The organism is Acinetobacter higginsii (assembly GCF_000369525.1).
GTDB lineage: Bacteria > Pseudomonadota > Gammaproteobacteria > Pseudomonadales > Moraxellaceae > Acinetobacter > Acinetobacter higginsii.
This window is the reverse complement of the sequence record NZ_KB850072.1, coordinates 1,536,831-1,594,501: the sequence shown is the minus strand read 5'-3', so window position 1 is coordinate 1,594,501 and position 57,671 is coordinate 1,536,831. Positions and strand designations below refer to the sequence as shown.

Here is a 57,671-nt window from a genome sequence, read left to right as displayed (position 1 = left end):
TTCAACCAAAGAACTTTTTATTGGATGATTTAAATATAAAATGATTTTTTTGTGAAATCAATTTATTAAGTCGGCTAAAAAATAGCAAGAAAGTTTATGAATTAACTTAACTGTAAGTAAACAGTGAAGTGTTTCACGGAAAAAACAAATATTTTAAAAATAGAAAGATTTTTTTACAAATGATCTTGTATGTAGACTGATTTTTACATACCCTATAAAAGGAACAATAAAGAAAATACGACTTTTCTATTAATGCTCTTAAAATAACATAAACATACATAGTGGCCAGAATTTTCCAGCATGTAAACTATGTCTAAATAATGCATTAAGTTTTTTGATAGAATTCTACAAGGATAATAAGATGTCAAAAAAAGAAGATATTATTGCAACGGCTCTAGACCTTTTTAACCGTCATAACTACAGCTCTGTGGGTGTGGATCGAATTATTAGTGAGTCGGGTGTTGCTAAGATGACGTTCTACAAATACTTTCCTTCCAAAGAGAACTTGATCGAAGAGTGCTTGTCTCGAAGGAATAAAAGTATTCAGGCGGCCATTGAACATGAAATTAGCTTAATCGAAGCAGATGATTATTTGGGGAAAATCAAGGCAGTCTATTTTTGGCATTTATCTTGGTTCAATTCCGATGATTTTCATGGTTGTATGTTTCAAAAAGCTTCTTTAGAAATTCTACAACAATATCCCTCTATTATTGGGCCAATTGTCGAATATCGAGAGTGGTTAATGGTTCTGGTTGAAGATTTATTTGAAAAGGCTAAAGTATTTCAACCTCATGTGCTCACAGCCATGTATATCAATATTTTAGACGGTATGACAGCTTATGCAAAAGTGAATAAGGATCATGCCCAAATCGAAGAGTGTTGGTATTATATTGAGCGTTTGATTCATTTAGAGGCGGCTTAATTAATTATTTTGTTTAGTTTTTTTTAATGACGGTTTTATGAAAATTAATATAAATAAAAAATTAAGCTTAATTTAACTCATGTTTAAAAAAGAAAAACCGAGGTTAATACCTCGGTTTTTCTAGATTATTGATTGAAATTTATTTTTCAACAAATGCACGTTCGATGACATAATCACCCATCACGCCCATGCGTGGTGATTCAACTAAACCATGTTCATCAAGCAGTGCTGCAACATCTTTAAGGAAGGCAGGGCTACCACACAACATGGCACGGTCAGTTTCACGGTTAAAACGTGGTAAACCTATTTTTTCAAATAGTTCGCCAGATTCAATTGCAGTCGTTACACGACCTTGAGTATGGAACGGTTCACGTGTCACCGTTGGGTAATATACCAATTTGTCTTTAATCCCTAATTCTTCAAAGAACTCGTGGTTTGGTAGTTCATTTAAGATTAGATCTTGGTAAGCAAGTTCGGATACATAACGTGTACCGTGAACCATAATTACTTTTTCAAACTTTTCGTAAGTTTCAGGATCACGAAGCAGGGAAAGGAATGGAGCAAGGCCAGTACCAGAAGATAAAAGGTATAAATTTTTACCTGGTAATAAATCGTCGTGTACTAAAGTGCCTGTAGGCTTTTTAGAAATCAGGATCTCGTCGCCCACTTGTACTTTTTGTAAGATAGAAGTTAATGGACCGTCTTGTACTTTAATAGAGAAGAATTCGAGTTCTTCTTCATAATTCGCACTCGCGATCGAATAAGCACGCATTAAAGGCTTACCATTCACTTCAAGGCCGATCATCACAAACTGACCATTTTTAAAACGTAAGCTGGTGTCGCGTGTAGTTTTAAAACTGAAAAGCGTGTCATTCCAGTGGTGAACATGAGTAATGCGTTCAACGTTAAAAGCAGCCATTAAAGGTCTCGATCACAGTTAAAAGAAACAGATGGCTATTCTAATCTAAAATCATTCTCGATAAACTGAATATATTTAATTGTGTTTATAAGAAAAAGTGATGAGCAACTCAGTAGTCATGCCGATCATTGGCCATATGCATTCGCCTTATCGTGAGAAGTTTGGTATTCCGCGACAGCCAAATCTCGTACAAGTCGAGTCCTATATAGAGATGGCGGAGCCTTATAACGATATTCTGGCTTTTGAAGGGATCGAAGATTTTAGTCATTTGTGGCTGTTATGGCAGTTCCATGAAAACAAAAATCAAGATAACTCTTTGAATCAAATGTCTAAATTTCGTCCACAAGTGCGGCCGCCACGACTCGGTGGTAATCAAAAAATAGGTGTTTTTGCCACGCGTAGTATGTATCGTCCATCCCCAATGGGCTTGTCTGTGGTACGTTTTTTACGTGTTGAAAAGCAGGCTAAGTCAGTTCGCCTGTATGTTATGGGCAGTGATCTACTGCATGGTACACCGATCTTAGACATCAAACCGTATATCCAATATTCGGATGCGATTGCAGATTCACAGAGTGGTTATGCGCAAGAAGAGCCAATCCGTAAAACAGTGCTTTGGACGGAAACTGCACAGTCACAACAGCAACAGTTATTAAAGCAGAGGATTTTGGATAAAAAGATATTCGATGAACTGGAACAAGTGTTATCTTTAGATCCAAGACCTGCGTATCAAGATGATGCTGAGCGGGTATATGGCATGTGTTTTTCAGAATTGAATATTCGTTTTACAGTGGATGATCGGAGTGTCACAGTTGTAGCTGTAGAGCAAAGCTAAAAAACTTTAAAAAAATAATTGAGTCATACATTTGGGGAACTGACGGTGATACAAGCGCAGGCAAAATTTGCAAACTTTTCGTTTACGATTGATGTAACGTGGTGCTTAGAGCAACTACTGAAAGATGGTCGTATTACTGAACGGGATAAGTTACTCATCCAAACCACACATCGTCAGAAGGATCAGCTGAAATGGCATCCTTTGCAGTGGATTGCCAATTTTAATTTAAAAGATCAACTCAATGTCGGTTCCACGCTAGCGATGAATCGCTTGTGTCAGTGGTTGGCTGAAAAAGCAGATATTCCTTTATTTGTGATTGACCCACTCAAAGCAGATGTAGCTGCTTTAACCAGTGTCATGTCACAAGAATTTGCGGCCAGAAACCATATTCTGGCGGTGGAAGTACACGCAGATCGGATTTTGATTGGAACCGATCAACCCTTTACCACCGAATGGCTCAATAACTTGGAACGAAGCTTAGCGCCAAAGAAAATTGAGAAAGTGTTGCTCAATCCCGAGCAACTGCAACGTTATCTCGTTGAATACTATCAAGTCAGCCGAGCGGTTAGTTCATCGCAGAATGCCAGTATTTATGATCGGGAAAATAAAGGTGTTGAGGCTTTATTGCAGTTAGGCGATACCCAAAACCCTGATGCCAATGATCAGCACATTGTGAAGTTGGTGGATTGGGTGCTGCAATTCGCCTTCGAGCAAGGCGCCAGTGATATTCATTTGGAGCCAAGGAAAGATAAAGGTAAGGTACGTTTCCGTATAGATGGTGTGTTACATACCATCTATAACATGCCTGCCAATACACTCACTGCAGTGATTTCGCGCATTAAAATCTTGGGTCGTATGAATGTGGCTGAGAAGCGAAAACCGCAAGATGGGCGCTTAAAAACGCGTACACCGAAAGGGCAAGAAACAGAATTGCGTCTTTCTACTTTGCCGACCGCCTTTGGCGAAAAATTGGTGATGCGTATCTTTGACCCAGAAGTGTTGGTACGTAGTTTTCAACAATTGGGCTTTGAAGGGCATTTATTGCAGAGCTGGCAGCAACTCACTCAGCACAGTCACGGCATTATCTTGGTGACAGGCCCAACAGGTTCAGGTAAAACCACCACACTGTATTCATCGTTAAAACAACTGGCAACCGAACAGGTCAATGTTTGTACCATTGAAGATCCGATTGAAATGCTGGAACCAAGTTTTAACCAAATGCAGGTCAATCCAAACATTGAATTAGGCTTTGCAGATGGGGTTCGTGCCTTAATGCGTCAAGACCCTGACATTATCATGGTCGGTGAGATTCGTGATCACGATACTGCAAATATGGCGATACAAGCGGCATTAACAGGGCATTTGGTGCTTTCTACTTTACATACCAACGATGCGCCGTCGAGTTTGACGCGTTTACATGATCTTGGAATCCAACCGTTCCTTACCGCAGCAACAATTTTAGGGGTATTAGCACAACGTTTGGTGCGTCGTCTTTGTCCGCATTGCAAACAGCAAACCGCCATCAATGAGCAAGAATGGGAACATCTCACTTTTGACTATATGATGGATATGCCGACTACAATGTATAAGGCTGTAGGATGCGAGGTGTGTCGTCAGACCGGTTATAAAGGCCGCGTTGGCATTTATGAATTCATGCCAGTGAGTTTGGAGTCAAAGTCGTTGATCAGTGCAAATTGCACACTCAATGATTTAAGAGCACAGGCCAAAAAAGAAGGGATTGAGCCCTTGCGTATTGCAGGGGCACGTAAAGTCCTTGAAGGGGTAACCACTTTGGAAGAAGTTTTACGCGTGGTGCCTCTGAGTTAAACAGAAAATTTGAATCTTCAGATTCACCTCATCTTCATTTGTTTTAATGCCTACATCGAAATGATGAACCACAATGAGGGTATCAAGATGAACGTTTTTTCTAAAGTTGCAGTGATTGCTGGTTTGGTTGGTGTGACAACTTTTGCAGTTGCAAATACAAATGCAGTAAATCAACAAGCACTGGCACCAACTCAAATCACTACCGTTAAACAAGCATTGACGATGAAAGATGATACGCCAGTGCAATTAAAAGGCTATGTGGTGAAAGCAACAGGTGATGAGAAATATCAGTTTAGTGATCAAACAGGCAGCATCACGGTTGATATTGATGATGACTTATGGATGGGCAAACCGATCTCAGCAAAAACACCAGTAACCCTTATTGGTGAAATTGACATCGACTATAAACCAGCCAAACGTGTTGAAGTTGATGTCAATGAAGTGAAGTTCTAAGCCGTAATTTATAGTAAAAAACCACATGATTGATCATGTGGTTTTTTTGCTTGTTGTGCTGTTTAAAGGCATGATTAATCGTAGTCGTTTGATGGATGTAGGGTTCTATGCGAATTTTATTGGCTGAGGATGATGCTTCGCAGGCAGAAAGTATTAAAGACTGGCTAGAAATGGATGGTTATAGCGTCGATTGGGTTGAACGAGGCGATCATGCAATTTTGGCGGTCGAACAGCATGAATACGATTGCATTTTACTCGATCGTGGCTTGCCGCAAGCTTCTGGGGATGACATTTTGAAATGTATTCGTCGTCAAAACTCGAAAACGCCTGTCATTTTTATTACCGCTAAAGATCATATTCACGACCGAGTTGAAGGCTTGGATCTTGGTGCTAATGATTATCTGGTTAAGCCATTTAATCTGGAAGAATTATCTGCCCGGGTTCGTTCACAGTTACGTCAGCATCAAGCTCAAGCCGGGCAGTATCTCAGTTTCTTGGATTTACAACTGGACCCGCAGGCGAAAACACTTACCAAAGCAGGACAGACCATTAACCTGACTGCAAAAGAGTTCCAAATTTTACATAAGTTGATGCAAAAGCCCGATCATATTCTGACACGTGAGCAACTGGAAGAGTCTTTATATGCTTGGGGGGATGAAATCGAAAGTAATGCAATTGAAGTGTTTATTTATCAAATTCGTAAAAAAATTGGTGGCCAATATATTAAAACCATTCGTGGTTTAGGCTATCGCATGCATCAGGAATAACAGCATGAAAGTGGTGTCTTTACAAAGCAAACTGGTTAAAACCTCTTTAATCAGCTCCGTCGTTGCAGGATGTGTGGCACTGCTTTTATTCGCGATCATTTCTGCTTACCAAACCATGCAAGTACAAGACGAAATCATGGATGAGATTTCAGATATGCTGCTTATCGCGGATTTAACTACCCCCTCTGGGCAGCAAATTGATGAGCTCAGTGATCAGTTTGATATTCAATATCGCTTAAGCAATCAACAGCAAGTACTCACCCAGTCAGAAGACTTTCAACTCGACCAACAGTATTACAGCTTGATTGATGCAGCACATGGCGACTACGGTTTGATTTGGCAGAAAGGTCAGTTATGGCGAAGTTATGCGGGTGAAGATGAAAATTCGCATATGCAAGTGTTGATATTGCAACCTTTGGAAGAACGTTTCCAAGATTTGCTGCATAACTTTGTGGGATATGCGCTGGTCTTAATGTTGGTGTGGTTAATGCAGTGGATCATGCTGCATTTTCTGATCAAGCGCCAATTTAACGTAATTCATCAATTATCAAAGCAAATCTCGGCCAAGAATGCGGATGATCTTAGTCCTGTTCAAGCGGGTGAGGTGGAGTTAAAAGAACTACAACCGATGTTGGGTCAGCTTAATCGCTTATTACAGCGCTTAGACCAGTCCCTACAGTCTGAACAACGTTTTACCGCTGATGCCTCGCATGAGTTACGTTCTCCTTTGTCTGCGATTCAGATGCGTTTGCAGTTATTGCAGCGTAAATATCCAGAACGCGCAGTTGACTTTAGCCAAATGCAGCAGGATGTGAGTCGAGGTATTCAAATTTTAGAGAATTTATTGTTATTGGCACGTTTAGACCCAGAGCACACGGATAATTTGCCCAAGACTTATCTTTCGATGCAGGAGAGTGTTGAAGAGGCAATACAGGCACTTCACTTATTTGCCAAGGAAAAGCATATTCAATTGCATTGGCAGGCTGCAGCAGATCTGCAGGGGCAGATTCTTGCCAATCCGCAGTTGATCTTTACCTGTGTTCGAAACCTTGTGGACAATGCCATTCGATACACGCCAGAATATGGACAAGTCTATATCTCTTTACAGCAACAGCAGCAATATTTGGCTTTGATTGTAGAAAATGAAGGCCAAGGGATGGATACAGAAAATTTAGCACGTTTGGGTGAACGTTTTTATCGGGCTTTGGGAAGCAAAACACAAGGCTCTGGTTTGGGTTTATCGATTTGCAGCAAAATTGTCGAGTTACATCAAGGTAAAATTCAGTTTGAACAGTCCCAATATGGTGGTTTGAAGGTCAGCATCCTACTTAAACATTAAGTTGGGTTGGGGGTAAGATCAAACGCATTAAAAAAGCAGTATGCGCTGACATACTGCTATTCCCACGTTTCTTGTTATTGTCCGATTATTATTATATTACTTCGTTAAAATCAGGCGATTATTACGGGTTAAACGTAAGCGATATTCCTCACCAGCATGCATGATGCGGATTTCGCGACCTAAGGCAAAAAGGTTGTTTGAATGCAGCATTGGCAATGATTGAGCTGCATCGGTACTACGAGTAAATAGGCTGAATGGTGCGTTCATTTGTTATGCTCCGTGGTGTGTTTTTTAATGCTTTAAATGATAATCATTATCGAATAGACCTGTCAACGGAAATTTTAAGAATTTACAAAATCATCTATTAATTTTATTTTTTGACATGGGAATGCCGCGTGGAATTCCTTAGAATGAATCTGAAAAGCTGAGAGATTTTAAACGGTTATGACAAAGGCTACAGTTGATGTTGCGATCGCAATTTTATTACACAAAACTAAAGTTTTAGTGGGTTGGCGACAAGCAAACCAACATCAGGGTAACAAACATGAATTTCCTGGCGGAAAAGTCGAACCAGGGGAAAGCCCTGAGCAGGCTTGTCGTCGAGAAATTTATGAAGAAGTTGGCATTGGTTTAAAAGAGTGGCATGCTTTTGATGTGATCCGACATGAATATGAAGACATCATTGTCAATTTACACTTATTCCATGCTTATGTACCTGATGAGTTACTTAATCTTATTCATCAACCATGGGCTTGGTATAACCGTGATCAATTGATTGATCTCAATTTCCCGAAAGCAAATGCCGCAATTCTGCAACGTTTGAGTTGGCCACATCTGATTAAGATTAGTGATCAAATCGACGCTTTGCCTCAACAACAGGTGCTATTGTATTGGCGTATACAAACGGATGATATTCAGCAAATTGAGCAACAGCTTGACGCTTTGAAGGATGATCAATTGAGAAAACTCATTATCAATCTTGATCTGTGGCAAAAATTGAATGTAGAGCTGCAAAACAAGATACAGACCATTCATTTAAAGCAATCGCAGCTGATGAGTTTAAGCAAAGGTGGTTTGATTGTAGGGAAGCGCTTTATTGCTGCTTGTCACGATGCTGTGTCCTTACAACACGCTCAGCAGATTGGGTGTGATGCCGTGCTTTTGAGTCCTGTACATGCCACAGAGACGCATCCAGAAACGAAAGTATTGGGGTGGGATCGTTTTCAGGAATTGGCACAGAATAGTGATATTCCTGTATTTGCTTTAGGTGGGCTTGCACCGGCAGATTTAGAACAAGCCCAAAAACATCATGCTTATGGGCTTGCTGGAATTCGACAGTTTAGTTCAATTGATTAAGCTTAAAGTGTCTGAATGGTTCTACGTGCTTCTTGGGCCTTAATGGTATGACCGCGTGCTTCGCTCGCTTTCAGGATGATAAACCAAAGCTGTTTCTTCATAGCGTTGCTTTGCGCATAACTTAAGCCACGACGTGCCAATGCTTCGGCATTGGCATATTCTTTGCGCTGATCCGCGATCATTGCCAAATACAAATAAGTTTCTGTGGCTTGTGGCGCAATACGTTGTGCTTGTAAGGCATAACGCTCAGCTTCTGCGAGTTGCTGTTGCTTATAAGCCACTTGTGTTTTCTGCATTAAAGTCTTAAATGCAGGCAACTGGCTACCATCATTAAACTTCTGCTGAACCTTTTGTTGCGGAACAACAACGGGAACACTTTGACGTTTAATTTCTTTCTGTTCATAAGGTGTAATTTTTACACCAGAAGAAGGTTGGGTGACCTTCTTCTTTTGCGAGCTACTCGTTGGTGGCTGATTTGCAGGTTTGGTAGTTTTCTCTGGTGCAGTTGTACAACCTGCGAGTAGCAGCACACCAAGTAGAACCGTGGTTTTATTCATCATGTCCAATCATCCTTGTAAACTTAATTGTCACTGTTACCGTTATAGCTGCCGCTAGAAATAACGCGTGTTGGAGTGTGATTGGATAAATCTGTATCCATTTGAGTTTCACTTTCACGAATATAGTTGCTTATACCGTCATTATGATCATCTGTAGGTGTTGCATCGTTCGGAATATAAGTTGGTTCTACTTCGTAGTGAGATTGACCGCATAAGGTTGCACGACGTGGTACGGTCTGACGCAGTAATGGAATATACATCGCACCATCACAGCCTTGAGCAGATAAATCACCGCTGGCACTATCAATCCATTGCCATTGAACATTATCGGTTTGGCGCAGATTGACAGGTTCTTGACGGAGCTGTTTCATCACATTGATCCACACAGGCAATGCACCTGATGAACCGGTTAAGCCAGTGACTTTATTATCATCCAGACCTAACCAGACAACTGCAACATGATTGCCAGAATAACCTGCGAACCATGAGTCTCTGGTGTCATTTGTAGTTCCAGATTTACCTGCTAAATTGAGTGATTCTGGTAGGCTGTTATATGCAGAACGACCCGTACCAGAACGCATCACTTGCTGTAAACCATAGTTAATAATGTATGCAGCTGCTGGGTCGATGGTTTGTTGTACATTCAAACCATAACGTTCCAGTAAATGGCCTTTGGCATCGACTACGGTACGAATTGAACGTGGTGGGTATTTAAAGCCACCTGTCGCAAAATTACCGTAAATGCTCAATACTTCCATTGGTGACATATTTACAGCACCAAGGTAAATCGAAGGGTAGGCAGGGATATCAGAACTTACCCCGAACTGTTTGAGCTTATTGCTGAATGCAGATAAACCAAATTCATTGGCTAAGCGAACAGTAGAAAGGTTGTATGAATTTGCTAATGCTTGTTGCATTGGCACAACACCATGTTCACCACCACTATAGTTCTTCGGTGTCCAGCTCTTGTCACCATCAATCGGAATATTGACTGCACTGTCTTCAATTGGGCTTGCCCATGTATAACGCCCAGATTCGATTGCATTTAAATAAATAATTGGTTTGAGTAATGAACCCACTTGACGTTTAGCATCTAAGGCACGGTTAAAGCCTGTAAAGTCTTGAGTGGAACCCACAGCCGCAACCAGTTCACCATTTTCAGGATGAGCAACCAGAACCGCACCTTGCAAGTTTTTCAAACGGGCAGGGTTGGCTTTGGCTAAACGATCGACAGTGCTCTTAAATGCATTTTGGACTTGGGTCTGTGCAATTGGATCAAGTGTGGTAAAGATTCTTAAGCCTTGATTGGTAATATCACTTTCTTGGTATTCAGTACGAAGTTGACGACGCACAATATCCAAGAAATCTGGGAATTTTGCAGGACCTAAAGTTGGTTTACTCACCACGTTTAATGGACGTGCAATTTCATCTTGGTATTCAGCTTCTGTTAAATAGCCCATCACTTTCATGTTGTTTAACACAACATCACGGCGCTTTTTCGCAGATTCAGGATTACGCCAAGGATTATATAAAGAAGGGCCTTGAACCAGACCAACCAAGTAGGCTTGCTGTGAGATATTCAGCTCACGTAGAGGTAAGCCAAAATAAAACTGTGATGCTAGACCATAGCCATTAATCGAATAGCTACCATTTTGGCCTAAATTCACTTCATTTAAATAGGCTTCAAGAATCTCATCTTTGCTGTAATGTAATTCAATCAATATAGCCATCAATGCTTCATTGACTTTACGTTTCAGCGTTTTCTCTGGTGATAGATAGAAATTCTTGACCAACTGCTGCGTTAAAGTTGAACCACCTTGACGGCGACCACCTGTGGCATTACTGACCAAGGCACGTGCTGTACCACGGATCGAAATACCATGATGATGATAGAAATTACGATCTTCTGTTGAAATTAGTGCTTCAATCAGAGTTTTTGGCACTTTATTTAGTTTGATTAGAACGCGGTCTTCATTGTGCTGTGGATAGATTCCACCAATCAATAAAGGCTCTAAACGAGCGACACCTGTACTCGAAGGTTTGGTTGAACGGATTTCACTCACCTGACCATCAGCGAAAGCAAGTTCTAGCACTTGCTCAGGTTCATTACTATCGCCATAGTCAAAACCGCGGGTATGTACATACATCTGGTTGCCTTGTACTACATAGCTACCAGACTTGTCATAATTCGCTGTGTTTTTGTAACCCAGTAATTTTAACTCTTGGGTAAAATTCTCTTGAGTAATCGGTGCACTAGAATAGATTTCTAATGGGCGAGCAAACACCTTGGCAGGGATGTCCCAACGCTGACCTTCAAACTTGTCACGAATAATATTATCCAAGCGGATCAGATAGATACTAAAAGCAACAAAGACACCTATCACTAACATTGAGAAAATGAGTGCTAGAAAACCAATACCACGTTCAAACTTCATAGATTTGCGTTAAAACCAAAACAATGTCGGTAATGATGCGATAGCTTATTGTCATTTTGCAATCATAAAACTGTGAATAAATAGCAACATGCAATAAAAACTTTAAGAATGCGTTGACATTAAACGTATAAAAAAACAACGGATAGACATTTTTATACTTTTTAATCAATCATCAACGCAACATTGGTTGTTAATGATATGATAGTCAGTAATCGCGACGGAGCTGAATTATTCGTGCAAATTTCACATAAATCCTTTCGAAATATTGGTCTAATTGGACGACCAGACAAGTATTCTGTAGTAGAAACGTTATGTTTAATTCATGATCATTTGATCACTTTAGGTTTAAACCCCGTTTTTGATCAGGAAACAGCCAAACTGGTGCCTTATAGTTATGGGCAGACAGTGAGCCGAAATTTACTTGGGGAAGTGGTTGATTTAGTTGTAGTTGTAGGGGGTGATGGTTCACTTTTACATGCTGCACGTGCATTGGTTCGACATAATACGCCTGTAATTGGAATTAACCGCGGTCGACTGGGCTTTTTAACAGATATTAAGCCAGCAGAAGCGATATTTAAACTTGATCAGGTGCTACAAGGTCAATTTCAGCTAGATCGCCGTTTCTTGTTGGAAATGGAAGTTCGTACCAATGGTGAAACGATTTATGATGCAATTGCATTGAATGATGTGGTTTTACACTCTGGGAAATCGGTTCATATGATCGATTTTGAACTGAATATTGATGGACAATATGTCTATCGTCAGCACAGTGATGGCTTGATTGTTTCAACGCCAACGGGTTCAACTGCATATTCATTGTCAGGTGGTGGGCCAATCTTGCATCCGAGTATGGATGCGATCGCCTTAGTGCCGATGCATCCACATACGTTGTCGTCACGACCGATCGTGGTGGGTGGTCACAGTGAAGTTAAAATTACCATTCGTGAAAACCGTGTTTTGCCGATGGTCAGTGCCGATGGTCAACATAGTGTTGCATTAAATGTCGGTGACACGGTGCATATTCGCAAACATCCGTTTAAACTAAGCTTATTACATCCACCAGGTTATGATTTCTATATGGCATGTCGTACCAAATTGGGGTGGAATCAAGATTTTGAATCTTTTCAACAGGATGACTCATGAATATTGAACAAATGCTCGCTATTTTAAATCCTGAAATTGTTGAGCGCCTTCGTACTGCTGTTGAAATTGGCAAATGGCCAAATGGGATTGCATTAACCAAAGAACAGCGTGAAATCTGTATGCAAGCAGTGTATGCATGGGAAATGGAACATTTACCAAAAGAACAGCGTAGCGGTTATATCGATCGTGGTACTAAAGAAGACGGTGAGGAGTGTGATGATGATCATCACAAACATGAGCCCGAATTTAAACCGATTCGTTTTGTTTAAAATGAATTGAAATATTTAAAATGCTCTCAATTTTGAGGGCATTTTTATTACGTGTATGTTCGAAGGTCATTGTTTGAAATGGCCATAATCAAAATAGGTTAATTTAGGTGGTAATAAAAAAAAAGTGACAAAAAATGTCATAAACAGACAATAATGTGTAGACAGAAGCATGTTGCTATCGGTAAAATGCCGTAAATTTAAGCAAAAAATCTATAAAAATGTTGAACAACATCTTTCAAGCCTTAGAGAGTCTTGGCCTTACTGCGCAAAAACGTGCAGTACATATTCAATTTTCCAATCAAAATTTAAATACTTAAGTCTTCCTACAACGTATTGATGGTCAGCATCAACTGAATGATAGATTTAAGGCAGAACTGATCTGTCTGTCGACCAATGCGACCATTCCTCTGAAACAATTTATTGGTAGCCAAGCGGCAATTGATACGGTGACCGATCAAGGTCAACTCACTCGCGTCACAGGGATTATTACTCAAGCCTTACAAGGGCAATCAGACGGTAGCCTGACCGTATATAAGCTAACCTTAGAAGATCCAACTGCACTGTGGAAGCAACGCCGTAACAGCCGCGTGTTTATGAACAAGAGCGTGCGTGATGTGGTGGAAATCATCTTCAAAGAGTGGCAACAAAAAAGTCCCTTATTTGCCTCCAGCTTAACGCTTGATTTAAGCGGATTGAGCCAAGATTACGATGTTCGTCCCTTTATCATGCAATCTTTGGAAAGTGACTACGACTTCCTGACGCGTTTGCTACGGAGCGAATCGATTAACTGGCTCATTGATGAAGCTGAACGAACCGTCGCGCAAAGCAGTGCCGCGATTCAGCCGCAAAAACTACGTCTGATTGACGACAATAGCCAGTACCAAGCCCTAGACAGAAGAACAATTCGTTATCACCGTAGTAGTGCCACCGAACAATACGACAGCATGACCAGTCTGGTCGGGCAACGTTCATTACAACCGAGCAGCGTGCATGTACAACGCTGGCAAGCCGATGCGCTAGAACAAGAAGATGGTGCAGGCAGTGTACAAAGCACCCATAAACACAGTGAACAATATGACAATGCCAGTCTTGGTCTAGAACAGGCATGGCACTTTTCACCGGCATGGATGCAAGATTTAAATGGGGAAGATGGTGCAACCCCATCGGGCAATGCTCAAATTGAAAAACTGAATCGGAACTTGGGTCAATACTACGACTTACAATCCAAACAATTTACAGCCCATAGCACAGTCCGCGATACCCATGTCGGTTACTGGTTTGAACTGGCTGAACATCCTGAAATAGATCAGCATGATGGCAGCGATAAAGAATTCCTGATTACGGGAAAAACTTCTATAACCAAAATAATTTGCCTAAAGATTTACATCAACAGATCAACCAACTATTGGCCCAAAGCAACTGGCAACCGACTCAATCTAATAATGAAGAACGCCAAGCCAACCAGCTGATTCTACAACGCCGCAATATCAAAACCGTTCCTGAATTTAACCCATTACAACACCGTCCAACTGCCTCACCACAACGTGCCAAAGTAGTTGGGCCAAGCGGTGAAGAAATCTATGTCGATGAATGGGGACGAATTAAAGTTCGTTTTCTATTCACCCGTAATGACGACCATAGCCACGATGGTGGTGCAGGTGCTAATGACAACGACACCGATTCAGCGTGGGTCGATGTACTCACGCCTTGGGCAGGTGAAGGCTATGGTGCACGATTCTTGCCACGTATTGATGAAATCGTGGTGATCGACTTCTTTGATGGCAATATTGACCGTCCGTTTGTGGTGGGAAGAATTCATGAAGGCCATCGTAGCCCAACCAAGTTTGATAATGCGGGCAAGCTGCTGCCAGATACCAAGAAACTGGCAGGAATCAAATCGAAAGAATATCAGGGTGAAGGTTTTAACCAACTGCGCTTTGATGACACCACAGGTCAGATCAGTGCCCAGCTCCAGAGCAGCCATGCAGCTAGCCAACTCAACCTCGGCAAACTCAGCCACCCTAAAGCAACAGCTGAAAGTGAAGATCGAGGCGAAGGTTTTGAGCTGCGCACCGACCAATGGGGTGCAGTCCGTGCTGGCGAAGGTCTTCTCTTATCCACACATAAACAGGATCAGGCGCAAGGCGAACATCTGGATGCACAAGTTGCTAAACAGCAGTTGGAAGGTAATCAAAACAATGCCAAGGCACTGAGCGAAGTTGCTAAGAATCAGCAGACTGATGACATTGAGTCAATTGAACAGCTAAAAGCATTTTTTGAATTGCTGGAGTCTAATATTGCCAAATTTAACAAGGCTGTCCTATTACTCAATTCTCCTGAAGGTATTGGTCTAAGTAGCAATGAAGATATTCATTTATCGGCAGATGGGCAGATTAATCAGTTTGCGGGCGACAGTATTAATCTCAGCACACAAAAAAACCTGATTACACATGCTCAAAACCGAATCAGTCTGTTTGCAGCGCAAGGTGGGATCAAGCAGGTTGCTGCAAAAGGGAAGTTTGAAGCTCATGCCCAGTCGGATGGCATGGATTTACTTGCCAAGCAGGGTATTCAGATTATCTCGACCGAAGACCGTATTGAGATTACCAGCTCGAAAGAGATTGTGATTACTGCGGGTGGCTCTCAGATCAAGCTGAATGGTTCAGGTATTTTTCCAACCACAGGTGGTAAGTTTGAGGTGAAGGCGGGGCAGCATTTGTTTATGGGTGGAAGTAAGCTAGCTATACCAAAATATTCACTACCTAAAATTGGTGAAAAAATCAATATAGCTTAAAATACCAAATGCTGGATGATGGTGGTAATCCTTTGATAAATAAAAAATATATTGCTTTTTTGGATTCTGGGAAAACGGCTGAAGGTATAACTGATTTCAATGGTTTTACCAATGAAATAAGAACCATACAAAAAGAAGATGTATCAATTCATGTTTTCTTGGATAAGGAGTTAGATGTTGAGCAATAATATAAAAGAGTATCTTCCATATGTGAAGTTAAAAACTGAAGTGGATATTACTAAATTAAGCTATACTTTATCTATATTTGATACTGTAAATCAAAAATATAAAAACTCTGATTATAATGTTAAGTATCTTTTTAAAAAATCTGGTTCTAATTTTAGGACTGCAATGATAACTTTGAAAAATAATCGTTCAAGAGTTGAAGTTTTGAAAGATTATGTTTTAATTTTTAATCTTTATAGGTCAGATAATGGTGGAAATTGGAACCATGTAATAAAAAATTATTACGTAAATAATATGGTTGAAGAGTTTGAAAAAAGTATTGTAGGAAATGTTAAGTTAGATATTGTTAAATATTCTGAAAAAAATGATGCAACTAAGGTTGTACAGCCCAAAAATCCAAATACTGTTGTAGTTAATATTTCTACAACCCCAATATTTGTTTCAGTGGAGCATCCGCCAGGTTCTAAAAAAGACCCTTTTACAAAAGAGGCAGTAGAAGCAAGTCTATTTAGCCGTTTAAAAGAACCTTATCCTGATCAAAGATTTACTTATTTATGTGGTCCGGCTGCTTTTTTTTATTGTGTATTAAATAGTAATAAAGAAATTTATAAAAAAATTGTTAAGGCTTTATGGGAAAAAGGAGAAGTTTTAATTGGAAGGTTAAATATAAAACCTGATCTAAATGGTGCACGCCTTGTTCATAATTTTTATGATGATAAAGAGGTTGCAAGAATATCTGCCGTTGACTGGATTACAATGGGAAGTTTAAGAGATAGCTCTAATTCGGTTACAAAGTACAATCAAGCAGAAGCAGTTGGGTGGATAGCAGATAAGCTAAATGGTTTAACAGCATTTACAATGCCAGATGAAATAAAAAATTGGTTTTCTTCGATAGGATATAGTGTTCCTTTATACCAAAGTTTTATTCGCCAAAAGGTTCCAAGAAATGTTAATTGGCTTGATGTCTTGAGAAGTCTTTCATCTTATCCATCACAAGATTATTATTACGTTTTGTTAACTGTTGGAGCGATAACACAAGGTGGTTCAGATCTACCTTCTGTAGCAATAGGCCCTTCACATTATATCGTAATTAATTCAGATTTAAAGACAGACTCAGGGGTTGTTAATAAACTTACCTCTGATGATACTATCGTTAATGCTACATGTTTTAACTGGGGTAAGCAGGATAGAATTAAATCTGTTAGCTTAAAAACTTTGAGTCGTTTTATTTGGGCCGTTATTGTTGTAAAAAGAGAGTTAAAATAGATGAAAAAATTTGTGGCACTAACATTTTTATTTTTATTAGGTTGTTCTAATGTAAACAATGATGTGTTTTTGACAAAAGAAATTCCAGTAGCAAAAGTTGGAAGTCCTTATTTTGCAGAAATAAAAATGAAGGAATATCGTGTTATTGAGGATACTTTTCTTGTACAGTCAAATATCGATCAAAAGAGTGGTCTGATCGTTTCATCAGACCAAGGTGAAAAAGAGTTTGCCCCTCATGCTTTAACAATAATTAAAGGTACACCCAAAAGATCTGGGGTTTATAAGATAAATATTTCTGGCACTGTTAGGGATGGGCTGGAAGATTTTAATAAGGATTTTGTTCTAAAAGTTGAGGATTAGAAGAACTATGTATAAGAATGATGTGATGATTGAATCGATTGGTAAGTAGATGATGAAGGAAGGTGTTTTTTACGTCCTCATTTTTATTAATATTTTGGTTGGTTTTAGTAAAGGGTATAAAATAGAGCCTAACGAGTTGCCTAATGCTAGAGTAGGGGAACTATATCAGCAGAGTTTAATAATTACAGGGGGTAAAGTTGTGGATAAATATTTTCATCTAAAAACAAACCTTCCAAATGATATTGGTGTTGTGATTGAGCCTAGCAATGAGCTAGATGGGTATAATAATATCAATATAAAAGGTACTCCGAAATACTCTGGAAAATATTCAATTGAAATTTCTACAGGTTTTTATGGAAAAGGTGATGATGAGTTAAGTGAAACTTATGATTTTATAATAAGTGAATAAACTCTAATTTTATCAATTTTTATATTTAGCAAATAACCCAAGGTTATATAAATAATCTCGGGTTATTTTTTGATTAGAAATGACTCTTCCACAATTCTTTCGCTTTTTCCATTGCATCATCATAGTTATTGACTACACCCATGGTATACAACGCGATTCCCATCGTTTCGACGATTGCCAATTCGCCATATTCATGCGTATGTTCGCCCAACCAAACCGCTTTAAACACAGCTAAATCAAGCTCTTCTTCAATTGGGCTACGATCAGGTGTTAACTTTGGCAATTCATGTTCGTACAACTCACCATTTTGAATCCCACAAATTAACGTTTTGGCATCAGGATTACGTTCAAACTCACCCCCTTCACCTTTAATCACAGCACTGTTTTGATAACCCAAGCGGAACGCTGTCTGTTGATGTGAAGTTCGATAAGCAGGGTGGAAGATCGCTTGTAAGGTCGCTTTGGCATTAAATGGATTAATCAAACGTGCCAAGGTGTGAATCGGAGAACGTAGGCCCATCACATTTCTTAGTGAGATCAATTCACTTAAAATTGGTGAGATGGCTTCAAGAGGAAGATAAGCAAAATTGTGCTGTTTCAGTTGCTCACGGACATCTTGTTCATTTTGACAAATTGAATAGCCCAAGAACTGTAAAACTTGTTCGGTATAGACACGGTTAATGGTATGACCCGATGCGCCATGCATCACAATCTTGTAACCATGATGCGCTAAAGTCAGCGCTGCCAATAAGAACCACGGATAGTGCTTACGTTTGCCTGCATAAGAGGACCAGTCAAGATCGACCTCAAGTGGCTGAAAACTGAGTTGATCACGCGTGGCTTGGACAAAACCCGCCAATTCATCGACAGATTCTTCTTTAACACGGAGTAACATTAAGAATGCACCCAACTGCACATCCAAGACTTCATCTTTTAAAATCATGCTAAAGGCTTGATAGGCTTCTTCATAACTGAGCGAACGGGAACCAGTTTTGCCCTTACCTAAAATACGAACATACTGAGCAAATGGATGTTCTGCGGTTTTATAGATATTACGTTTTGTGTTCATGGTCGTATTGAAGATTGTTACAAAGAATAAAATGAATATGACATAAAACTGGGCGGCGTAGCATAAAAAAACCAACAAGCTGTTTAATCGATAAGCAACTGTGATCTAAAGATCGGCGATGCAAACAAAATTATTGACCGAATCAGTCTAGTGATTTGATGTAAACGGGACATGACAACCTATCTAAAAGTTATTAGCATGACTGCGAACGAATTTTTAAGAACAATGAAAGCGAAAGGAAATAATGATGTTAGCTTACGATTCAGATTTGGAACTCTTCCGCGATAACTTTAAACGCTTTATGAGCGAGCAGATTGCACCGCATTATGAGCAATGGGAACGTGAAGGGATCATGCCGCGTTCTGTATGGAACGAATTGGGCGAAAATGGATTCTTGTGTGTTGATGTCCCAGAAGAATATGGCGGTTATGGTGTGCCAACCCATTATTCATTGATGTTGGTTGAAGAGTCTGCACGTGCGGGCTACTGTGCATTATCAACCGCGATTTCATGTCACTCTGAAATTGCGGCGCCGTATATCCAGCACATTGCAACAGAAGAACAAAAACAGTACTGGTTGCCAAAAATGGTATCGGGTGAAGTGGTCGGTGCTATTGGCATGACAGAACCAGGTGCTGGCTCAGATTTACAGGCGATGCGTACCAGTGCCATTTTGCAAGATGATCACTATGTGTTAAATGGCTCGAAAACCTTTATTTCAAACGGTCAACATGCTGATTTGGTGGTACTTGCCGTGAAAACTGATCCCCAAGCGCGTGCCAAAGGTGTGTCACTGATGTTGGTGGATACGCATCTGGAAGGCTTTAAAAAGGGCACTAACCTCGACAAAATTGGTTTGCATTCACAAGACACCTCAGAATTATTCTTTGATAATGTCAAAGTACCGAAAGATCAATTGTTGGGTCAAGCAGGGCAAGGTTTTGCTTACTTGATGCAAGAGCTTCCGCGTGAACGTACCGCGATTGCTTCAACTGCATTGGGTGCAATCCGTGGTGCAATTGATTTAGCAACAGCATATGTAAAAGAACGGCAAGCCTTTGGTCAGGCAATTTCACAATTCCAAAATACACGTTTTGTATTGGCGCAAGCAAAGATTGATGAGTTGGCAACAGCCGCTTTCTATAATCAAAACGTGGCTTTATATAATGAAGGTAAACTGGATGTAGAAACGGCCGCAGCCTTGAAGAGCTTTAGTACTGATATGCAAATGAAAGTGGCTGATAACTTGCTGCAATTATTTGGTGGCTACGGCTATATGACTGAATATCCAATTTCACGCTTCTTTGTTGATGCGCGCATTCAGCGTATTTATGGCGGAACCAACGAAATCATGAAAGAAATCGTGGCGCGTGGCATTATCGGTAAAGCTTAATTCGCATTTATCTAGTCAAACAGCCTGCTTTTGAGCAGGCTGTTTTGTTTTGACTATTTGCTTGGTCTTTGGATGATGGGATAGTTCTGTTGTTTAGGTAATTGCTGTAAGGCTTGATTGATCTTGCGTAGAAACTCATCGGCTTCATCTTGCCGAAAAATATCTTCCGTATATTCACTGCGTTGTTGAAAGCGGCCACAGCCTCGTATTTGCATATTAGATGGATTAAATGACCAGTCATTGGTGTTTTTTAGGTAAATACTTAAATCACTTTCACAACTTTTCCATAAATTTAGAAATGCATTCGATTGTTCTGATTTAAATCCTATTGCAGGATAGACGCTAAAGCCCTTCATTTCGGGATTTGAAAATTGAAAAAACTTATCAATGGGCATACCTCCCCAAAGGATTGCAGTATTTTCAGGCAAGGCGATGCCTGTTAGGTTTTGTTCTTCTAAAGCATGAGTTTGCTGATGGGTCTGTCTAAAGTGTTGTGATTGATAGGTCAATTTGGTTTGAGGGGGTACAGGAATTCCCCGAGCCTGACTGTTCATCGGGGTGATAAAGTAAGGTGATCGATCGGTGCCATTGCAACCTGCAATCATGGGGCAACCGCTACATGCGCTTAAACCGATATTGATCAAGCTCAATAAACCTAAGCCGAAAATCTTATTCATTGTATTTACTGTTGTTATGACATCTTCTTGCAGTATAACCAATCTATTCTATAGAAAAGTTCAAATTTAAGCGGAACAAATAGCCCGCTTAAATTTAGCTATGTTTATTCAGGACTTTATGGTGTTGGTTCATCAAATAGATTTGAACAACTTTGTGGCTGACAACCTGCCAACATAATCGCTTTCGGTAAGCTGGTATACATATTAGTCAAATGCTGTTCAGCAGGATGTCGATAATTCCAGAACAAGAAATGCTTTGAACGTTGCTGATTAAAGTTTTGATAGAAGTTGTTTTGCTTCTGCAAGGATTCAGCGTCTGGTGTTGGACTTCGACCATGTTCATGTGTACCCACTGTGGTCATCAGCATGATATCTTGAGTTTTATTTTGATTCTTTAACCAATCTGCCTGCCGATTGAGCAACGCATAATTATCAAACCACAGTGAAGGGCTGGCCGCAATATAACGTTGGAACATTTGTGGTTGGCTAAAGAAAGTATGTAAAACAAACAGTCCGCCAAAGGAGTGGCCAAATAAACTCTGTTGCTGTGAATTGACTTTAATTTTGGTTTGAATTGCAGGTTTTAGCTCTTTTTCTATAAACTGAAGAAATTGGTCTGCACCACCATAAGTGTACTTGGCTTGCTTTTGAAACTCAGCCGATGCTTTAGGTGTATAGTCTAAAGCACGCTTTTCTACATCAAAACTGTTTTGCTGTGGGTAGCCGATTGCAACAATAGCGACTGGACTCAAGCCCAAACGATTGGCACCACCACCCACCGACTTAGCAATATTGGCAGCACTATCAAATGCGGCATTGCCATCCAATACATACAGCACAGGAAAACCTTCACTTGGGACTTCACCAGCAGGAACCGAGATCTGAATCAAATAATCATGTTTTGTATATTTGGATGCGATTACAAAGCTTTGTTGAATATTGGTTTGTGATTTAAGAGGCGCTTTATTTGAGCTCAACGTAGTTGGTTGAGCAAAAGCCAATGGTGTTCCTATGAGCAGAGAAAAAGTCAAAATACCAAGTGGTTTAAACATAATTTATTCGCAAGCATTGAAATTTTGCTAGCAATATATAATGAAAATCATTATCAATAAAGTTTGGTAATAAAAAGAGTTAAAACTCAGCGTGTTTAATAGCTTAAAGTGTTGTTATACTAGCTCGGATAATCAATTCACAGATGAATTGTAATCCATTCTTATAGATGATTTTGCTGAGGCTGCATTCAATGGTAAACGATGGACAAAACACATCGAATTCACTTAATTTAGAACAAATTCGTAACGATATTGATAGTGTTGATCAACAAATCCAAGAGTTACTCAACCGCCGTGCGACGCTTGCAGAAGCTGTAGCCAAAGCGAAATTTGCATCCGAAGAGAATCCGCTGTTTTATCGCCCTGAACGTGAAGCTCAAGTGCTGCGTAAAGTCATGGAGCGTAATCAGGGACCTTTGTCTGATGCAACCATGGCACGTTTGTTCCGTGAAATCATGTCAGCATGTTTGGCACTTGAAGCACCACAAAGCATCGCATTCCTCGGACCAGAAGGGACTTATACCCATTCGGCTGTGCTAAAGCATTTTGGTAAAGATGCTGTTGTGCGTCCATTGCCAACCATTGATGAAGTATTCCGTGAAGTTGAAGCGGGTAGTGCACATTATGGTGTCGTTCCAGTGGAGAACTCATCAGAAGGTATCGTCAACCATACACTGGATTGCTTTAAATCATCGACAGTTAATGTAATTGGTGAAGTTGAACTTCGTATCCATCATCAGTTCCTTGTATCTGAAAATACTCGCAAAGATAGTATTAAGCAGATTTATGCGCATCAGCAAACTTTGGCACAATGCCGTAAGTGGTTAGATGCACATTATCCTGGGGTAGAGCGTGTCGCGCTAAACTCAAATGCGGAAGCGGCACGTCGTATTCGTAACGAATGGCATTCAGCAGCGATCGCATCTGATATTGCGGCAAGTATGTACAACCTTGAGATTTTACATAGCAATATTGAAGATAATCCTGAAAATACCACACGTTTCCTTGTGATTGGTCGTGAGAAGATTCCTCAAAGCGGTAATGATAAAACCTCTTTATTGATCTCTGCACATGATCGTGCCGGTGCTTTATTGGAAATTCTTGCGCCATTTGCCAAGCATCAGATCAGCTTGACCAGTATTGAAACGCGTCCTGCATTACCTGAAAAATGGGCTTATGTGTTCTTTATCGATTTAGAAGGACATATCGGTCAGGAGAATGTTGCAGCGGCATTGGAAGAAATTCGTCCAATGGTGAAAGAGTTACGTGTACTCGGATCTTATCCAATCGCTGTTTTATAGGTCTATTTATTGTATTTTGAATCCCTCCCAGCCTCCCTTTAAAAAGGGAGGAGTTTCCCCTCTTTTTAAAGAGGGGTTAGGGGAGATTTTTACATAGGCAAATATGTTTTATGTCTCAACCATTATTTAAGAAAGTTGCATTTATTGGGCTTGGACTGATTGGGTCGAGTCTTGCTCGTGTGATTGTGGCAGAACAACTTGCAGTTCAAATTGTGGCTTCAACACGCTCAAAAAAAACATTAGAAGATGCTAAGGCACTCGGTCTTATTCAACACGGTTATGCAACGCCAGAAGAAGCGGTTCAGGATGCAGATTTAATTGTCCTAGCATTGCCTGTTCGTGCGACACAAAAAGTGCTGGAACAGATCAAACCTTATCTTGCAGACAATGTCATCATTACCGATGTGGGCAGTACCAAAGGCAATGTGGTTGATGCGGCAAAAGCTGTATTTGGTGAAAAGCTACCTATTGGTTTTGTACCAGGGCATCCGATTGCAGGTGCTGAGCATACTGGGGTACATGCAGGTAAAGTTGATTTATTCGTCAATCATAAAGTGATTTTGACACCACTTCCGACCAGTGCCGATTGGGCAGTTGAAAAACTGATTCAACTTTGGTCTGCTGCAAAAGCAGAAGTGATTTGTATGGATGTCACCAAACACGATGAAGTATTGGCACATACCAGCCATTTACCGCATTTGATGGCATTCAATCTGGTCGAGCAACTGGCAAATCGTGAAGATAATTTAGATATTTTCCGCTATGCTGCAGGAGGTTTTCGTGACTTCTCGCGTATTGCCGCCAGTGACCCACAGATGTGGCATGATATTTTCTTTGCCAATAAAACCGCAATTTTAAATGCTGTTGATGGCTTTGAACAGCAATTGTCCGTTTTAAAGAAATTGATTGAACAGGAAGATTCACACGCGTTGATGGGACTGCTCGGGCATGCTCAAGCAGCACGTCAGCATTTTAACCATATGTTGGCCAAAAAACCTTTGATGGAGAAAAACAAGGTGACACAGCAATTTACCATTTTACCGGGAAAGAAAACGTTTACAGGTAAATTCACCGTACCGGGTGACAAATCTGTGTCACATCGCTCAATCATGTTTGGTGCGATTGCAGAAGGCACAACACATGTAACAGGCTTCTTGGAAGGTGAAGATGCACTCGCAACTTTACAGGCTTTCCGTGACATGGGTGTGAGCATCGAAGGACCGAAGAATGGTGAAGTCACTATTCATGGCGTGGGCATGCAAGGTTTAAAAGCGCCAGCAAGCGCGTTGTATATGGGTAACTCAGGCACCAGTATGCGTTTGCTATCTGGCATGTTGTCTGCGCAAAAATTTGATTCAGTGATGACCGGTGATGCGTCATTGTCTAAACGTCCAATGGAACGTATTGCGAAACCACTTCGTGAAATGGGTGCACTCATCCAAACCACAGGTGAGAAAGGTACGCCACCCGTCAGTATTACAGGTAGCCAAGCCCTTAAAGGGATTCAATACGATTTACCAATGGCGTCTGCCCAAGTGAAATCAGGCATTTTATTGGCGGGTTTATGGGCTGCGGGTGAAACTTCAGTGACTGAGCCAGAACCAACCCGTGATCATACTGAACGTATGTTGCGTGCTTTTGGTTATGATGTGAAAACCGAAGGCAATAAAATCTCGCTTGTAGGTGGTGGCAAATTAGTCGGTACCGATATTCAAGTACCTTCTGATATTTCATCAGCGGCATTCTTTATGGTCGGTGCTGCAATTACCGAAGGTGCCGATGTGATCCTTGAAGCGGTTGGCATCAATCCAACGCGTACAGGTGTCATTGAAATTCTTAAGCAAATGGGTGCTGATCTAACTGTAGAAAATGAACGTATTGCAGGTGGTGAACCCATTGCAGATATTCATATCAAAGGTTCTAGAACGCTGAAAGGCATTCATATGCCAGAAGACCAAGTGCCATTAGCAATTGATGAATTCCCAGCATTATTCATTGCGGCGGCTTGTGCAGAAGGTCAAACGGTTCTGACAGGTGCGGCTGAGCTGCGTGTTAAAGAATCTGACCGTATTCAAGTGATGGCAGATGGTTTGAAAACCATGGGCATTGACTGTACTCCAACTGACGATGGCATCATCATTGAAGGTAAGGGCAAGTCTGGTGACTGGTCAGCCATTTTCTCTGGTGGTGAAATTGAATCACACCATGACCACCGTATTGCCATGAGTTTCAGTATGGCAGGTTTACGTACTTCAGGTAATATCACCATTCATGGTACAGAAACTGTGGCAACTAGTTTCCCAACCTTCACCGAACTTGCAAATATAGCAGGTTTGGATTTACAGGTTGTGAATCCATAAGCTGATCTGAAAAGGCAGTATTTAGCTTGATTAATTAAGTTAAATGCTGCTTTTTTTATAAGCATATTCATAAAAACAATTGGCTAAACATAAGGCGAAAACGTTTAAATAATAAAAATGCTGAGTTTGTAGATGTACATATCTAATCGGGTCTAAATTTATCAATTTAGCTATAGAACTAAGACAATCAGCTAATCTATTAAAGACAATTGTATATATAATAATTCTTACCGTTCGCGTCGGATTTACTCTGCGATCCAGAGTTAAAACATAAAAAATAGAGGGAATAGCATGAAAACGTTGCAATTTATAGCAGATTGCCCAAAACATGGGGTGGTTGATCATCCACCGAATGAATGCTATATCACGCAAGAGTACGTGGCAGCATTGCTATATAAACAATTAGAACAATATGGTTTTGATGCACAGCATATTCGTCATGAGCATGAAAAAATTGAAGTGCGTATCGACAATCACCAGTTACCACTTTCAATCTTATGCTCGCAGCAAGATACCGAAGGACATATTCTTTGTGAAATCTCAGCCAATCCACAGCAAGAACAAGCTTGGTTTGAGCGTATAGAAACACAAAGTATTATCCGCCAATTGGCTCAGGCTGTTGAAAACAGTTTAAAAGCAGAACATAGTTTTTCTCAGTTTGTGTGGAAAAGCTAAGTCAATTTTGCGCATAAAATCTTAATTGAAGTGATTTAAGCACCGCCATTTGAGTTGTATGGTGTATATTGATTTAAACGCTTTATTTGAGAGTATAGGTGCATGATACAGGTCGATTTTTCTAAATTATCACCCCAAGCAGTTTGGCAACATTTTGAGACCTTATGTACGATTCCTCGACCATCCAAGCATGAACAACAACTCAGACAACATTTAAAAGATTGGGCGGAACAGCGCAACCTAGAAACTTATGTCGATGACATTGGTAATTTAATTATTCGAAAAGCTGCTACAGCAGGTAAAGAGCACGTTGCAGGTGTGATTTTGCAAGGGCACTTAGATATGGTGACTCAGGCAAATCGTGGTACGCAACATGATTTCTTTAAAGATCCCATTCAACCTGTATTAAAAAACGGCTGGCTGATTGCTGAAAATACCACACTAGGTGCCGATAATGGCATTGGAGTTGCACTTGCACTGGCTGTATTAGAATCCAGCGATATCACGCACGGGCCAATCGAAGTTCTTCTCACTATTGATGAAGAAGCAGGAATGAGTGGCGCTCGTTTACTTGAGTCAGGCGTGTTAACTGGACAGTGGTTATTTAATATTGATACCGAAGAATGGGGCGAACTCTATCTTGGCTGCGCTGGAAGTATTGATATTGAAGTACAACAATCACCTGAATATGAACCAGCACCTGCAAATTTGATTTATGTAGATTTGCTGGTATCGGGTTTAAAAGGCGGTCACTCTGGAGTGGATATTCATCTGGGTCGGGGTAATGCCAATGTCATTCTAGCCAATTTCCTTAATGACTATTTGACACGATCCAATGGTCGACTGGTAGAGTTTGTCGGTGGAACAGCACGCAATGCCATCCCGCGTGAAGCTGTGGCAACCATTGCCATTGAAACTGAAAAATTGGCTGGTCTAGAAAAAGCAGTTTCGGCAACACAAGCTGAGTGGCAGAAAAAATTACAGGGTATTGATGATCAGCTACAGATCAGCGTACAGCAAAATGCTAATCCGATAAATGAAGTTATGACATTGCAGCAGCAACAAGCTTGGTTGAAGGCATTTGCAACGTGTCCATACGGCATTGCACAGTGGAGTAGTGCTTTACCCGATGTGGTTGAGACCTCGAATAATATTGGTGTGGTCAAACTGACGAAAGACGAAGCCAAAACTTTAATTATGGTTCGTTCGATGGTGAACCAAGATGCAGTGACATTTGCACAAAACATTCAACAGCATTTTGCCAATTTCCAGATTCAATCTGAATTAACACCGTTGGTCTCAGGTTGGACACCGAATCCAGATTCAGCTGCATTGAAATGCCTACAACAAGCTTATCAGTCTGCATTTAAAATTAAACCGAATTTGAAAGTAATTCATGCGGGTTTGGAGTGCGGCATTATTGCGGAGCATTATCCTGATTTACAGATGGTATCGTTTGGCCCAGATATTCAGGGTGCACATGCACCAGGTGAACGCGTTAAAGTGGATACCGTAGAAAAATGCTGGAAGTTATTGGTGACGGCGTTAGAGTCTGTTAAATAAATTTCATAAAAAAGAAGCTCATGAATGGGCTTCTTTTACTTTAACATTGACCTGAAATAGGTTTTTGTCTAGTTCGATAAACTCAATCTTGCAATCAATAAATTTTTCAATCATGTCAGCCTGTGTACGGGTATGTTCGCTAATACATTGTGCCGCAAATTCACCACCTTGACCTAATGCCAAAGGTAATAACAACTGATCCGCTAAATATTCATCCACCGCCGCTTGAGAAGCAATATATTGCTTCACCTGTTCGGCCAAATGATTGGTAATTTGCTCTGCACTTTTTCGCATTTCACCTAAAGCAGTAAATAGCTGAATGTGCTGCGTGTATGCAACTTTGACATACATCGTATTGCCTTGACTGATCCCATTTAAATGGAATTGCTGTTGAGTATCTAAATTCAGTCTTTTATTTAAAGTCGCTAATTCCCGCTGTGCAATTTGTGCTTCTTCGGAAAGGTTTAATGCTGCTGCAAAAGCCTCAGTGCTTTGCAAACTACCACGATCTAATAAATTTAGCTTGTTTCGATGTTGCCAAGGCTGAATCTTGATTTGAAGTTCACCAGCACCAATCGGTAAGAAGCCTGCTTTGTTTAACTTAAACTCGACCTCTATTCCAAGTTTTTCTAATGTTGGTAAAAAGCAATGCTCGATAAAATCTGCCGTTGGTGCAAGTGGATTATGAGTACCCCCAGAAATCGTGAGATCACTGGCTTCATTTTGCAATAACAAAGCAGGTAACAGGGTTTGTAAAACCAGTGTTGTGCTTCCTGCCGAACCAATCTGGAATTGGTATTTTCCACTTTGTACATGCTGTGGTGCGAAGTACAAACGCTGGCTATGGAGCTCAGCACCTTCCACATAGGCTTGGCTGATGTGTTGAGATGCCTGTACACAGACCAAATGCTGGCGCATTAAGCCTGGTTTTTTGCGTCCAGCTCGAATGTTGATTAATTCAAATGCTTGACCTGTAATCATCGAAAGGGCAAGAGCGGTTCTTAAAATTTGTCCGCCACCTTCACCTTGTGAACCATCAATTTGGATGGTTGCTGGCATATTTGCCAAAGCTTTATTCACTTCTATTTTCCTTATTTTCTAATTAAATGAACATACTGTCAGTACATGGTAATGCTAAGTAACGCGTGACTTTGCTTTCGGCAAAGGTTTACTAGGTACATGGTGCTGAGCCTAATAAGTGAAGATTGATGCACGGCTCACATGCTGCCATAGCCGCCTGAATTATTTTTAATCCCTCAGATCGGAGTAATGCAGGATCTTGTACTCGCCCAGTATGTCCAAACTGTAATTGTGAATTCAATTCACAAAATCTATTGTCTATTCGACTAATTCAATCTGCCAATTTGCAGCCTGAATTTTGATATTTAAATCGCGAAGTTTCGCGCTGATATCATCGGCTTGTTTTTGCAAACTAGAAACAGGGATAACTTTTTGCCATTTAATCTCACGTGAGCTATATCGATCCGGTTCACGATGGGTATTGGCAATCGCATCAACGAGGATCTTATGTTGTTCAGCATAACTATCGCGTAAGCTTAGTAGGGACAGCAATATTTTTCCATCCTCCAACTTGGCTTGCGCATTGGTCAAATGAATACGACAAATCAGTTGATTGCTTTCTTGGGTTAAAGCAAATACCTGTTTGATCAGTTCATTTGGATCTTCGCTTGGTTCATCGCCATCTTGTACCAATACATTGGCATTGATCCGTTGTTTTAATGAAGCGAGCTTTTTTTGTCGATCGCTTCGCAGTAAAAGTGCTTCTGCAAGTTTCATTTGAATTTACCTTTATTTTCATTTCTCTTTAATAAAGATGGTGAGAGGCGGAATTGATTGTTTCTATTTGCTGTGGAGTTAAACTATTCTGTTCAAGTGCATATAGAAATTGATCTAATATGATATTTTGACGCTCTGAATTTTTAATCCAAACATACATGATTTGTTTTAGCTTATGATCCGCAAAACTATTGTTGTAGATACCATTGTAGAACCAATAATTGAGCATATTTGCTAAATTAATTAATGCTGAATGGTGAGTTAATAAAAGAACCCACTCATCAAGTAATGGTTGAATATCTAAGCCTGCTAGATGAAAGATAGTAATGTATTCATCTAAGCTATAATTTTCATCGAAATATATTGCTTTATATTGGAAGAAAGCCAAAGTAAATTTCTGCATAAATTGGATTTCTTTCGTTTTCCAAGCGTTCTCTAAATTAAAATAACATTTGTTTAAAATAATTTCTGTGCTATGACTAAGGTTTTCGCCTTGAATCAGTAATTCCAATATTTTAGGTAGCAAATGTTTAATTTGTTGTGCTAATGCAAATTTATCCATACTTTCAGCAGCATCAAGATATTCATAAATCAATCTGCAATTAAGCAGTGCCACTGGTAGACGTTTTAATAATTCACCATCTGCGGTTTGTAAGCAGCAAGTACCATGACAAACCTCAAATTGATCCCCCATTAAATATGAGGAAAATAGTTGATAAGCCTCTGTAATTAAATTTTTTAAATCAGTTAGAGTAGTCATTTTATTTTCCTCAGCCTCATGGATCATATTTAACCCTTTACACAAACCACTTGTCGTAAGGTATACACCACTTCAACCAAATCTTTTTGTGCATTCATCACATCTTCAATCGGTTTATAAGCTGATGGAATCTCATCAATCACAGCAGCATCTTTACGGCATTCCACACCTTCAGTCTGCGCAATCTGATCTTCTACAGTAAAACGTCGTTTGGCTTCAGCACGGCTCATTACGCGACCTGCACCATGCGAACATGAACAGAACGATTCCTGATTTCCAAGACCTCGAACAATAAAGGACTTGGCACCCATTGAACCTGGGATAATTCCATATTCTCCCAAACGCGCACGAACAGCGCCTTTACGGGTCACCATCACTTCTTCGCCGTAATGCTCTTCCTTTTCCACATAGTTATGGTGGCAGTTTACGGCTTCTAATCGTGCTTGGAACGGTTTCGGAATAATCGTTGCTAAGGCTTTAATGGCAGACTGCATCATGATTTCACGGTTTTTCATGGCAAAGCGTTGAGCCCAACCTACTGCAAACCAGTAATCATCAAAATGTTCTGTTCCTTCAACTAAATACGCCAAGTCTTTGTTGGGTAAGTTAATAAAGTGTTTTTGCATATCTTTTCGCGCCAGTTCGATAAAATGATTACCGATGGCATTACCCACACCACGAGAACCTGAGTGCAACATAATCCAAACATGATCATGTTCATCCAAACAAATTTCTATGAAGTGATTTCCTGTACCTAGTGTTCCTAGCTGTTTTCGATTGTTGGTGTTTTTTAGGCGAGGGTGTTTGGCACAGATGAACTCAAAATCTGCAACTAAATCTGCCCAAGCTTGGTCTACCATTTCAGGTGGTGTTTCCCAAGAACCTTTATCTCTTCCACGTTTGGTCATTCCATGTGGAATTAAACGTTCAAGTTCAGTACGCAAAGCATGTAAATTATCTGGTAAATCAGAAGCGGTTAGGCTGGTACGAGTCGCCATCATTCCACACCCAATATCGACACCTACGGCAGCAGGGATAATTGCACCTTTGGTTGGAATCACGCTTCCGATGGTTGCACCTAAGCCAAAGTGAACGTCTGGCATCACAGCCATCCATTTATAAATAAAGGGCATTTGGGCAGTTTGCAGCAATTGTTGTTTTGAGTTGTCGTCAACAAGTACACCATTGGTCCACATTTTTACTGGCATACTCGTTTCATCTTTTAGAACTTGATAAGCACGTTGTTGCTGTTCTTGTTCAGATTGAGCTTGTTGGTTGATTTGTTCAACGACAGACATTTTCATTTTCCTTTCAAAACCTGCCTGCCAAGCGTTTGCAGGCAGGTGATATTCACAAGATCCCAATGATGTTGTGTGCTTATACTATTGCAGTGACCGTGCCAACTTTTTAAAAATCGACCCATGTAATGTTAATATGTTGATAATTAATAAAAATAAGATTTTAATTGTATTGAGTTGAGATGTGTTGGTTTTCTTTCTGCATGGAATTTATATTTAATTAGATATAAAAATATCTTAAAAGATATTTTTCAATTTTCATATATTTGCTTTTCCAAGCAAATTTTAGCTCGCTTGCAATTTTTAATTATCAGGTATTGTTGAGTGCAGGGTTGAAGAAAGAAATCCTGATTTCTATTTGATAGCCAGCTTTGTCTTTTCTCATGGGTGTTTCATATTGCTGCTTTAGCAAATAGATGTGGCGCTGTTTGATATTTTTCAGATGAAAATCTGTTGTTTAATCTGCATGTAAGTATGTCTTTGTTTAAGGTCATGCTATAAACATAACAAAACATAAATAAATTGCTAAATCTTATGGATCTTTTTCGTTATCTACTTACGATTATTTTATTTGTTGCAGGGGTATTTTGTCTTGTGCAGTTCTTGTTGCAAGATTTTACTCTTATGCTTCTCGCACTAAGTTTAGTTTGTTTTTTATTTGCTTATTGGGTGAAACCGAAACGAGAGGGGTATCATCGTTGAAATGATGTTTGGGATTGGTTCGATTTGATTGATACTTCTATTGAAGTGGTGTATCGAATTATTACTTTACCATTTCGCCTATTACGAAGAATATTTGATTTCTTTTCGCCTGATATTCCATAAAGAGGGTGAATCTCAATCAACAAGGAGGATAAACACTTTTTCCTTAGCTGTCTTATCTATGAAAATAGATATACAACTACGCACGATTTTGCTATGTAGTGCTTATCGCATTTGATTGAGATTAAAGATGATCATCACAACAAAAAATAATGAGACTTTCCTTAAAAAGGATTAGAGATTTGAACTCTATGCTTTCGCATTCGCCATGTAGTCCCATTGGCATTTGTGATGAAGCGACATAAACAAAATTATCTAAGACTTAAATCATATGCCTTAATTTAGACGACTGCATACACTGTAGATGCAGGTGAGAGTGGTTACTCACATTTATGGGGTAGGATGTAGTCCTAAAAGCATTTTATGCCGTACCACAAAAAAATATGCAAACAATTAATCGCCAAGACAACTCTTCCACTGCGTTTCCCTTTCCGCCATTGATCGAGGTCGATCAAGATGGACTCGAACCATCAAGTTATTGCTAACGGTGAATCCCTTATTGTAGTCCTGACTGCATTTTGCATAGGCCAGTAAACAAAAATGATAAGACCTTTTATACATGGCTCTATCCAATTGAGCTACAAACTGATTTTCATCAATTTGAAGGGACTTGAACCCTCAACAAATGTAGTCCTATTTGCATTTTACTGGTTGGTTGTAATAACAAGGTGTAATGAAACGTTTTATCTACAGGATGTAGTTCTATCTGTATTTATTACAACCATTCCTTGCACAACAATAATGATGAAACATCGAGCCAGCTTTCACTGAGCTATCTTGGAAGGATAGTGATGTAGTTCCATCTGCATTTGTGCAATTTTTATTATAGGGTAACAAATTGAATTTAGAAACAAAAACATTGGAAAGATGTAGTTCCTAAAGCATTTACCCTATTTACAGACCTGACGAATCAAGTCGGTAATTTGCTTTGTTCAATTTTATTGATCCAGTGATCAGCGTGCATTTTACCCTGCGAAAATAAATCAATCAGCGTAAATACATGGTCACTAAAACCACCAATATTCATCACATCAGTACGTTCAGGTACTTGAGTGTGCGTATATGGCTGTAAATCTACGCAGACCAATTTTGCTTCTGGACAGCGTTGTTTTAAAATATCCCATTCATACAACATGCCTGTTTTATGGCGTGTGCGTAACTGGTCAGCCCAAGACTCATTGTCTGAAAAATAAATCATCAAATCGACAGGTGTCTGATCTCGATTGAGTCGATTTAATGGAATGCTACAATCCGTTCCACCGCCACCAAGCGCAGCAAATTGTTTGGCGACTTCAAAAATAGAGCGTGTTTTACCACCTGTAAAAACCTGTTTTAATCGACCAAATAAGCTTGTTTGATCAGATTCATTTTCCGCAATATTCAATGAATGAAGTTGTGTATCAAACGGCGTAATTTGAATGTCAGGATTTACTTGCTTTAACGCACAAGCAAATAACGATGCCACATCGACACAACGTAAAGTTGATGTTGTGCCTTTACGATAGCCTGTCACGGGGCTTGCCATTGAACCTGAGACATCAATCGCAACAACCACGCGACCAGTGAGGCGAGGCACATTTTGCAAAGCGGCTCGCATCACCTGTTCCAAAGATTGCCGTACAACTTGAGGGACAGCATCATCCAATGCCGACCAAGTTGTCATTAATTGATAGGGCAAAACTCGGCTTTTGCGAATCATATCCTGATCTTGTAATTTATTTGCAATGATTTCATCCATGCCTTCGATTTGAAATACACCATGACGAGCAAAAGTATTCAAGTTCATTCTTAACATCTGCCAACCTCCGTTTTTAGCAATCTCAGCCCATTGTTGTGCTGAAAGCTGTAAATTGGTGAGAAGTTGCATTGGCAAGTCAGGAACATCATGGCTTAAACCTTGACGGAATTTTTCTAAGGCTTGAACTTTGGCAGGCAACTGCTCAAGCTCGTATTTTTTACCGAGCACATAAGCAAAGAACGCTTCCTGAGTTGCATCTTTAGGTTTTGGATGAGTCATTTTTAATACATCTGCTAAAGAAGGTTGATTGCCAATATTGGCTGCCAACAATTGATTTTCATTGGCATTGATCAACCATTGATTGATCATTTTCTTTGGCAAGCTGCCCAAAGATTTGCGTTGTATTACCCCTGAACGCATGATTTGTACAAAATTACGTAACTGTTTGCCATTATCAATCACCAATGGAAATACTGCTTTAAATAAGCTTTGATCACGTTGTGATAAAATTGCCAATAATAAAACTGGCATGTCTTTCATGTGGCTATTTTGGCGAGTGTAAACTGCCGTTTTAGCAATAAATTCTGCATCAATATCTTGTGTTAGTACCAATATCTGATCCAATTGCATTTGTGCGGTTTGATAAAAGGTATGATTCAACGTGCCTGTTGCAGCAAGCTGAGCTAAGGCTTGACGGTGATTTAATTGAAATGCACGACCGCCAGCTTCATTACTGATCAATTGTTTTTTAGTTGCCTGAGAGGCAAAAATTGTCTGGTTTACCATGACCCATTCTCTATAAAATTCAAGTTGTTGTTTCTTGGGTGTGTTATTGCAGAGAGTGTGCCAATATTCTTGTTTTTGTTTTAAATTTTTATAAGATATTGATAATTATTGAAAATAAAATAATTAATATTTTTTGTTGGAAAAAGTTAGTAGATTTTAATATGTAAAATATATCTAAATAGATATGAAAGTATTAAAAAAGATATATGATCTATCCTTGGATTTTATTGATAGATCATATATCAGGTGATCTATTAGGATTTATCGATTTTTGAAAGCCGACCTGTCTCGTCTAAGCTAAATTGATCAAAATCATGAGCCAAGTAGAAGTTGCCTTTATAGAAATTTCTAACTTCTTCCGCAATCACTTGCTGTCCAGCACTGTCTTGATGGCGTGGGCTAAAGTGTGTCAGGATCAGATTGCTTAGACCTTGTTGTTGAGCAAATTCTGCAACCATCTTTGCCGAACTATGCATGGGGCCTGAACCCACTTTATCTAAAATGGCTTGGGTGTAGGTGCTTTCATGAATCAAGAGCTGGGCATCTTGGCAAGCTTGTGCCAATAACTCAGGACGATCATTATCTCCACCGACAATCGCATGTGCACGTTGCGTTTGAATTTGAATAAAATCAACCGCTTTTAAGGTTTGCTCATTTAACTGGACGTCTAAGCCTTGCTGTAAATCGCCCCAAACTTTGCCTTTTGCTACGCCGAGTTGAATTAAGGCCTGTGTATCTAATTTCTTTTGGATATATTGCGCAATAATACTAAATGCAAAACTGGGTACACGATGACTGAGTGGGTGGGCTTGAATCGAAAGTTCATCTGTTATTTGTAGTATTTGAGTGGCTTCATTCACATCAATAAAATTAAGCGGGTAGGGTAAATGCAGATCGGTCAGCTGAGCTGTGGCTTTAATCCATTGTTGAATTTCTTCTGGAGCAATAATGGTTAAAGGTGCTGTGCGTGCATTCATACCAGCACTGGCCAATAAGCCGACTAATCCATAACAATGATCACCATGTATATGGGTAATACAGATGGCAACTAAGCTTTGTAATGAAAGTTTGGCCTGTTGAATGCGATGCTGTGTACCTTCACCTGCATCAACCAATATCCAGTCTTTATTCTTGCTGTTGCGGATTGCTAGGGCAGAAACGTTGCGTGTGAGCGTGGGTACACCTGAAGATGTGCCTAAAAAAGTAAAATGAAGCATATTGTTGGAATTTTTCATTGAATTGCGTATTGTATGTGATAGACATATATAAAATATTATAGAAATTATGCTGAATGCAAAGAAAACAGTCGTAATTGGCTTTGTGGGTTCTACCTTAGATCAAGGAAAGCGTCCTGATCGTTGGCAGCGTTGGCGTCCGACTTTGAGCCTTCTGATGCATGAAGATCTGATTGTAGATGAATTGGTACTATTACATGATCGACAACATCATAATTTAGTCAAATTTATTGCTGAAGATGCTCAGGATGTGTCGCCATTGACCACAGTATCGGGTCAGCGAGTGAGTATCCGTGATCCTTGGGATTTTGCTGAGGTTTATGGTGCGCTATATGACTTTGTGAAAAGTTATCCCTTTGATACTGAAAAAAATAACTATCTTTTACATATCACTACAGGCACACACGTTGCTCAAATCTGTTGGTATCTACTGGTCGATACCAATTATTTACCTGCCAAATTGATTCAAAGTGCGCCAAATCAACAGAAAACACCAGAAGGTGAATATCGCATTATTGATCTGGATTTATCTCGCTATGATGTCCTCAAGCAGCGTTTTGAAGATGAGCAACAACAAAACTGGCAACAGTTAAAAGCCAATATTTCAACCTATAATGATGAATTTAATCAACTGATTACCGAGGTTGAGTTGGTGGCGACACGCTCTAGTGCGCCGATTTTGATTATGGGGGCGACAGGTGTAGGTAAATCGCATTTAGCCAAACAAATTTTTCAATTAAAGAAAGACAAGTTTCATCTAAGTGGGCGTTTTATTGATGTGAACTGTGCGACGCTTCGTGGTGATAGTGCCATGTCGAGTTTGTTTGGGCATATCAAAGGGGCTTTTACCGGGGCAGCGGCTTCAAGAGCAGGCTTATTAAAAAGTGCTGATCAGGGGATTCTGTTTTTGGATGAAATTGGCGAGCTTGGGTTAGATGAGCAAGCGATGTTGCTTAAGGCACTTGAAGATAAATCTTTTTTTCCAGTCGGAAGTGATAAAGAGGTTCAGGCCGATTTTCAATTGATCGCAGGGACAAATAAAGATTTAAGAACTGAAGTGCAAGCAGGGCGTTTCCGTGAGGACTTATGGGCACGATTGAATACATGGACTTTCTTTTTACCCAATCTTAAAGATCGAATCGAAGATATTGCCCCCAATATTGAGTTCGAGTTGCAACGTTTTGCGGCGAACCATCAACGACAATTACGTTTTCAACGTGATGCACTTGATGTGTATTTGAAATTTGCCAAGTCGAAGGAAGCATCATGGCAGGGAAATTTTCGTGATTTGACTGCTAGTGTGACACGGCTGGCGACATTATCCAGTGGTGAGTTGATCCGTTCAGAAACGGTGGAAAAAGAGATTCAGCGTTTAAAGCAACTGTGGTCGATTCAAACCACAGAAAACCAATCTAAAGATATCGATATTCTCCTCAAATATTTAGATCAAACCCAGTTGAGCGAGATCGATGAGTTTGATCAGATTCAACTGCGTGGCGTGCTGCAAGTCTGTGAAAATGCCAAGTCGATGGCGGATGCAGGACGCCAGCTGTTTGCTGCTTCACGCCAGCAACGTAATACCACTAATGACAGCGACCGAGTCAAAAAATATTTGGCTCGGTTTGGCTTGAGTTGGAGTGATTTTCAGTAATCATTCAGCTGGATGATCTTTCTTTATTTGAGATTGGCTGGGTAGAAACTCTAAGTTCCAGAGTTTTTCAGCATGTCGGCCAATCCACCAGAAAGATGCAGCGAGCAAGATAAAGAAAATGGCTTTGTGCATGCCATTCCAAAAGAACTCAAAATACTTGGTGTAGAGGTTAATAAATAAGAAGGTGATACCAAAACCGCGTGAGGTGGCATCATCGTGTTTTAAGCCATAGACCATCGCGATGATGGCAATAAATGCGAATAGTACACCCCAATGTAACAGCTCATATTGCTTGACGCTATACCAACTCCCTAAGTCACCATAATTGCCAAAGATTGAGAGAATCCATAGGGCAATAAATAGATACAGCAGGCCCATGACATAGGTTGAATGGGCAAATTCCTTAAAATGCACATACCGTTTAAACAGCAGACTTAATCCAATCAGTACGCCGCCAAACAAGACAAAGCGTAAAGGGAAGTTCATCCCAAGATAATAGGCACCCCAGCCCGACATATAGCCTGTTTCCGTCCCAAACCAAGAACCGAGTGAAAGCAGCGAGAACACCCAAATCAGTTTAGAGGGAAACCAGAAGGCAAGTGCTGCATAAATTATGGTGGAAAGCAGGAATAATAAAGAAAAATGCCCACTACCAGTATCAATCGCTTGGCCGAAATAGGCGACAGACGCTGCGGTAGACAGCACGCCTGCAAAAATAATCGCTTCATTGCTAAATTGATGCAAGGGTTTGGTCTTGCGTCGATGATAGGCAAAGCCATAAAAGGCCGTTGCAACTGCAGCAAAAATCAGACATGGAATGATTTTTGAATCAATAAAGATTTTTTCAATCAGCTCCATTAAGAATTTATCTGCGGTAATTGCGGCAATCGCGATCACGGCACAAATCATGGAAATCCAGAATGAATATTTTGCCAGTCGCTCCCAATCAAAAGGTCGAATCGAAAAGCTCTGATTTAGCTCATTGGCCACATCAGGCGTAATCGTACCTTGCTGTTGCCATTGCTCAATGGTTTGCTTTAAAAAAAGTCCCTGTTTTTTATTTAATTTCATTATTAAAGAACCTGATGTCTGTACATCTATATTGATATAACAGACATTGGATTCAAAACACGTATGTTTTTCTTAGTAATTTGTTGTTAAGTCTACAGTTTTAAAAAGCGAGCAATCACTTGACGTAATTGTTTTAGATAACCAGTAAAGAAATGATTGGCGCCTGGTAAAATCGTGATCGGATGTTTTTGTGGTTTTGCCCACGCGATCATATCTGAGAGCAGGGTAATATCATCCTGTTCACCATGTACAAATAAGATATCGCCGTCAATTGCAGGAGTTGTGTAGTGGCGTAAATCCACCACAGAACCTGTAGGTAAGCCACATAATACCAATTGCTTTGGACGTAACTCATTGCTAAGTTGCGCTTGGCATTTTGCGAGCACATGAGAGCCGAAACTGAAACCACCTGCATAGAAGGTTAAGCTTGCATGTTTTGCACGGGCATATTCAATCACGGCCATAATATCATCAGTTTCGCCATGCCCTTGGTCGTGAGTACCTTCACTGCCAGCTAAACCACGGAAGCTAGGACGGTACACTACACACCCCATTTCATTAAAAATCTGAGCCAGTAAAACAGGGACTTTATGATGCGGAGTACCACCTTGCAAAGGATGTGGGTGGCAGACGACAGCAAAACCTGTGATTTCACCTTGGGGTTGATCAACAAACATTTCGATTTGACCAACAGGACCTTGGATGAATAATTGCTCAGACATAAGATACGCAATGGATAATGGAAGAATCCACTATTTTACCGATAAAACTGAACGAGAACACGAATTGGCATTAAAAATTATCAACTGTTATAGTTTCACCAAGATAAATTTATTTTGATTGATTATGCTTGCTTTAATTTCTCCTGCTAAAACACTCGATTACACCACAGCACTTCCTACAGATACACATACTCAACCACGTTTGTTGGCGCAATCACAACAATTGATTGATGTTTGTCGCAAGCTTTCTGCGACAGAAATTGCATCGTTGATGACCGTGAGTGAAAAAATTGCCAATTTAAATGTAGAGCGTTTCCGTGACTGGAATGCAGATTTTGATTTTTCCAATGCACGTCAAGCTTTGTTTGCATTTAAAGGTGATGTGTACACGGGTTTAGATGCTTATCACTTAAAAGACCAAGATATTGATTTTGCCCAACAGCATTTACGTATGCTGTCTGGTCTTTATGGTTTATTACGTCCATTAGATTTAATGATGCCGTACCGTTTGGAAATGGGCACTAAACTAAAAAATAGCCGCGGTCATAATCTATATGAATTCTGGGGCAGTATTATCACAGATCAAATTAACCAAGATTTAGCTGAAATTGATGCAAAAGTGTTGGTAAATTTGGCCTCTGACGAATATTATAAATCTGTGAATGAAAAGAAAATTCAGGCAGAAATTATCAAGCCTGTATTCTTGGATCAAAAGAACGGAAAATATAAAGTCATCAGTTTTTATGCGAAAAAAGCGCGTGGTCTGATGGCAAGATACTTGATTGAGAATAAATTAAGCCAAGTAGAACAATTAAAAGCATTTGATAGTGAAGGGTATTACTTTGATGCTGAAAGTTCATCGAATAAAGAATTGGTCTTTAAGCGAGATGAACAGCACGCAGCTTAGGTTTGCCTTGGGCAGGGTGGGATGTTAACCAAAGAACATTTATTAAAACACGCGATATCGTCTGATCAAGTCCAGATAAAAGGGCATTTGACAGAACCTCGTAGTTATGGGGTGTATGCATTGCCGCTTGATCGAGACGGTACTCGACGATTCCGATTTGGTAATCATCCTATGCGCCAACAGGAACTAAAACATGAGTTTGGTTCCTGTACCTTGTATCAGCTTTTTCTAGAGCGTAAAGATGCTGAATCATTAGCAAAATGGCTGAATAAAGAAATCCAATGAGGATGAGCAATGCCGCAGTATTTATCTACATTAGAAAAATCATGGTTTGAGCTGCATCAGCATTATCATTTTTCAGAGCCGCAGAAAGTTTTTAATAAGTTGATTGCTGCCTACAGTGAAAAGCAGCGGGCTTATCATGCGCTGCAACATTTGTATGAATGTCTAGTTCTAGTTGATTCGATTCGAGCTGATTTAAATGATGTACATGCTGTTGCATTGGCGCTCTGGTTTCATGATGCGGTTTATGATCCACAAGCAAAAGATAATGAGCTGAAAAGTGCTGAGCTATTCGAGCAATATTTAGCTCAAGATTTATCAATTGATATTGTTCAGAAGATAAAGCAGTGGATTATTGCCACGCAAAAGCACGAATCGACGAATGAGTTGGATTTGCAGTTTTTACTGGATATTGACTTAGCGATTCTAGCGGCTTCGCCAGAGCGTTTTGCGGAGTATGAGCAGCAGATTCAACAGGAATATGCTTGGGTAGATCCAGATGTTTATGCGATTAAGAGAAAAGAAGTTCTAGCGCATTTTTATCAGACAGAATCACTGTATCAAACCGAATATTTTCAACAGAATTTTGAGCAAAGGGCGAAGCAAAATTTAAATCGAATATTAAACATTTAGAATTGAGAGAATCATGGATCAGCTAATTCAAACATTGAAAGAGCTAGCGAAACAGCATCCGTTAGAAAAATATTTTATATGGGAGTTGCCAGAAAGTAATCCATTACCAATCCCTGTACATCTTGCCTCCGTATTTGAGCAAAATATTTATTTAAAACATAATTTCAATTCTTTATTGAATTCAGATGATTTAGCTGGTCGGTACTGGTTGATTCAAGAGTGGGGAGGTATACGTTCTTTTAAGCAAAATCCTAAAAATGATCTGTTATTGCTTAAATTTGAAAGTGAACTTACAAAAGGTGCTTTAACAAGAACTACTTTTTCAGTGATCTCTTCTTTATCAAAAGTCGCATCATTTATGGATCATCAGGCTTATGCAGTTTATGATTCCAGAGTCATTTATTCTTTAAACTGGTTGTTGTTTAAATATTCAACATTAAAGGAATTTTATCCTCAGCCGGTCGGAAGGAATGCTGATATAACTCAATATGAACTTAATACGATTTTTAATTTGTTTGATGGTCCTGTGAACTATAAAACTCATCGCATTGCTTATCATGATTATTGCCAATTAATGAAAAAATTATCGATGGAAGTGTATGCTAAGAGTGAGCCTTATTGGGCTGAAATGCTTTTGTTTATCCTTGCACCAAAATATATTGTGAATGATATAAAAAGCTCATTGCAGATAACATTAAAATGCTAGAAAGAAATGAGTGTTTTGGCGATTAAAAAAGGGAGCAAATAGCTCCCTTTGCTTTTTCTTTTCTTACTTAAAGAAATAACCTGTCTCAGGCGAGCTGGCATTGGCCATACGCTTACGCGGCATACGACCCGCTAAAAATGCTTCACGACCTGCTTCAACCGCTTTTTTCATGGCAGAAGCCATTAAAATTGGATTTTGTGCAGCAGCAATTGCTGTATTCATTAATACGCCGTCACAACCGAGTTCCATTGCAATGGCAGCGTCACTGGCGGTACCCACACCTGCATCCACCAACACAGGAACCTTAGCGTTCTCTTTGATGATGGAAATGGTGTGTGGATTCAAAATACCGAGACCAGAACCAATCAAACTGCCCAAAGGCATGATCGCAACACAACCCATACTTTCAAGTTCTTGGGCAACAATTGGGTCATCCGAGGTGTAGACCATGATTTCAAAACCATCATCAATCAGGGTCTGCGCTGCTTTCAGTGTTGCAGTGACATTTGGGTATAAAGTTTTTTCATCACCGAGCACTTCTAGCTTCACCAAATTGTGACCATCAAGCAGTTCACGTGCCAGCATACAGGTACGAATCGCGCTATCGGCATCAAAGCAACCTGCTGTATTTGGCAAAATCGTGTATTTCTCAGGTGGAATCACTGAAAGCAAATTCGGCTGATCGGCATGCTGACCAATGTTTACACGACGGATTGCCACTGTGACAATCTCAGCACCACTGGCTTGAATGGCTAAATCAGTTTCATTGAGATCTTTATACTTACCAGTTCCGACCAATAAACGAGATTGGAAAGTACGTGAACCAATAATTAAAGGGGAATCTTGCATGGGCTTACTCCATTTTTAGCCGATTAGCCGCCACCAACAGCTTGAATAATTTCAATACGATCTTCAGGAGCAATCGTCGTTTGCTCAAGTCTACTTTTCGGAATAATCTGTTGGTTCTTCTCTACAGCAAAGCGTTTGCCTTCTAAGGCTAAATTCTGAATCAATTGCTGTAGGTTTTCACAAGACGTGTCTGTTGACTCGCCATTTAAATAGATGTGCATGATCAATCCTTATTTCGCATGCTTGATTGCTTGCCATGCGAGTAACAGCCAGCCCGCTATCATAAACGCACCGCCAATCGGTGTAATCGCACCTAAAATGCGAGGTAGGCCGAGCGCCATAATGTACAACGAACCGCAGAAAAAGATGATACCAATTTGGATCAAAATAAAAGGAATTTTTATTGGAAATGTTGCTGTAGTTTTATGCAGGACGCCTAAGATAAGCAATCCAATCGCATGATAGAAAAAGTATTGAGTTGCTGTACCCCACCAAGTAAGTTGTTCTGGGGTTGCAAAAGATTTGAGTCCATGAGCACCAAAAGCACCCAACATAACTGCAAGCGCAAGGTTAAGCGCCGAGATAGCTATCCACATAATGATAATGGAACTGGAAATTTGATGAACAAAGTTAACATATTCGGGTGCTTAAACAAAGCCAGATAAAACAAAAGGGCATTAAAGCCCTTGTGTTTGATTCGATTTTAACTTGCAGACATGGCGGTTTTGATTTTTTCCATTGCATTCTTTTCAAGCTGGCGAATACGTTCTGCGGAAACATTATATTCTGCAGCCAGTTCATGCAAAGTTGATTTGTCATCATCTAACCAGCGACGTTGTAAAATATTCCGTGAACGATCATCAAGCTGATCCATTGCCTCATGTAAGGCAGTGGTGCTTTGTTCTTCGTAGTCTTCTTCTTCAACTAATCGAGCAGGATCGTAACGATTATCCTCGAGATACAGTGCAGGTGCTGTATGTGGTGTATCGTCATCATCATCGCCTTGAGCTTCAAAAGCAGCATCATAAGCGGTTAAGCGACCTTCCATTTCGAGCACTTGCTCTGGTGTGACATTCAAATCATTGGCAATTGATTTCGCTTCTTCCAAAGTGAGTCGTTTGCTTGATTTTTTAAGACTACGTAAGTTAAAGAATAATTTACGTTGTGCCTTGGTCGTTGCGATTTTGACAATACGCCAGTTACGAATCACATATTCATGGATTTCGGCTTTAATCCAGTGCACTGCAAAAGAAACTAAGCGAACCCCCATATTTGGATCGAAGCGTTTGACCGCTTTCATTAATCCAAGGTTACCTTCTTGAATGAGATCGCCTTGTGGCAATCCGTAACCTGCATAACTACGTGCAATATGGACAACAAAGCGTAGGTGTGACATTACCAATAGTTTGGCAGCATCAAGATCTTGGTCATAATAATAACGCTCAGCAAGTTCTTTTTCCTGCTCGGCAGTTAGAATTGGAATTTGATTGACAGTACTGATATATGCACCAAGGTTTACGCCTGGCGCAGACAATGACAGGGGCATCAATTGATTGCTGCTGTCAGTAGTCATGGAGTCTCCTTATAGGATGGTATTTAAGTCAACAATTTCATCTTAATGCGAATGTTCTTCATCACTAAGGAAATTTGAGTATAAAAATGTAAAGTTATCTAGTTTATCTTTAGCTAGAGTTTAGCAAAGAATCACGTAGATTCAATTAAATAGTGAAATTCACGATCTGAAATTTTCTGAGTTAAACATTGAAGTTGCTGAATTTGGCAATATCGTGTTACATCAATTTCACTATGTGGATCAGAAGATTTCAATAGATATTGTTGTATGCCGTTGGCTTTCTTTAAGGCGCGCTTCAACATCAATAGTGGCATTGGGCAAGGTTGCCCTAAAGCATCAATAATGATGGGTGTGTTGGATGTGTTGGTCATATACGATTAAATCACTTCATTCAAAATTATCTTAACAAATTTTTGCGTAATTTTTGAGAGAAAAATTTCATTAAAAAAACAGCTAAATTATTGAAAAAAACAGATAGAAACATCGGAAATAACTAAAAATAATTCTATTAATTGTGATAAACCCATGATAAGCTCGATGCGTTTTAGAAAGTTGTTTAATGCAAATTAATTGTTTTAAACTCTATAACAAATGGATGTAACCGGAAATTGTTGATAGTTTTACAGAATGATTACAAGCTTTAAAATTATAAATATTTTAAAACCTTGTTGGCTCTGCTGTTTGCAACACCGGAAGGTCCTTATCTTTCAATATCTGAGGATTGACTTATGACAGCTCGTGAACAAGGCGTAGTAAAGTGGTTTAACGACACTAAAGGCTTTGGTTTTATTCAGCGTAATGGTGGTGATGACGTATTTGTTCATTTCCGCGCAATTATGGGTGATGGCCACCGTTCTTTACGTGACGGTCAACGCGTAGAATTCAGTGTTGTTCAAGGACAAAAAGGTTTCCAGGCTGAAAACGTTCAGCCTTTAGACTAATTTGTTGCCTTAACGCAATAAAAAACGCCCCAATCTTATTGGGGCGTTTTTATTTTTTATGGTTTATAATAATGACTTTCTTTTGGTCGTTGATGGTTCGAGAGCATATATGACATCTGGTTTTGAAACCTTAAATTTACATCCGCAGTTGAAGAAAGCGATTGATGCTTTGGGTTTTACACAAATGACCCCAATTCAGCAAAAGGTTTTAAAATATACATTAGCAGGGCATGATGCTATTGGTCGAGCACAAACAGGCACAGGAAAAACAGCTGCCTTTTTGGTTAGTGTGATCAATGATCTACTCAATAATCCAGTTCAAGAGCAACGATTCCGTGGTGAGCCACGTGCGTTAATTCTAGCGCCGACACGAGAGTTGGCATTACAGATTGAAAGTGATGCGCAAGCATTAACCAAGTTTTCAAATCTACATCTTGTGACCTTATTGGGCGGCGTAGATTTTGAAAAACAAAAGAAAATGTTGGATCGAAACTTTGTTGATATCATTGTTGCAACACCAGGACGTTTGATCGATTTTGTGGAGCAAAAAGAAGTTTGGTTGGATAAAATTGAATTTCTGGTGATTGATGAAGCAGATCGTTTGTTGGATATGGGCTTTATTCCATCGGTTAAACGAATTGTTCGTTATTCACCATTTAAAGAGCAGCGTCAAACTTTAATGTTCTCTGCAACATTTAGCTATGATGTTCTTAATTTGGCACGTCAATGGTTGTTCGAGCCTGTAACGGTAGAAATTGAACCTGAGCAAAAAACCAATAACGACGTTGAGCAACGTGTGTATGTGGTTGCTAAACAAGATAAATACAAGTTATTGCAAGATATTTTGCGTGAAGAGCCAATTGATAAAGTCATGATCTTTGCAAATCGTCGAGATCAGGTACGCCGTTTGTATGACCATTTGAAACGTGATGGTTATAAAGTTGGTATGTTATCTGGTGAAATTGCACAAGATAAGCGTTTAAAAATGCTAGACCAATTCAAACAAGGCAAGAACAATATTATGATCGCAACTGATGTTGCTGGTCGCGGTATTCATGTGGATGGTGTTTCGCATGTGATTAACTTTACTTTGCCTGAACAGTCTGATGACTATGTACATCGTATTGGTCGTACAGGGCGTGCTGGCGCGCAGGGTGTGAGTATCAGTTTCCTGTCGGAAGATGATGCATTCTATTTGCCAGAAATTGAAAAAGCGATTGGTAAAAAATTACCATTAACGCGTTTAGAGGGTTATTGCTAAGTCTTGATCCATTTTATTGGATGTATTTAAGCGCAATATCTTTTAAGCAAAAGGCCAAATCATACTGTGATTTGGCCTTTTTGATTATTTAGTCAGAATAACAACTCAAATTACACAAAAGATTAAAGATTTTTTTATAATTACTGTGATTATTTGCTGAATTGAAATAGATCAGCATGTAGAATATGGCGCATTACCTGGGAGGATATTATGGCTCTAATTTCAATGCGCCAGCTCTTGGATCACGCTGCAGAACATAACTACGGCGTACCAGCGTTTAACGTAAACAATTTAGAACAAATGCGCGCAATCATGCTCGCTGCAGATGCAACGAATTCACCTGTTATCGTGCAAGCTTCGGCTGGTGCGCGTAAATATGCGGGTGCACCATTCTTACGTCATCTTATTTTAGCTGCGATTGAAGAGTGGCCACATATTCCAGTGGTAATGCATCAAGATCATGGTACAAGTCCTGATGTTTGCCAACGTTCAATCCAATTGGGTTTTAGCTCAGTGATGATGGATGGTTCATTGGGTGCGGACGGTAAAACGCCTACAACCTATGATTACAATGTTGATGTAACTCGTCGTGTTGTAGCGATGGCACATGCGTGTGGCGTTTCAGTTGAAGGTGAGATTGGTTGCTTGGGTAGCCTTGAAACTGGTCTGGCGGGTGAAGAAGATGGTGTGGGCGCAGAAGGCGTACTTGACCACTCTCAGCTGTTAACTTCAGTTGAAGAAGCAACTCAGTTTGTTGCGGATACCAATGTTGATGCTTTGGCGATTGCTGTCGGTACTTCGCACGGTGCGTACAAGTTTACACGTCCACCTACAGGCGATATCTTGGCTATTGATCGCATTAAAGAAATTCATGCTGCGTTACCAAATACGCATCTTGTAATGCATGGTTCAAGCTCAGTACCGCAAGAGTGGTTGGCGGTGATTAACCAGTATGGTGGCGATATTAAAGAAACTTATGGTGTACCTGTAGATCAGCTTGTAGAAGCGATTAAGCACGGTGTACGAAAGATTAATATTGATACCGATCTACGTTTGGCTTCTACTGGCGCAATGCGTCGTATGATGGCTGAAAAACCAAGTGAATTTGACCCGCGTAAATTCTTTGGTGAAACAGTTGAAGCAATGAAGCAAATCTGTGTGGATCGTTATAATTCATTTGGTACATCTGGTAATGCAGATAAGATTCGTCCAATTTCTTTAGAGAAAATGGTTGATCGTTACAAATAATCAATTTGTAATATGGAAAAATAGCGGCAATTGCCGCTATTTTTTTAATTGATTAATTTTTTAAATAAAAAATGCCAGCGAATTGCTGGCATTTTTATTCTGCATATTTATTTTTGCTGTGCTTTTGAGTCTAAGCTTGCATCTTTGATTTCAACGTAGGCATTCGCACGAAGTTCACGCATCCAGCTATCAACTTCGGTATCGAACTGACGTTCACCTAAGATCTGGCGTGCCATACGTTCCTGAACTTCTTTGGTCATATCCTGTTCACGAGTATCCATGACTTGTAAAATATGCCAGCCGAATTGACTTTGGAATGGCTTGCTGATTTGCCCAACAGGTGTTTCTTTCATCACCTTTTCAAATTCAGGTACCATTACGCCTGGACTTACCCAACCTAAGCTACCACCATCCCGTGCTGAACCTGTGTCATTTGAGTAGGTTGCAGCAAGTGTTGCGAAATCTTCACCCGCCTTAGCACGGTTGTATAGGCTATCGATCATTTGCTTAGCGCGATCTATGCTTACAACTTCAGAGGGTTGGATCAGGATATGGCGTGTCTGGTATTGAGAGACTAGTGCTTTTTGTTCGTTTTGCTTACGTTCAAGTAGCTTTAATACATGCACACCATCACGAACATTGATTAACTCGGTGGTTTGTCCAACTTGAAGTGGGGCAATACGTGCTGAGAGTTCCGTTGGGATTTCTGATAATGAGCGGAAACCCATGTCAGCACCATCGACTTTCACTGAAGTTGTTGATAGCTTAGAGCTAATCGATTTGGTGTCATCACTTGTTGTGAGAGATTGTTTTACCTGTTGCGCGACTTGCTGTACTTCATTGTTATTTTCACCCGAAATGCGCATGTGAATTACATGGACTTGAGTACCTAGCGCAGCTTGACCTTCTGGTGATTTAAGGAAGTTTTCAACATCATGATCACTGATTTTAATACGTGACATCACTTGTTGCTGACGTAAACGACCAATGGCTAAATCTTCTGCGACACGGTTGCGCAAGTTTTCATATGTACCCGGTGCAATTGCATCTAACTTTTGTTGAAATGCTTCAAGAGTATTTGCACCTGATTGATTTGCGACTTTTAGTACGGCAGCATTTAAGCTCTTTTCATCAGGCTTAATGCCATAACGCTTCACTTGCTCTAATTGAGCTTGGCGAATGATGAGTTGATCAAGCACTTGCATTTGTAAATACTGTTGTGGAGGAACAGTTTTGTTTTGTGCTTTCAACTGGTGTTCTGTTTCAGCAATCCCTTGTTCTAAATCACTTTTTAGAATGACACTACTATCTACAATGGCAACAACCTCATCCGTAGGCTGTGCAAAGCTTTGCATTGATGAAGAAATTAGGGCAGCGAGAACAGTTGCTTTAAAGATATGTTGAAAAGGTTTTATCTTCATTAACGTTGTGTCCAAGATTGATTAATTTTGTTGAAACCTAAAACTCTGTTTTCTAGGAGAGAAGCAAGCTTATTGTTTAAAGCACCGAGACCTTTTAGGGTGAATTCAGCCATAACAGCATTCTTTTTACGAACGCCTGGGGTGTTTGGATCATCCAGATCATTGTAGTAAGAACGACCATAAACTGAGACAGCCCAACAACATGACTCGTAATTTACACCAAGTAAATATTCACGCATCACATTATTATCAATGTCGTATTGAGCATGACCCATAATACGCCAATTGTCTTTTACAGGTTGTATAAAGGATGCAACAACTTGGTCATAAGAATCTTGTCGATCTGGGATATCTTTACGGTAAAAATAGCCTAAGTTGTAAAGATTACCTTTGTCACCCGTATAGTAAGCTTGGAAATCGCGCTGTGCATTTTCGCCATTCGACATCCATGCAGAGTTAGAGCTAATGGTAACGTTCTGATTCAGTTGGCTGGATAAGCTAATGATGGGACCGGTACGTGTTTGGGTGTCAAATTCATCGAGTTTTTCATTTAGACTGACACGACGGTCACTAAAGTAATAACTTTGACCAATGCTTGCTTTAATGCGCTCTAGGCCTTCAGTATCCAGCAAGCTATAAGTCACACCGAGCGACAAGAAGTTATTGTCATCTAGACGGTCATGCCCATAGAAGCGATATGGGTTGAACAACTGATCATAGTTGATCGACGCTGTAGTCGAATCAAAGTTTGGATGATCATCTTGATTCTTATAAGGTGAGTACGCATAAAAAGCACGAGGAGAAATACTTTGTAAATATTTACCTTCTTTCTCGAACGTTAAGCCTGTGGCAAGAGTGAATTGGGGAACAACAACTGATTTCTCTAAATCATCAGAAGCGGACAGTCCACGGCCTTCTTTTGAGTCTTGATCGTAGAAGGTGTTAATACTGCGTACAGAGACTTCTGGGACGACATAGAACCAAGAAGGGGTTAAATAGTTGTAACGAACTGCAAACTGGTTGTAAATACGCGTACCACTTGACTCTAGTGCAGATCCATCATCTACAGACTTTTTGAAATAAGCGGTATCGTTATTAAACTCGTATTGTAGACCTTGTGGATCACCGGTCACGTAGTTTAGTAAGAATTGTGGAAGTCGAGCGTATGGTCTATCGACATCTTTAATGGTTTTGTCTAAGGTTTGGAAATCTTCAACCTTTAACTGAGCTTTAAGACCTGGAATTCCATTTTGGTAATTCAGTTCCCAAGCACGACGTAAGTTTAGATCGGTTCGTGCGTTCGGATTATTATTGAAGTCTGCGAAGTAATCTTTATCTGATGCGTAGTTATATTCTAAATTGGTCGACCATTGATTATCGATTTTCCAATTATGAACAAAATGAAGGTCATCACGTGCTTCGCCGCCATATTGATCATCTTTGGCGATATAGCCCCCCCAAATACGACCCGCACCAAAGTTTTCGGTCATATAGCGGAAGTCAGCATCTAATTTCGGGCCACGTTTGCTCATGTAGATCGGGGTGAGTGTGAGATCATAGTTTGGCGCAAGATTGAGATAAACAGGCGTGATTAGCTGCGCACCACCATCATTGCTATAGCCAAAATTTGGACTCAATAAACCCGTAGTGCGTCGGTCATCAATCGGAAAGTTGAAATATGGAACTGCAAGTATAGGTACATCTTTGACATAAAGCTTGGTGCCGCGGGTTACACCGCGACCTGTATCTTGGTTTAGCTCAATTTCTTTGGCCTGAATTTTCCATGCAGGTTTTTGCTCGGGGGGACAAGCGGTATAGCTCGCGTCCTTAAAAATGACTAAATTCTGATTTTCCCGTTTTATTTGACTGGCATGGCCATGCGCATGCTGTTGTTCAGAGATATAGAAACTATTGTTTAAATCACCAGTTTGGGTTTTTAAATTATAGTTAATCGCATCACTTTGGGTAAGTAATCCTGATTGAGCAACTTGAACACGACCTTCGGCATTGGCAAATGTTTGTGTCGAATCAATTGTAACTTGATCGGCACGAATGGTTCGGCCTTCTTGATCAATGACTACATTGCCTTGTAAAACAGAATCACCTGTCGGGTTGTAATGTCCATAATCAGCGGTGAGCACAGAAGTGGTCGTATTTGCATTACCAGCTTTTGTTTCAGGGTTGATTGGGGTGACCCAAGTCCCTTGGCAAAATGAAGAGCTTAAATAATGATTGTCACGTAATTGCGCTTCTGGTGCAGATTTATCTACATAATATTGCTGGAAAAAACTTTCCCCAGGATAACTTTCTTGGTTTTGCTGTTCTTGATTCTGTCGAATGGCAGCTTTGAGCTGTTTATTGTCAAGCGTAGAGACAGCATCAGCTTGCGCCGCGAAACCTGATTGAATCGAGCCGCCGCACAAGAGTGTCAAAATAGCTGTTGCTAAAGGATTAAATTTAAACTGATGTTTCATTGTCTCATTAACCAATACGCTAATTCACAATTAATTATTGTCGCATCATAGAGAAAAAGTTGATAAGTGGCTACACTTAAGCTTTCAAAATCTCAGCTAGTTTTAGATTTTATTGCAAATGAATACACAACGTGAACAATTGATACAAACTTGGCTTCAAGCCACTCTCCAATCTGATCAATTTGAGATCAATTTTTTAGCAGGAGATGCAAGCTTTCGCCGCTATGCGCGAATTACGATACAAAACAAAACATATATGCTCATGGATGCGCCTCCTGAAAAAGAAGATTGTGCGCCATTTGTCAGCATTGATGAGTTTTTTGATAAAAATGGTGTGCGTGTTCCGCATATTGTTGCGAAAGACTTAACCTTGGGTTTATTACTGCTTGAGGATTTTGGTGATGTTGTTTTATCGACATTACTCAATGATCAAACAGTCGATCAGTACTATGCACAAAGTTTTAAGCAGTTGATTGAATTACAGCAGATCAATGGTAATGCACAATTACCTGCGTATTCTTATGAAAAGTTAATGACGGAAATGCGTCTGTTGACAGAGTGGATGTTGCCATCATTAAACATTCAGCCGACGGAGCAGCAGTTGGAAACGATTGAGCAGGCATTTGATTTCCTTGCGATCGAGGCGACTAATCAACCGCAAGTGATTGTACATCGTGACTTCCATAGTCGTAATTTGATGAAAATCGAAGATGAGCAAGAGCTTGGTGTAATTGACTTCCAAGATGCAGTGATCGGTGCTGATACCTACGATCTCATCTCGATTACGCGTGATGCTTATGTGCAGTGGAATGCTGAGCGTGTCTACGAATGGTTTGAAGTGTTCTATAACTTATTGCCAGCAGCAGCGAAAGAAAATCGTAGTTTTGAGCAGTTCAAACGAGATGCTGATCTGATGGCGATCCAACGTCATCTGAAAATCTTGGGTATCTTTGTGCGTCTATTTGAACGTGATGGCAAATCAGGTTATTTAAAAGATTTACCGCGCGTGATGTGGTATTTGCTTGAAGAAAGCCAAGGTTATGATGAACTGAACGACTTTATGCAGTTCATTCGTGACATCGTAATGCCGAAGTTTATTGAAAAATATGGTGATTACGAGGTTGCAGCATAATGAAAGCAATGATTCTTGCGGCTGGTCTTGGTAATCGTATGCGACCATTGACCTTGCATACGCCAAAACCTTTACTGGAAGTCGGTGGTAAGCCACTGATTGTTTGGCATATTGAGAAGTTGCAAAAAATCGGCGTCACCGAGATTGTCATTAATACTGCTTGGTTGGGTGAAAAACTTGCTGCTGCTTTAGGTGATGGCTCTCAATTTGGTGTAACTATTTTATGGTCACACGAAGGTGAAGGCTTGGAAACAGCAGGCGGCATTATTAATGCTTTGCCATTGTTGGGTGATGAACCTTTTATTTTGGTCAATGGTGATGTCTGGACCACAATGGATTTTTCTTCATTGTTGAATGTTCAGTTGGAAGATAAACAAGTACATTTAGTCTTGGTTGAAAATCCACCTCAGCACTTAAAAGGTGACTTTATCCTAGCGAATGATTTAGCTTACACTTTTGAGCAAGAGCAATTGGGTGAAGCCTTAACTTATAGTGGTGTTGCTGTTTTTGCACCACAGATGTTTGCAGGTTTGGAAAATGGCAAACGACCTTTAGCACCATTATTGAAACAAGCCATGCAGCAGCAGCAAGTTTCGGCTGAAAAGTTGCAAGGAATTTGGGTGGATGTTGGTACACCTGAGCGTTTGGAGCAGCTTGATCAACAAATCAAGCAGGGCGCGTTTGCATAATAAAAAATGCTTTGTCTATCTGTGCTTTGCATAAGAAAAGACAAAAACTTAAAGGATTGTGCAGTTTATCATGCTTGTAAATGATTAACTGCATAATCGTTCAACAAGTCCTGCTGTGCCTTGTATCAGAAATCGGTATACTGCACAGCAAGTTTATCGAGATGTCGCACTGTTATGCATCCTTTTTTTCAAGAATTAAAGCAAGGTAGCCAAGCTTTAGGTCTTAACCTAAGTGAAGAAGCCCTAACACTCTTATTGAAATATCAAGATGCGCTAGTGCTATGGAATAAGGCATACAATTTAACGGCGATCCGCGAGCCGAAAGAAATGCTGGTTAAACATTTATTAGATAGTTTAAGTATCTTAAATGATTTGCCTCAAGGCCGTTTGTTAGATGTGGGTACGGGCGGTGGTATGCCGGGCATGATCATTGCATTATGCCAACCAGAACGTTCTTGTGTACTATTAGATTCGAATGGGAAAAAGATTCGTTTCCTGAAGCAATTTATTGCAGACTTAAAACTGAAAAATGTAATTGCAGTCCAAACTCGTGTTGAAAATGAAGACAGCATTGGAGAACTTGGTCAGTTTGATGTCATTACAAGTCGAGCATTTGCTTCATTGACCGATTTTGTAGATGCAGCACAACCATATATGCATGAACAAAGTATCATTGCTGCAATGAAAGGCTTAATCCCAGAGGATGAAGTTGAGCAGATGAAAGATCAGTATTCATGTAAGATCATTGAACTGCGTGTGCCAAGATTGGATGAACAGCGTCATTTACTTTTACTTCAACGTATTCAATAAAAAATATTAAGGGTAGTCATGGCTCAAATTATTGCGATTGCAAACCAAAAAGGTGGTGTGGGAAAAACCACGACAGCAGTCAATCTTGCTGCCTCTTTGGCGATCTTGAAAAAACGTGTCTTGTTGGTCGATATGGACTCACAAGGGAATGCCACCATGGGGTCTGGTATTCAAAAGAATGATTTACTTTATTCAGTCACAGATGTGTTATTGGGTGAAGTGCCGATTGAAACGGCGATTCAAAAAGCTGAAGTGGGTTATAAGGTTTTAGGTGCAAACCGTGAACTTGCGGGTGTAGAACTTGCCATTGCAGAACAGGAAGGGCGAGAGTTCATTCTTAAAAATGCACTGCAAGAAGTTGATTCTGCATTTGATTATATTATTGTCGATTGTGCACCAAGCTTAAGCCTGATCACGGTGAATGCCTTGGCTGCCGTAAATGGTGTGATTATTCCAATGCAATGTGAATACTATGCTTTGGAAGGTTTGGCTGATCTTACACAGACCATTGATCGTATACAAAAAGCCCTTAATCCAAACTTGGAAATCGTTGGGGTATTACGTACCATGTATGATGCTCGTAATGCGTTGACCCGCGATGTGTCTGCTGAATTAGAGCAATATTTTGGTAAAAAGTTATATGAAACGGTAATTCCTCGAAATATCCGTCTAGCAGAAGCGCCAGCCCATGGTTTACCTGTGATTTATTTCGAGAAAAGTTCCAAAGGTGCGATTGCATATTTGAACTTAGCCGCAGAAATGTTGAAGAAAAGTAAAGTGAAAAAAGGAAGTGCTGTATGAGCATCAAAAAACGCGGATTGGCTAAAGGTCGTGGTTTAGATGCGCTATTGGGTTCAATTCAAAAAGAGAAATTGCAACTTGAAGCACAAGCCTTGGATCATGGTCAACTCAAGCAAATTGATGTCAATTTATTGAAACGTGGTGAATACCAACCACGTCGTTTTATCCAAGAACAAGATTTACAAGAGCTTGCAGCATCAATTGAAAAACATGGTGTGATGCAACCGATTGTGATCCGTCCTGTGGATGATGAGCAACATCCTTACGAAATTATTGCGGGCGAACGTCGCTGGCGTGCTGCCCAATTAGCAGGTTTGACTGAAATTCCTGCGATTGTGCGTGACTTAAATGATCAAGTCGCAATTGCCTTGGCTCTAATTGAAAACATTCAACGTCAAGATTTAAACCCGATTGATCAAGCAGTCGCTTTACAGCGCTTTCATGATGAATTTGGTTTAAGTCATCAAGAAATTGCAGATACGGTGGGTAAGGCGCGTACAACAGTGAGTAATCTGTTGCGCTTGTTGAGCTTAGCTGATCCGATTAAAGACCTAATACAACAAGGTCAGATTGATATGGGACATGCCCGTGCAATTCTGACTTTGAAGCCCAAAGATCAAATTGCAGTTGCGCAAATCGTGATTGAAAAAGGTTTGTCAGTACGTCAGACTGAACAGTTAGTTCGTGAGTGGAGTGAACCAAAGCCTGAAAAGGAAAAGGCCCAAATTTCTCCAGATATTGAACAATTGACTCAGAAACTTTCAGAGCGTTTCGGAGCAAATGTGAAAATTGACCATAACCAAAAAGGTAAAGGGAAAATGGTCATTCATTACCACTCATTGGATGAGTTGGATGGAATCCTCAATATTTGTTTACCTAACTAATATTAAGGGTGGATTTGTTAGTCGCTTTCGAGGTTATTGAGTGATTAATGAATCCGAATCTATCCTTTTATAGTTTAAATATTATTGGGGAATAATATGTGGGAACTTGTGAAAGCGGGTGGTTGGTTAATGCTGCCCCTCATTCTCTCATCAATTTTTACGGTTGCGATTACACTTGAACGATATATTCGTTTAAAACGGTCACAAGTTTTGCCGCAGGCGTTGCTTGTTAATGGTTCGGATGTTGAATCGGTGATTGCTCGTTTACAACAAGATGATGCAGCAAAAAGCCCACTAGGTCGTATTTTAAAAGCGGGTTATGAACATCAAGATCAAGGCGAACAGTTTGCGCGTGCTCAGATGGAAGCAACGGCTTCACAAGAAATCAGTCATCTCGAAAAAAATATCAATTTCTTAGGCACTCTGAGTGCAATTGCACCTTTATTAGGCTTGCTTGGAACGGTCCTCGGGATTATTGAATCATTTTTGGTGATTGATGTTGGCTCTGCTGGTAATGCTAGTATGATGATGCCCGGTATTTCTAAAGCCTTGATTACAACCGCTGTCGGGATGTTGATTGCGATTCCTGCAATGATTGCTTATCGCTATTTCCAGCGAGTTGTGCATGAATATATTGCTGAATTAGAGCAACAATCGACTTTGTTTCATGCTGCGCTTTTTTATAAAAAAACAGCACATGTCCAAGAACACCGTCGTGCAAGCTAAGCCGAGGTGCTCGTATGAAGTTTAAGCGCTCTCAAGTTGAAGATATTCATATCAATTTGACACCAATGATTGACTGTATGTTATTTATTTTGGTGTTTTTATTATTATCGACGACATTTAGTCAACAAAGTCGTATCAACCTGACATTGCCAGATGCGCAGGGTGTTCCACCTAAACAATTCGATCACAAAATTGAAATCATGGTAGACTCCACAGGGCACTATTCTGTGAATGGTCAAGCGTTATCAAGTAAAGATATTGCGGATTTAAGCACGGCAATTAAGCAGGTTGCACAAGATCGTCGTGATTTTATGTTTATTATTGCGGCTGATGCCAAAGCTGCGCATCAAGACGTAATTCGTGTGATGGATGTTGCAGGTCAACTCGGTTTTGTTAACGTCAATATCAGCACTAAAGTTCCAACGAGAGGTTTTACTGAGTGAATCAGGATTTTAAGGTATATGTCCGTTTAATATCGTATTTAAAATCTTATTGGGGCGTTGCCTTATTAGTCTTACTTGGCTTTGGAA

Annotated in this window: 56 protein-coding genes and 2 pseudogenes (1 of these 58 only partly in view); 36 read left to right on the top strand and 22 right to left on the bottom strand. The window is 40.0% G+C overall.

The window, feature by feature from the left end:
• Window positions 1-361 precede the first annotated feature (361 nt).
• The gene (locus F902_RS13680) at window positions 362-922 is read left to right on the top strand and encodes a TetR/AcrR family transcriptional regulator (protein ID WP_005204301.1); all 561 of its coding nucleotides are present in this window, start codon (window positions 362-364) and stop codon (window positions 920-922) included.
• A 139-nt stretch (window positions 923-1,061) separates the two neighbouring features.
• Here F902_RS13680 and F902_RS13675 read toward each other — a convergent pair whose 3' ends face one another.
• Window positions 1,062-1,841, bottom strand: coding sequence for a ferredoxin--NADP reductase (locus F902_RS13675; RefSeq protein ID WP_004806522.1), 780 nt, complete (start codon window positions 1,839-1,841; stop codon window positions 1,062-1,064).
• 118 nt (window positions 1,842-1,959) lie between these two features.
• Between F902_RS13675 and tsaA the strand changes: the two genes are divergently transcribed.
• The 5 genes from tsaA to F902_RS13650 all read left to right on the top strand — a co-directional run bounded on the left by tsaA (window position 1,960) and on the right by F902_RS13650 (window position 7,059).
• Entirely contained in the window at window positions 1,960-2,673 is a 714-nt protein-coding gene (gene tsaA / locus F902_RS13670) for a tRNA (N6-threonylcarbamoyladenosine(37)-N6)-methyltransferase TrmO (protein ID WP_004806525.1), read from the top strand.
• Window positions 2,674-2,721: 48 nt separating this feature from the next.
• Complete coding sequence (gene tfpB / locus F902_RS13665; RefSeq protein ID WP_032811639.1) at window positions 2,722-4,500, top strand: type IV pilus assembly ATPase TfpB; 1,779 nt, start codon at window positions 2,722-2,724, stop codon at window positions 4,498-4,500.
• 87 nt (window positions 4,501-4,587) lie between these two features.
• The gene (locus F902_RS13660; RefSeq protein ID WP_005204297.1) at window positions 4,588-4,953 is read left to right on the top strand and encodes a NirD/YgiW/YdeI family stress tolerance protein; all 366 of its coding nucleotides are present in this window, start codon (window positions 4,588-4,590) and stop codon (window positions 4,951-4,953) included.
• Between the two features lie 107 nt (window positions 4,954-5,060).
• Complete coding sequence (locus tag F902_RS13655) at window positions 5,061-5,720, top strand: response regulator transcription factor (RefSeq protein WP_005187850.1); 660 nt, start codon at window positions 5,061-5,063, stop codon at window positions 5,718-5,720.
• A gap of 4 nt (window positions 5,721-5,724) precedes the next feature.
• Window positions 5,725-7,059 carry a sensor histidine kinase gene (locus F902_RS13650; RefSeq protein WP_005204295.1) on the top strand — a complete coding sequence of 445 codons (1,335 nt, stop codon included), beginning with the start codon at window positions 5,725-5,727 and terminating at the stop codon, window positions 7,057-7,059.
• 96 nt (window positions 7,060-7,155) lie between these two features.
• On the opposite strand, the gene hemP is transcribed toward F902_RS13650, so the two are convergent.
• Window positions 7,156-7,326 (bottom strand): hemin uptake protein HemP, encoded by a 171-nt coding sequence (gene hemP / locus F902_RS13645; protein WP_004653932.1) that lies wholly within the window; start codon window positions 7,324-7,326, stop codon window positions 7,156-7,158.
• Between the two features lie 177 nt (window positions 7,327-7,503).
• Here hemP and F902_RS13640 point away from each other — a divergent pair, with 177 nt between their 5' ends.
• The gene (locus F902_RS13640) at window positions 7,504-8,415 is read left to right on the top strand and encodes an NUDIX domain-containing protein (protein ID WP_005204293.1); all 912 of its coding nucleotides are present in this window, start codon (window positions 7,504-7,506) and stop codon (window positions 8,413-8,415) included.
• A 2-nt stretch (window positions 8,416-8,417) separates the two neighbouring features.
• Here the strand turns inward: F902_RS13640 and F902_RS13635 are convergent, their stop codons facing one another.
• A complete protein-coding gene (locus F902_RS13635) occupies window positions 8,418-8,975 on the bottom strand; it encodes a tetratricopeptide repeat protein (protein ID WP_005204291.1) in 558 nt (185 codons plus the stop codon).
• 20 nt (window positions 8,976-8,995) lie between these two features.
• Window positions 8,996-11,407 carry a penicillin-binding protein 1B gene (gene mrcB, locus F902_RS13630; protein ID WP_005204288.1) on the bottom strand — a complete coding sequence of 804 codons (2,412 nt, stop codon included), beginning with the start codon at window positions 11,405-11,407 and terminating at the stop codon, window positions 8,996-8,998.
• A 234-nt stretch (window positions 11,408-11,641) separates the two neighbouring features.
• Between mrcB and F902_RS13625 the strand changes: the two genes are divergently transcribed.
• The 7 genes and pseudogenes from F902_RS13625 to F902_RS13595 all read left to right on the top strand — a co-directional run bounded on the left by F902_RS13625 (window position 11,642) and on the right by F902_RS13595 (window position 17,834).
• Window positions 11,642-12,550 (top strand): NAD(+) kinase, encoded by a 909-nt coding sequence (locus F902_RS13625; protein WP_032858932.1) that lies wholly within the window; start codon window positions 11,642-11,644, stop codon window positions 12,548-12,550.
• Window positions 12,547-12,819 carry a YeaC family protein gene (locus tag F902_RS13620; RefSeq protein WP_005204284.1) on the top strand — a complete coding sequence of 91 codons (273 nt, stop codon included), beginning with the start codon at window positions 12,547-12,549 and terminating at the stop codon, window positions 12,817-12,819. The genes F902_RS13625 and F902_RS13620 overlap by 4 nt, the downstream gene beginning before the upstream one ends.
• Before the next feature lie 218 nt (window positions 12,820-13,037).
• A pseudogene (locus F902_RS13615) lies at window positions 13,038-15,550 on the top strand (type VI secretion system Vgr family protein); the annotation flags it as partial.
• A 71-nt stretch (window positions 15,551-15,621) separates the two neighbouring features.
• A complete protein-coding gene (locus F902_RS13610) occupies window positions 15,622-15,801 on the top strand; it encodes a hypothetical protein (protein WP_005204281.1) in 180 nt (59 codons plus the stop codon).
• Window positions 15,788-17,065, top strand: coding sequence for a hypothetical protein (locus F902_RS13605; RefSeq protein ID WP_005204279.1), 1,278 nt, complete (start codon window positions 15,788-15,790; stop codon window positions 17,063-17,065). Before F902_RS13610 ends, F902_RS13605 begins: the two co-directional genes overlap by 14 nt.
• A complete protein-coding gene (locus F902_RS13600; RefSeq protein WP_005204278.1) occupies window positions 17,066-17,425 on the top strand; it encodes a hypothetical protein in 360 nt (119 codons plus the stop codon). It abuts the gene before it with no gap.
• A gap of 52 nt (window positions 17,426-17,477) precedes the next feature.
• Window positions 17,478-17,834 carry a hypothetical protein gene (locus F902_RS13595; protein ID WP_026057466.1) on the top strand — a complete coding sequence of 119 codons (357 nt, stop codon included), beginning with the start codon at window positions 17,478-17,480 and terminating at the stop codon, window positions 17,832-17,834.
• A 73-nt stretch (window positions 17,835-17,907) separates the two neighbouring features.
• Here F902_RS13595 and F902_RS13590 read toward each other — a convergent pair whose 3' ends face one another.
• A complete protein-coding gene (locus F902_RS13590) occupies window positions 17,908-18,903 on the bottom strand; it encodes a glycosyl transferase family protein (protein WP_005204274.1) in 996 nt (331 codons plus the stop codon).
• A 247-nt stretch (window positions 18,904-19,150) separates the two neighbouring features.
• On the opposite strand from F902_RS13590, the gene F902_RS13585 reads away from it, so the two are divergent.
• A complete protein-coding gene (locus tag F902_RS13585; protein ID WP_005204270.1) occupies window positions 19,151-20,296 on the top strand; it encodes an acyl-CoA dehydrogenase family protein in 1,146 nt (381 codons plus the stop codon).
• Window positions 20,297-20,349: 53 nt separating this feature from the next.
• Here F902_RS13585 and F902_RS13580 read toward each other — a convergent pair whose 3' ends face one another.
• Together F902_RS13580 and F902_RS13575 are read right to left on the bottom strand one after the other, a co-directional pair.
• Window positions 20,350-20,973: a hypothetical protein gene (locus F902_RS13580; RefSeq protein ID WP_005204268.1), complete on the bottom strand. Its 624-nt coding sequence runs from the start codon at window positions 20,971-20,973 to the stop codon at window positions 20,350-20,352.
• Between the two features lie 116 nt (window positions 20,974-21,089).
• Entirely contained in the window at window positions 21,090-22,025 is a 936-nt protein-coding gene (locus tag F902_RS13575) for an alpha/beta hydrolase (RefSeq protein WP_005204266.1), read from the bottom strand.
• Between the two features lie 191 nt (window positions 22,026-22,216).
• Here F902_RS13575 and pheA point away from each other — a divergent pair, with 191 nt between their 5' ends.
• From pheA to F902_RS13555, 4 genes are all read left to right on the top strand, one after another.
• Entirely contained in the window at window positions 22,217-23,326 is a 1,110-nt protein-coding gene (gene pheA, locus F902_RS13570; protein WP_005204264.1) for a prephenate dehydratase, read from the top strand.
• Between the two features lie 110 nt (window positions 23,327-23,436).
• Entirely contained in the window at window positions 23,437-25,686 is a 2,250-nt protein-coding gene (locus tag F902_RS13565) for a bifunctional prephenate dehydrogenase/3-phosphoshikimate 1-carboxyvinyltransferase (RefSeq protein ID WP_005204262.1), read from the top strand.
• A gap of 291 nt (window positions 25,687-25,977) precedes the next feature.
• On the top strand, window positions 25,978-26,361 hold the full coding sequence (locus F902_RS13560; RefSeq protein WP_004653914.1) for a hypothetical protein: 384 nt from the start codon (window positions 25,978-25,980) through the stop codon (window positions 26,359-26,361).
• A 102-nt stretch (window positions 26,362-26,463) separates the two neighbouring features.
• Window positions 26,464-27,924, top strand: a complete 1,461-nt coding sequence (locus F902_RS13555) for an aminoacyl-histidine dipeptidase (RefSeq protein ID WP_005204261.1) — start codon at window positions 26,464-26,466, stop codon at window positions 27,922-27,924.
• An 18-nt stretch (window positions 27,925-27,942) separates the two neighbouring features.
• Here F902_RS13555 and rtcA read toward each other — a convergent pair whose 3' ends face one another.
• The 4 genes from rtcA to F902_RS13535 all read right to left on the bottom strand — a co-directional run bounded on the left by rtcA (window position 27,943) and on the right by F902_RS13535 (window position 31,779).
• Complete coding sequence (rtcA, locus tag F902_RS13550) at window positions 27,943-29,004, bottom strand: RNA 3'-terminal phosphate cyclase (RefSeq protein ID WP_005204259.1); 1,062 nt, start codon at window positions 29,002-29,004, stop codon at window positions 27,943-27,945.
• A 258-nt stretch (window positions 29,005-29,262) separates the two neighbouring features.
• Entirely contained in the window at window positions 29,263-29,721 is a 459-nt protein-coding gene (locus F902_RS13545) for a DIP1984 family protein (protein WP_005204257.1), read from the bottom strand.
• Between the two features lie 28 nt (window positions 29,722-29,749).
• The gene (locus F902_RS13540; RefSeq protein ID WP_228129739.1) at window positions 29,750-30,481 is read right to left on the bottom strand and encodes a hypothetical protein; all 732 of its coding nucleotides are present in this window, start codon (window positions 30,479-30,481) and stop codon (window positions 29,750-29,752) included.
• 29 nt (window positions 30,482-30,510) lie between these two features.
• Complete coding sequence (locus tag F902_RS13535) at window positions 30,511-31,779, bottom strand: RtcB family protein (protein WP_005204253.1); 1,269 nt, start codon at window positions 31,777-31,779, stop codon at window positions 30,511-30,513.
• A gap of 534 nt (window positions 31,780-32,313) precedes the next feature.
• On the opposite strand from F902_RS13535, the pseudogene F902_RS22905 reads away from it, so the two are divergent.
• Window positions 32,314-32,604: pseudogene (locus F902_RS22905) on the top strand (hypothetical protein).
• A gap of 907 nt (window positions 32,605-33,511) precedes the next feature.
• On the opposite strand, the gene F902_RS13530 reads toward F902_RS22905, so the two are convergent.
• Complete coding sequence (locus F902_RS13530; protein ID WP_005204251.1) at window positions 33,512-35,125, bottom strand: TROVE domain-containing protein; 1,614 nt, start codon at window positions 35,123-35,125, stop codon at window positions 33,512-33,514.
• A gap of 254 nt (window positions 35,126-35,379) precedes the next feature.
• Window positions 35,380-36,342, bottom strand: coding sequence for a ribonuclease Z (locus tag F902_RS13525; protein ID WP_017401936.1), 963 nt, complete (start codon window positions 36,340-36,342; stop codon window positions 35,380-35,382).
• Window positions 36,343-36,409: 67 nt separating this feature from the next.
• Here F902_RS13525 and rtcR point away from each other — a divergent pair, with 67 nt between their 5' ends.
• Complete coding sequence (gene rtcR / locus F902_RS13520) at window positions 36,410-38,011, top strand: RNA repair transcriptional activator RtcR (RefSeq protein ID WP_005204249.1); 1,602 nt, start codon at window positions 36,410-36,412, stop codon at window positions 38,009-38,011.
• Here rtcR and F902_RS13515 read toward each other — a convergent pair whose 3' ends face one another.
• Window positions 38,012-39,082, bottom strand: a complete 1,071-nt coding sequence (locus F902_RS13515; protein WP_005204247.1) for a DUF2157 domain-containing protein — start codon at window positions 39,080-39,082, stop codon at window positions 38,012-38,014. It lies immediately after the preceding gene.
• 92 nt (window positions 39,083-39,174) lie between these two features.
• Entirely contained in the window at window positions 39,175-39,804 is a 630-nt protein-coding gene (locus F902_RS13510; RefSeq protein ID WP_005204245.1) for an alpha/beta hydrolase, read from the bottom strand.
• A gap of 124 nt (window positions 39,805-39,928) precedes the next feature.
• On the opposite strand from F902_RS13510, the gene yaaA reads away from it, so the two are divergent.
• Genes yaaA through F902_RS13490 form a run of 4 tightly spaced genes read left to right on the top strand, consistent with a single transcriptional unit; the run spans window position 39,929 to window position 42,332 of the window.
• The gene (yaaA, locus tag F902_RS13505) at window positions 39,929-40,711 is read left to right on the top strand and encodes a peroxide stress protein YaaA (protein ID WP_005204244.1); all 783 of its coding nucleotides are present in this window, start codon (window positions 39,929-39,931) and stop codon (window positions 40,709-40,711) included.
• A 21-nt stretch (window positions 40,712-40,732) separates the two neighbouring features.
• Complete coding sequence (locus F902_RS13500) at window positions 40,733-40,996, top strand: hypothetical protein (RefSeq protein ID WP_004806584.1); 264 nt, start codon at window positions 40,733-40,735, stop codon at window positions 40,994-40,996.
• A 9-nt stretch (window positions 40,997-41,005) separates the two neighbouring features.
• A complete protein-coding gene (locus tag F902_RS13495; RefSeq protein WP_004806586.1) occupies window positions 41,006-41,626 on the top strand; it encodes an HD domain-containing protein in 621 nt (206 codons plus the stop codon).
• Between the two features lie 13 nt (window positions 41,627-41,639).
• On the top strand, window positions 41,640-42,332 hold the full coding sequence (locus F902_RS13490; protein ID WP_004806588.1) for a hypothetical protein: 693 nt from the start codon (window positions 41,640-41,642) through the stop codon (window positions 42,330-42,332).
• Window positions 42,333-42,395: 63 nt separating this feature from the next.
• Here F902_RS13490 and F902_RS13485 read toward each other — a convergent pair whose 3' ends face one another.
• The 5 genes from F902_RS13485 to F902_RS13465 form a co-directional block, all read right to left on the bottom strand.
• Window positions 42,396-43,181, bottom strand: a complete 786-nt coding sequence (locus F902_RS13485) for a thiazole synthase (protein WP_004639328.1) — start codon at window positions 43,179-43,181, stop codon at window positions 42,396-42,398.
• 23 nt (window positions 43,182-43,204) lie between these two features.
• A complete protein-coding gene (gene thiS, locus F902_RS13480; RefSeq protein WP_005204241.1) occupies window positions 43,205-43,402 on the bottom strand; it encodes a sulfur carrier protein ThiS in 198 nt (65 codons plus the stop codon).
• 9 nt (window positions 43,403-43,411) lie between these two features.
• On the bottom strand, window positions 43,412-43,777 hold the full coding sequence (locus tag F902_RS13475) for a DUF423 domain-containing protein (RefSeq protein WP_004806592.1): 366 nt from the start codon (window positions 43,775-43,777) through the stop codon (window positions 43,412-43,414).
• 107 nt (window positions 43,778-43,884) lie between these two features.
• Window positions 43,885-44,754, bottom strand: coding sequence for an RNA polymerase sigma factor RpoH (gene rpoH / locus F902_RS13470; RefSeq protein ID WP_004653896.1), 870 nt, complete (start codon window positions 44,752-44,754; stop codon window positions 43,885-43,887).
• A 131-nt stretch (window positions 44,755-44,885) separates the two neighbouring features.
• A complete protein-coding gene (locus tag F902_RS13465) occupies window positions 44,886-45,125 on the bottom strand; it encodes a sulfurtransferase TusA family protein (RefSeq protein ID WP_004806594.1) in 240 nt (79 codons plus the stop codon).
• A 357-nt stretch (window positions 45,126-45,482) separates the two neighbouring features.
• Between F902_RS13465 and F902_RS13460 the strand changes: the two genes are divergently transcribed.
• The 3 genes from F902_RS13460 to fba all read left to right on the top strand — a co-directional run bounded on the left by F902_RS13460 (window position 45,483) and on the right by fba (window position 48,204).
• On the top strand, window positions 45,483-45,695 hold the full coding sequence (locus tag F902_RS13460; RefSeq protein ID WP_004653893.1) for a cold-shock protein: 213 nt from the start codon (window positions 45,483-45,485) through the stop codon (window positions 45,693-45,695).
• Window positions 45,696-45,804: 109 nt separating this feature from the next.
• Window positions 45,805-46,956, top strand: coding sequence for an ATP-dependent RNA helicase RhlB (gene rhlB / locus F902_RS13455; protein WP_005204238.1), 1,152 nt, complete (start codon window positions 45,805-45,807; stop codon window positions 46,954-46,956).
• Window positions 46,957-47,166: 210 nt separating this feature from the next.
• Window positions 47,167-48,204 (top strand): class II fructose-bisphosphate aldolase, encoded by a 1,038-nt coding sequence (fba, locus tag F902_RS13450; RefSeq protein ID WP_005204236.1) that lies wholly within the window; start codon window positions 47,167-47,169, stop codon window positions 48,202-48,204.
• A 107-nt stretch (window positions 48,205-48,311) separates the two neighbouring features.
• Here fba and F902_RS13445 read toward each other — a convergent pair whose 3' ends face one another.
• Both F902_RS13445 and F902_RS13440 read right to left on the bottom strand, forming a co-directional pair.
• Window positions 48,312-49,625, bottom strand: a complete 1,314-nt coding sequence (locus tag F902_RS13445; protein ID WP_005204235.1) for a peptidylprolyl isomerase — start codon at window positions 49,623-49,625, stop codon at window positions 48,312-48,314.
• On the bottom strand, window positions 49,625-52,099 hold the full coding sequence (locus F902_RS13440; RefSeq protein WP_005204234.1) for an LPS-assembly protein LptD: 2,475 nt from the start codon (window positions 52,097-52,099) through the stop codon (window positions 49,625-49,627). The genes F902_RS13445 and F902_RS13440 overlap by 1 nt, the downstream gene beginning before the upstream one ends.
• A gap of 118 nt (window positions 52,100-52,217) precedes the next feature.
• On the opposite strand from F902_RS13440, the gene F902_RS13435 reads away from it, so the two are divergent.
• From F902_RS13435 to msbA, 8 genes are all read left to right on the top strand, one after another.
• Complete coding sequence (locus F902_RS13435) at window positions 52,218-53,231, top strand: aminoglycoside phosphotransferase family protein (RefSeq protein ID WP_005204232.1); 1,014 nt, start codon at window positions 52,218-52,220, stop codon at window positions 53,229-53,231.
• Window positions 53,231-53,920, top strand: coding sequence for an N-acetylmuramate alpha-1-phosphate uridylyltransferase MurU (gene murU, locus F902_RS13430; protein WP_005204230.1), 690 nt, complete (start codon window positions 53,231-53,233; stop codon window positions 53,918-53,920). Before F902_RS13435 ends, murU begins: the two co-directional genes overlap by 1 nt.
• 174 nt (window positions 53,921-54,094) lie before the next feature.
• On the top strand, window positions 54,095-54,730 hold the full coding sequence (rsmG, locus tag F902_RS13425) for a 16S rRNA (guanine(527)-N(7))-methyltransferase RsmG (protein WP_004806608.1): 636 nt from the start codon (window positions 54,095-54,097) through the stop codon (window positions 54,728-54,730).
• Window positions 54,731-54,748: 18 nt separating this feature from the next.
• Complete coding sequence (locus F902_RS13420) at window positions 54,749-55,531, top strand: ParA family protein (RefSeq protein WP_005204229.1); 783 nt, start codon at window positions 54,749-54,751, stop codon at window positions 55,529-55,531.
• Complete coding sequence (locus F902_RS13415; RefSeq protein ID WP_005204226.1) at window positions 55,528-56,415, top strand: ParB/RepB/Spo0J family partition protein; 888 nt, start codon at window positions 55,528-55,530, stop codon at window positions 56,413-56,415. The genes F902_RS13420 and F902_RS13415 overlap by 4 nt, the downstream gene beginning before the upstream one ends.
• Window positions 56,416-56,511: 96 nt before the next feature.
• Entirely contained in the window at window positions 56,512-57,141 is a 630-nt protein-coding gene (locus F902_RS13410; protein ID WP_005204224.1) for a MotA/TolQ/ExbB proton channel family protein, read from the top strand.
• A 14-nt stretch (window positions 57,142-57,155) separates the two neighbouring features.
• A complete protein-coding gene (locus tag F902_RS13405) occupies window positions 57,156-57,584 on the top strand; it encodes an ExbD/TolR family protein (protein WP_004806616.1) in 429 nt (142 codons plus the stop codon).
• On the top strand, window positions 57,581-57,671 hold the 5' end (the start) of the coding sequence (msbA, locus tag F902_RS13400) for a lipid A export permease/ATP-binding protein MsbA (protein ID WP_005204222.1). The gene runs 1,637 nt beyond the window's last position; 91 of the gene's 1,728 nt are visible here — the first part of the coding sequence; the start codon lies at window positions 57,581-57,583; its stop codon lies off the right edge, out of view. The genes F902_RS13405 and msbA overlap by 4 nt, the downstream gene beginning before the upstream one ends.

Bases quoted from the DNA above. Each gene is read 5' to 3' on its own strand.
- F902_RS13680 (WP_005204301.1), top strand. From the start codon at position 362: ATGTCAAAAAAAGAAGATATTATTGCAACGGCTCTAGACCTTTTTAAC.
- F902_RS13675 (WP_004806522.1), bottom strand. From the start codon at position 1,841: ATGGCTGCTTTTAACGTTGAACGCATTACTCATGTTCACCACTGGAAT.
- tsaA (WP_004806525.1), top strand. From the start codon at position 1,960: ATGCCGATCATTGGCCATATGCATTCGCCTTATCGTGAGAAGTTTGGT.
- F902_RS13660 (WP_005204297.1), top strand. From the start codon at position 4,588: ATGAACGTTTTTTCTAAAGTTGCAGTGATTGCTGGTTTGGTTGGTGTG.
- F902_RS13655 (WP_005187850.1), top strand. From the start codon at position 5,061: ATGCGAATTTTATTGGCTGAGGATGATGCTTCGCAGGCAGAAAGTATT.
- F902_RS13650 (WP_005204295.1), top strand. From the start codon at position 5,725: ATGAAAGTGGTGTCTTTACAAAGCAAACTGGTTAAAACCTCTTTAATC.
- hemP (WP_004653932.1), bottom strand. From the start codon at position 7,326: ATGAACGCACCATTCAGCCTATTTACTCGTAGTACCGATGCAGCTCAA.
- F902_RS13640 (WP_005204293.1), top strand. From the start codon at position 7,504: ATGACAAAGGCTACAGTTGATGTTGCGATCGCAATTTTATTACACAAA.
- F902_RS13635 (WP_005204291.1), bottom strand. From the start codon at position 8,975: ATGATGAATAAAACCACGGTTCTACTTGGTGTGCTGCTACTCGCAGGT.
- mrcB (WP_005204288.1), bottom strand. From the start codon at position 11,407: ATGAAGTTTGAACGTGGTATTGGTTTTCTAGCACTCATTTTCTCAATG.
- F902_RS13620 (WP_005204284.1), top strand. From the start codon at position 12,547: ATGAATATTGAACAAATGCTCGCTATTTTAAATCCTGAAATTGTTGAG.
- F902_RS13610 (WP_005204281.1), top strand. From the start codon at position 15,622: ATGCTGGATGATGGTGGTAATCCTTTGATAAATAAAAAATATATTGCT.
- F902_RS13605 (WP_005204279.1), top strand. From the start codon at position 15,788: ATGTTGAGCAATAATATAAAAGAGTATCTTCCATATGTGAAGTTAAAA.
- F902_RS13600 (WP_005204278.1), top strand. From the start codon at position 17,066: ATGAAAAAATTTGTGGCACTAACATTTTTATTTTTATTAGGTTGTTCT.
- F902_RS13595 (WP_026057466.1), top strand. From the start codon at position 17,478: ATGAAGGAAGGTGTTTTTTACGTCCTCATTTTTATTAATATTTTGGTT.
- F902_RS13590 (WP_005204274.1), bottom strand. From the start codon at position 18,903: ATGAACACAAAACGTAATATCTATAAAACCGCAGAACATCCATTTGCT.
- F902_RS13585 (WP_005204270.1), top strand. From the start codon at position 19,151: ATGTTAGCTTACGATTCAGATTTGGAACTCTTCCGCGATAACTTTAAA.
- F902_RS13580 (WP_005204268.1), bottom strand. From the start codon at position 20,973: ATGAATAAGATTTTCGGCTTAGGTTTATTGAGCTTGATCAATATCGGT.
- F902_RS13575 (WP_005204266.1), bottom strand. From the start codon at position 22,025: ATGTTTAAACCACTTGGTATTTTGACTTTTTCTCTGCTCATAGGAACA.
- pheA (WP_005204264.1), top strand. From the start codon at position 22,217: ATGGTAAACGATGGACAAAACACATCGAATTCACTTAATTTAGAACAA.
- F902_RS13565 (WP_005204262.1), top strand. From the start codon at position 23,437: ATGTCTCAACCATTATTTAAGAAAGTTGCATTTATTGGGCTTGGACTG.
- F902_RS13560 (WP_004653914.1), top strand. From the start codon at position 25,978: ATGAAAACGTTGCAATTTATAGCAGATTGCCCAAAACATGGGGTGGTT.
- F902_RS13555 (WP_005204261.1), top strand. From the start codon at position 26,464: ATGATACAGGTCGATTTTTCTAAATTATCACCCCAAGCAGTTTGGCAA.
- F902_RS13545 (WP_005204257.1), bottom strand. From the start codon at position 29,721: ATGAAACTTGCAGAAGCACTTTTACTGCGAAGCGATCGACAAAAAAAG.
- F902_RS13540 (WP_228129739.1), bottom strand. From the start codon at position 30,481: ATGACTACTCTAACTGATTTAAAAAATTTAATTACAGAGGCTTATCAA.
- F902_RS13535 (WP_005204253.1), bottom strand. From the start codon at position 31,779: ATGTCTGTCGTTGAACAAATCAACCAACAAGCTCAATCTGAACAAGAA.
- F902_RS13530 (WP_005204251.1), bottom strand. From the start codon at position 35,125: ATGGTAAACCAGACAATTTTTGCCTCTCAGGCAACTAAAAAACAATTG.
- F902_RS13525 (WP_017401936.1), bottom strand. From the start codon at position 36,342: ATGCTTCATTTTACTTTTTTAGGCACATCTTCAGGTGTACCCACGCTC.
- rtcR (WP_005204249.1), top strand. From the start codon at position 36,410: ATGCTGAATGCAAAGAAAACAGTCGTAATTGGCTTTGTGGGTTCTACC.
- F902_RS13515 (WP_005204247.1), bottom strand. From the start codon at position 39,082: ATGAAATTAAATAAAAAACAGGGACTTTTTTTAAAGCAAACCATTGAG.
- F902_RS13510 (WP_005204245.1), bottom strand. From the start codon at position 39,804: ATGTCTGAGCAATTATTCATCCAAGGTCCTGTTGGTCAAATCGAAATG.
- yaaA (WP_005204244.1), top strand. From the start codon at position 39,929: ATGCTTGCTTTAATTTCTCCTGCTAAAACACTCGATTACACCACAGCA.
- F902_RS13500 (WP_004806584.1), top strand. From the start codon at position 40,733: ATGTTAACCAAAGAACATTTATTAAAACACGCGATATCGTCTGATCAA.
- F902_RS13495 (WP_004806586.1), top strand. From the start codon at position 41,006: ATGCCGCAGTATTTATCTACATTAGAAAAATCATGGTTTGAGCTGCAT.
- F902_RS13490 (WP_004806588.1), top strand. From the start codon at position 41,640: ATGGATCAGCTAATTCAAACATTGAAAGAGCTAGCGAAACAGCATCCG.
- F902_RS13485 (WP_004639328.1), bottom strand. From the start codon at position 43,181: ATGCAAGATTCCCCTTTAATTATTGGTTCACGTACTTTCCAATCTCGT.
- thiS (WP_005204241.1), bottom strand. From the start codon at position 43,402: ATGCACATCTATTTAAATGGCGAGTCAACAGACACGTCTTGTGAAAAC.
- F902_RS13475 (WP_004806592.1), bottom strand. From the start codon at position 43,777: ATGTGGATAGCTATCTCGGCGCTTAACCTTGCGCTTGCAGTTATGTTG.
- rpoH (WP_004653896.1), bottom strand. From the start codon at position 44,754: ATGACTACTGACAGCAGCAATCAATTGATGCCCCTGTCATTGTCTGCG.
- F902_RS13465 (WP_004806594.1), bottom strand. From the start codon at position 45,125: ATGACCAACACATCCAACACACCCATCATTATTGATGCTTTAGGGCAA.
- F902_RS13460 (WP_004653893.1), top strand. From the start codon at position 45,483: ATGACAGCTCGTGAACAAGGCGTAGTAAAGTGGTTTAACGACACTAAA.
- rhlB (WP_005204238.1), top strand. From the start codon at position 45,805: ATGACATCTGGTTTTGAAACCTTAAATTTACATCCGCAGTTGAAGAAA.
- fba (WP_005204236.1), top strand. From the start codon at position 47,167: ATGGCTCTAATTTCAATGCGCCAGCTCTTGGATCACGCTGCAGAACAT.
- F902_RS13445 (WP_005204235.1), bottom strand. From the start codon at position 49,625: ATGAAGATAAAACCTTTTCAACATATCTTTAAAGCAACTGTTCTCGCT.
- F902_RS13440 (WP_005204234.1), bottom strand. From the start codon at position 52,099: ATGAAACATCAGTTTAAATTTAATCCTTTAGCAACAGCTATTTTGACA.
- F902_RS13435 (WP_005204232.1), top strand. From the start codon at position 52,218: ATGAATACACAACGTGAACAATTGATACAAACTTGGCTTCAAGCCACT.
- murU (WP_005204230.1), top strand. From the start codon at position 53,231: ATGAAAGCAATGATTCTTGCGGCTGGTCTTGGTAATCGTATGCGACCA.
- rsmG (WP_004806608.1), top strand. From the start codon at position 54,095: ATGCATCCTTTTTTTCAAGAATTAAAGCAAGGTAGCCAAGCTTTAGGT.
- F902_RS13420 (WP_005204229.1), top strand. From the start codon at position 54,749: ATGGCTCAAATTATTGCGATTGCAAACCAAAAAGGTGGTGTGGGAAAA.
- F902_RS13415 (WP_005204226.1), top strand. From the start codon at position 55,528: ATGAGCATCAAAAAACGCGGATTGGCTAAAGGTCGTGGTTTAGATGCG.
- F902_RS13410 (WP_005204224.1), top strand. From the start codon at position 56,512: ATGTGGGAACTTGTGAAAGCGGGTGGTTGGTTAATGCTGCCCCTCATT.
- F902_RS13405 (WP_004806616.1), top strand. From the start codon at position 57,156: ATGAAGTTTAAGCGCTCTCAAGTTGAAGATATTCATATCAATTTGACA.